The organism is Vibrio sp. C8, assembly GCF_054051265.1.
In genome coordinates this window covers 114,102-167,344 of the sequence record NZ_JBPAOE010000002.1, presented here as the reverse complement: position 1 = coordinate 167,344, position 53,243 = coordinate 114,102, and the positions used below count along the sequence as shown (strand labels likewise).

Here is a 53,243-nt window from a genome sequence, read left to right as displayed (position 1 = left end):
GATTAAACAAATCTCTGTCCCAGAGACATCCTCAATCTTTTATCCATCTGTCAAGCTCATGTAACCGGAGAAGAACCGAAAAAATAGGTCAAATGATGACAAAAGAAATGTGTCCTAAATCTTAGGCTGACACGCTTTGGGGCAAAATGTATGATACGCCCCGTTTTGCAAGTGAAAAATCCAAATAACGGAGTTGGTTTGCGCTAATGATGAAATGGTCTCCCCCTCCCACTAAACGGCGTCATCTGCGCCAAAATAGAAAGTAATTCTATTTGAATGTATAAGGAGAAGACCATGATTAAGCGAACAACAATAGGAATCGATCTAGCAAAAAATAGCTTCTATTTCGTAGTTCTTAATGAGCACGGAAAGAGAATAACTCGAAAAAAACTTACTAGAAATCAGGTACTACCATACTTAGCAAATTTCGAGCAATCAGTCGTTGCTATGGAAGCATGCTCTTCTGCCCATTATTGGGGACGAGAAATTCAAAAAATGGGACATGAAGTTCAGTTGTTACCTCCTCAACATGTCAAAGGGTATTTGAGAGGCCAGAAAAATGATTACAATGATGCTCAAGCTATAGCGGAAGCGGCACAACATGGGGCGATTCGTCCTGTAGCCATCAAGACCGTTGAACAGCAAGACGAGCAAAGTATTCTTCATATGCGCCGACTTTTAATTGTTGAAAGAACAAGGTTGATTAATCATATTCGTGGTCTTCTAAGTGAATACGGAATCGTTATTGCGAAAAGTGCAGCCGCAGTTAGAAAGGAAATCCCTCTAATATTAGAAGATGCTGGCAATGGATTGACCGATATTTTTCGTCAGTTTCTAAATCGTCAATACTCGAGATTATTAGATATAGAAGAAGAATTACAATTCCATCAGATATATATCGAATCCACGGTCAAAGACGATGATACATGCCAACGATTAATTTCGATGCCAGGAATTGGTTCTATTGTAAGTATCTCTTTAAAATCCTGGATTGGCGACGGAAAACAGTTTAAGCGTGGTCGGGATGCTTCGGCAGCTTTAGGATTAGTTCCTAGGCAAAATAGTACAGGTGGGAAAACGGTTTTACTTGGAATCAGTAAACGTGGAAATTCTCATCTTCGCTCCCTTGTTGTCAATGGAGCACGAGCTGTTGTAGCTCACGCTAAAAATAAAATTGACTGTCTCAGTCTTTGGATAAATCGATTAGTCGAACATCGGGGCTTCAATCGTGCAGTGATCGCTTTTGCGAATAAGATGATTAGGATGGCATGGGCAATCGTCACTAAAAAACAGGAATATAGAACAATGGAAAAATTGATAGCTGGCTAACTCTAAAGGCTTTTGTAGAAGCTAACCATATTTGTGTAATTAGCACTGAAGATGAAATACAGGTCAAACCGACGTACCCAAAACCTGATGAATATATCGGACTAAGAATCCGAGCTAATGATAAGTAAGGATGGTACGGGCGATTAATTCATCGAGGTCCGAAGCGTATGCTTCTTAGTACGAGACCGAATATATGACCGCTAACTTGTCCCTTTCATCAAAATGCGACTTGCACAAACGGGGGAGACCATATATGTATTCAGAGTCTATTTGAGACTGCCATTAGTCCCAGCTCTACGATGAGATCCGCGCCAGATTGTCCTCATAAACGTGAAAACACTACTTAAGTTGCTGTTTTGCCCCTCAGGTCTTCAATCTGGTGGTCTGACCGTCTTGTCATCTTTCATTATCATTTGCAAACTTGGTTTAAATTCTTACTTCAAACGGTTTTCGTGTCGCCATAACTGACCAAGATATTCGGGCCAATTTATTAGCCAGTGCCACAACAGCCACATTAAACGGTTTCCTGCGTTTCAATTCAGCTAACCAAGGGCCAAAGTATCGCTCTACTGAGGAATCTCGCCATAGAATTGACCTCGCAGCATGAATGAACAGCTCTCTCAGTTCTTTGTTTCCACGCTTTGAGATACCAAGCATTCGAGGTTTACCCCCTGTTGAATACTGATAAGGTACTAAACCAATCCACGCAGCAAAGTTCCTTCCATTTGAAAAATCTTGTGGATCATTTACCGCCGACAAGCAGCAAGAAGCCGTCATAGGTCCTATGCCAGGAACACTTTGCAATAAGCCCATGAGTTCATTTCCTTCATTAAGCTGTTCAAGTTTCTTCTCTTGCTCTTTTATCCATTGGTTTAAGAGATTGTAATAATCTAATTGCTGTCTTAATTCCTGAATCAAGAGTGGCGGTACAGACTCTTTTTTATCAGCCAACCACTGAAAAAGCCCTTTCATGTAATGATGGCCACGGGGAAAGCTGATACCAAATTCAAGAAGCATAGAACCTATTCGATTCATACAAGCAGTTCGTTCTTTAATATAACCAGACCGGATCCTACGGATTGCTATAGCTACCTGTGCTTGCTCACTCTTTGGCGAAACAAACCTCATCTTAGGTCGCATAGCAGCTTCTGCTATTGCATCAGCATCAATAAAGTCGTTCTTGTTCGTTTTGACGTAAGGCTTTACATATTGTGCAGGGAGCAGCTTAACTTGATGACCATATTCCTGACATTTTCGAGCAAACCAATGGCACCCTCCGCATGACTCCATTGCTACGATAACTGGCTCATGAACCGAGAGTAATTGCAGTGTTTTCTGCCTGGTTAATTTTTTGCGGAAAGTCTCTCGACCAGATAAATCGTGGCCGACAAGATGAAAAACATGTTTTGCTAAGTCGATGCCGATAATATGTGTGTTGAGCATGATGGTCACCTTTTCCCTTTCCTCAATACTATCGAGTTTAGTGGAATGGAGGGGCGTACCATCTAATTAATGTTTCAGCCAGATCAAGCTGACTCGAAGATGGACAAAAGTGAGCCAGAAACTTTGCTTATATACTGATTAGCGTATAATATTTAAATATACTCTATGGCGTATATATTGCGTAATATCTCCATTTCTAACTGAGGGGGACAGAATGCTAGTTAATACACCGAAAGCCATCGGCAGTGCGATACGCGAAGCTCGGAAGGAAAGTGGTTTAAAGCAAACCGATCTTGGCCTGCGACAAGCAACAGTATCTAGTTTTGAAAGTAACCCTGCAAAATCCACAATAGAAACCCTCTTCAAGTTTCTATCAATAAACGGGCTAGAAATGCATATTGTGCCAAAAGGCACAAACATTACTGAAGCTAAAGGGAGCATTGAAGAATGGTGAGTAGCATTATAAGTGAGACTTTCATGCTCATGCTCGATCATTCAAGCAGTAAGCCGCTAGAAATCTTCTAACGGCTTTGTCTCTAACCATTTTCATCTTTCTCGGTTCGTAAAATCCGACCCGCACTTTAAGAACCACATCCAAAACACGTTTGGGCAGAATGTTTATGCCCAAACAGGCTGAAACGGAGATGGACAGAAATGAGTTAAGTACAAAGCGCTAACTCGGCCTTTAGGTCAAAAGACAGGGCTGATTTAACATTTATACTTGTCTAACAAACGTTGTGAGACAAAATACACATTACCTTTAGCTCTTGTACAAGCCACGTATAGCTTATTTAACGTCGAGGGTGCCAAAGTAGCCAATCGCCCTTTTGTATAGGCTGTGTATGTGGTCTGGTTTAGAACTATGCAGATATCAGCGAAGTCATCCAAGCCTTTTGTATTTCCCCAATTGTCAGTCCTTCCAACGTACTTGTAGCTTTCTTTAAAAAACAATTTAACGATGGAATCGTCGGAGAATAACCTCTCAATTTGTTCAGTATCGTCAATTAGGGCAATATTAACCTCATCTTGTCGATGGGAGCTTATTATGATGCCAATTTGCTCGGTAACAAATCTGCAAACTGTTGGGCTACATCTATGACTGTGGGAGAGTGTATCTAAGTCGATTGTGTATCCTGCATCTTTTAACTTGGTAAGATATGCTTCATAGTTGTTATGTAGATTTTTTTGAATATTACCATCTCGGCTAGTATCAAAAGTATGTTGGAAAAAGTCACCAACGAATAATACCTCCACATCCATATTCGAGAACTGACAAAGTAAGTTGAAGTCATTAGCTGCGAAATCTTGAACTTCATCTACGCAGAAGAAATCAAAGTACTTTTTAATACGCCTAGTAATGTCAGACACACCATCACAATCAATCATCATCTTCGCAATACGATTATGGTAAAGTCGGTCTGCTTGACTAGCGTAATGCCCATGAGTGTTGCGTTTCGCAAATCTAGGTGGTTCACTATAGCTAACCCCTTTTATCTTCATGTCGTTACCAACTATTGGTCGCACGCAAAACGATAAGAGGAATGAGAAATAGGTATAAACACGTACACCTTTAGGCATGACCCCAAATTTGCTTAAAATTCGTTTCTTAAGATTAGTAGTATTATTAACTGTGTAAGTAACAATCAGCGCACGACTATTTATGTCCAATTTATCAATTATATGTTGTGTTTTGCCCGATCCTGCGACTGCTAGTACTACTCGCTTATCCATTCAATAGCCTCTCTAATGTAAGGAGGTACCGTGATTTCATTCGCCTTCTCGTCAAGTAACCTAAATGCTGCGGTAGTTTTGTTCTTCAGCATATACTCTTGCGGCTTTAATTGAATCTTTCCTCCTGAAAACAAGTCGTCGCAGATTTCTTTATTATCTTGATACATGCATATTTCAAAAGTTGTCCTTGTGTTATCTGTGTCAGCACATACAACTATGCAATTTGCCTGATAATCATGATAATTATCTACACAGTTTTTCTGATAGTCACTATCATTATCACGGATCACCGCTGTCCTAATGCTCAGCAGCTTAGAAACTTCCATATATCGTTTAAAGCTAGTACCGCCAACTGATATGATATGGACGCCATCCTCGCTTGGTGGATGACCTTTAGTACGCTCGTATAAGCACTCCATTAGAATATATTCCGCGTCACCCTCAACAAGAATGACTTTTTCAGAAAGGACATGCTCTAGGATGTTATGATTAGGAGCTTTAGCAAAAAACTTAGCTGTCTCCTTAGTGAGGTCTGTCAGGGTAGCTGGTTTGGTGGCTGCACTATTCAGTAAGATCGAATTTCTTAAGTCTAACCTTGAGCTGATTAGGCTGCTATGAGTAGCAATTATGACCTGATTATCATGAGCTTTCTCTACCTGACCAATTAGCTTATACATGCTGGTGTGGCTAAGGTGATTCTCAGGTTCTTCTAATAATAAGACATCTATTGTCTTGCCTTCATCACGCTCTCTCAATGCGAATGCAGTCTTAATAAAGCATTGTTTTCCCTTACCACGGTTTTCAATGGGTATCCCTTCTTCTGTAAGGGTGAGATCAGTTTCCAAATTGAACTTTGAGCCGGAGCGGATAGCAAAATCGTACCCTTCTAAATCATCATTGATCACATTTAGTTTAGTATCCCTGAAGGCATTTTTTTGCTGTCTATATTCATTCATTAGACTGTAACGGATAGGTTGATCCACGGTCGCTTCATACATGGCTTTTACATACTGACTATTTGCGTACTCGTTGTTTATTTGAGTGCTGTCAATAGACAAAAAGCGCAAAAACTTCCGATAACTGGAGTATGCGTCCCCACTGAAAGTAATAAATTTGGAGACGTAAAATTCGAATGGAAAGTTATCACCTTCAGCATCCAAAACTTGCCGTATCTCCGCGCTTAAATCTTCGTTCGGCTCACAGATCAATTGAAGCCCATCAGCATAAGTTCCATCACTGTTGTTTCTACCGTTGAGGTCTGGGTTATCTGCGTCGTTTAGAAATAATTCAATATGAAGGCTAGGAAGGAGGTCTATATTTTTCTCACCCGCGAGAAATTCTGAAACAGCACTGGCATTAAGCAAAGCTTCAACCCCCAAGCTTTCTACCTTGCTTCTACTGCCACTCAATACAAGCTCAATAGCCGTTAATATAGTGCTCTTTCCTGCTTCATTATCTCCAACCAGAATGTTTCTTTTTGGATCAAAATAGATCTCATACTCACGGAATTTCTTAAAGTTTTTGATTTTTGCCTTCAAAATATGCGTCATTACAGTGCTCGCCTAATGATGGAAATTATTAACTAAAATATTGTATAGACTTCATAGTGATAGGAATGCAGTTGCAATCACGAGTTACAACTTTGATAGGAACAAAGATGGGCCAACGGGTAAGGATTTCTTACCTGTTGCTAGCACGTTTTGGGGCAAACACTTCTTAAGATTAGTTCACCTTATTTGCCAATGTCTTTGTCTTCTTTTTGTCTCGAACCCAAAGAACAGAACCATTCGTCTTTTTCATTTCAAAAAGGTCTATTGCTTGAAAAAGGTCACTTAGCTTTTTAAATCCGTAGTTTCTTTGATCAAATGAAGCGTGATTGGATATATGCGTACCTATAGGACCGAGCATCGCCCACCCGTCATCGTCTCCCACAGCTTCTATGGCTTGTCTTAAGAGGTTAATTAGGCGCGTATCACCTTTGATACTTCTAGTTTGTTTCTGTACTGGTTGTTCTTCCTTTTCATCGTCTAGATATAAGAAACGTGAACAACTATTTACAAATGGCAAAGCAGCTTTACGCTCGCCAAAACCGATAACAAATTTTCCATCCGCAAGTGCTCTTGTAACTAATGGAGTAAAATCACTATCAGACGAAACTAAGCATATAACATCAATATCTTTAGTATACAGTATGTCCATCACGTCTATGACTAATGCCATATCTGTAGCGTTTTTGCCTTTTGTAAGATCAAACTGCTGAATGGGCTGAATTGCAAACTCGTGGAGAACTTCTTGCCAAGACTTTAGAGTGGGATTCGTCCAGTTTCCGTATGCTTTCCTTATATTAACTACACCGTATCGTGCTAACTCTGATAGGACCTTATCTATTTTTGGGGCGGGTGCATTATCAGCATCTATGAACAATGCGATTTTCTCTTTTTCTTGCATACAGTTCTCGTACTAAATCAGTGGCATATTCTAGGTTTATAGCATTACAAAAATTTAGGCAATAACGAAGCATGAAAAGTGATACGAGAAACAATGCCAAATTGAAAAGGAGCAGAAATGTTTCAGCCAGACCTGACTGAAACGAAGATGGACATAAACACGTTAGAGTATGTATCCTAACCTAACGTGCTAAATTTGGATTAGAAAAAAGTATCTTGAAACATTAAACGTTTGTATGGCATCTTTTAGTACAACTCCCGATTACCCAATTTAACGAAATCATCGTGAGCTTTTATAAATGCAGGGATTAGACTGTTAATCTCTTTTGCATCTTCTTTTATGTGGTTTGGTATTGGTTCAAAGGCAAGGTTATCCGGACGTACTGAACGCATTTTGTACGTTGGCGCTATTGTTACCGTGTTGCCAGCAATAGTTATCCCTAATTTTTCTGCTGCTGCGTAAAGCGTCTTATGCTTCTTTCTAAGTTTACTATTGGAAAACTCATAGTCGGGCTTATACCAAGTGTCTACATATCTAGATAAAGGTCGCCAATAATCTTCGGAGAACTGTGCCAAAAAGTCATGTTGTCTATAAAACTCGGCAACCCCTGTCGTTACAAACATACTTTTATATTGTTCGAATAATTCCAAATCATGGGTATTTACTTTACTGCTCTCATGAGCGATATCTATAACCTTATCCCTAAAGAACCAAAGTGCGGTAATCCCACCAAGTAAAGTTGCAATCGCTAAAATTATTTCCATTTACGCCTCATGGGATACCTAACGCCAAATTGTGTTTATTTGCTCACAATTTGTTTGATTTCTTCAAATGCATTGGAATATTCATCATATTCGACATCATTGTTTTCGAATGTCTCAAACAGACTTAATATACCGACTAACTGTTGCATTAGCTTGATAATCTTTCGCGCTCTGTTTGTCTTATTTGTGTTAGCATCCTCCCATTCAATAACGTTAACATCGTATGCACGATTCAGATTATCGTAACGACGTTCACGAGTAGATGAGGAAATAATTTTGTTGATAATATCTTGTTGCGTTTGAGGAATCCCTAACAAATACAATAAAGCTATAGGATTTAGATCTAAATCATTCTTCAAACAGCATTGATATATAAATGATTGTTTGCTTATATTTATCTGTTTATGGACGCTTACATCTGCCTCATTCCGGAGGCATTCTTCAAGCAATGAATACATTGCTTGACAATGTTCAAGTACCGAAGGTTCACTGACTAGACTAGGTTCTATGATGGCAGATGAATGAATATGACAAAGAACAATCTCAATAAATACTTGCACTTCTGCTAATAAGGCTTCAAGTGATTGTTCTAAGTTTTGTTCATAGCCCCAATCATTCGGTCTAATTTTCGGTGACAAGTAGTTACGTTTCAAGTCTGGAATTCTAGTGTGTATTAAATTCAGCGCTTTTTCAGATTCTTTTAAAACCTCGATATTCAATTTCTCTTTAACAGTTTCTTTTTTAGATACTTTGGCTTTATTCCAAAGATTAAATATCACACTGTGAGTTATTGACAGTTCTGTTTTTTCTTTTCGTTCAAACAAGTATTCAACATGCTTTTTCACCTCAAGAATTGCAGGAGTCATATCTGGAATATGTACTATTCCAACCTCCTTTCTTGGAGCAATTAAAGCTAAAAAGTCTGATAAGTCCCTTTCATCAATAGCTTTAATAAACTTTCCCGTTTCTGGGTTTAACATTTGAGACCTTACTCGTAGCTCTTTAGCCATACAATTACCTCTAAAGTCTGATAAAAACATAACGCTCGGTTAAGGGGCTAACAGCGCATTACACAAAACCCCAAATAGCACCTTAACCACTAAAACCAATTTGAACTAAAACCGCCAAGCGTTGGTAGTCCCTCTTGAACCGTTTATTATGTGTAGTTTTTATGCAGGTTACTCCAACAGAAATATGATATAAACAATTGTTAATCATCTTTCGCCATAGCACGTTGATAACCATACCAACTTTCCATATCGCCAACACTCCCAATATCAAAGCGTTTCTCGATGTAAATTAGAAAGTAGTCATAAGCTTCGTCAGACGCTAACAATAGAGTATCTTCAACGTGACCAGCCGTCACAAAAAATCTGCCATTCTTTTCTTCGCATTTGAACAAGCCTACATCGTCACGATCTGATACCGCTTGATAAAGCGCGTATACCTCTTCAAATCCGTCTGGATCTGCTGCGTCTACCCATGAGTCGAAATCAGTAGTTGTTGACATAATAACCCCTTTTTATTGTAATGGTGTTTTACTCGACATTACTGATATAGGGGACGGTATATCATTTCCCAAGGGGTAAGTTGACTTAAATACACATAACGCTTATTAGCCGACAGATCTCTGTCTTTATTCTTACATAATGCACTCTTAGCCATACCGTATCAATTAATAATCAATAAGTTAAATCACTTTAAGGGATACTAAGCTGCAAAATGTCACCTAAAAATGGGAATGCTAGTTTGTTAATTCAATCGGATAAGTTTGAGTAGGAAAAAATCAGGTTAACAATATATGACCGAGTAAAAGGTCTAACGGATAGAGGGGCACAAATGAGTCAGCTCAGATCAAGCTGACTCGAAGATGGGCAGAAATTAGCAATTCATAGATAGCTAGAGGTATGACAGGTCACTTCCTCTAAAGTCCAATATTTTTGCCTGAGTCCAAGCCTATTTCTTCGTACTCAAGATCGAAGAAATTGTTATTTGAAAGTTTTGCTCTTCTCAATATAATCTTAGGTAAGCTTTTATTGCGGCTTTCATTCAAAGTAGAGATAATGCTTTGTACTAGTTTAATCGTACTTTCTGGAAACCTGTAACCAACAGTAATACTTTTAACATAAGCAGCAGCATGACTTGAGCGCTTTGGATAGGGCAGCTTTTCATAATAAACCTTATCTCTTTTATATCCAAATAATCTTACTTCTTTCTCGTAATTCCAGTCTTTGTTTTTAATTAACATATACTGGTTAAAAAGATACTTATCTTTTTCCATAAATCTTTCTTCTGCGTGAAGATATTGTATTTTTTCTATCCCAACCCCTTCAGGTAGATTGCCTTCAAAGCAATATTCAATCATCAAGCCAGTGTGATTCTCAGCATAATGAGACCACATGAGCATTGAGTTTTCATTGTGTGAAAATGAACTCAACCGAAAGTTAGGTCTAAGTACAACAAACTCTTTATCCTTGGTTAGATCTTCGTATGGAAGCTCAAGTGGATCATTTAGTTGTTCTGCTGATGCTAGATAAAAATACCCATTAACTAAAGCATCCAATGTGAAGTTGTTGAAAGGGTAATACTTGAATAGTGAATTACCATTGTCATGCAAAAACACATGAGGCAAGAAGCCTTCGGTTAAACTTTGATTGAATAGCTCAACATAGCTTTCATATTGTTCTTTATCAATCGAGTTACCAGACTTATGCAAGCAGTAGAGATAGTTATTAATAATAGTATTGTTTTTTTCTCCACTAGATAGCATTGCCTCCAATGCAAGTTTGGAGTGTTCTAATGCAGAGTTCCAATCACCAATGTGTTCAAAGCATACTCCAAGTAGATTATTAACAGACATCGTCGGTTTTAAACCAGAGAGAATATTCAATGCTTCTCTGTATTCGCCTTTGTCCATTAAAAGACCAGCTATTACTTCTGGTGCTAGCTGCTCGTTTCTAACGGACTTTAACTTATACTCAACTTGCTTCCTATGCCAACGTTCCTTTAGTCCCTGTAGATTATCAACCAAAGAATTGTATAAGTAGTGACTGATTAGACACTCATGACTAAGATTCGCTTTAATGTCTTTATATAAAGCGTAATGTGTTAACTCATGTAATTCATCTCGCTTAACAAGTAGAGATTCGAGCTTGTTAATATTCTTCAGAATCAAATATACAAGGTATAAAGAGAGCGACAGCTTCTCATCTTCTGAGCGAATATCACCAAAGTAGTTATTACTATTAATATCCTTCTCAAAATCGTCTCTTAATGGTAAACCGAGATAAAGAGAAGATATCAAATGATATAATTTTAAAACGTTTGGCGAGAAATGATGTTTGTCTTTTTTACATTTACCTTCAACTAAATCAATTACGTCATTATATGCATTTGCTTCGAATGCATACTTAATTATCATTTCTTGAGTTGGGTTAGCTTGACCTTTCTTAGCCTCTTTCTTAATCTCTTCATAAGCCAGTTCAGCAGTGCCTACTAATTTTACTCTTTCATAATAACTTATTTTGCTTAAAAATGTTTCTTCATCTATATGCCCGTGGATTTGATATAACTTAACAACTTCTCGAGATGCATAGTCTTCAGACATAAGAAGGTTAACACCATTATCAAACAATCCGAGGTGAAAATAACAGATTAATAGGATATCATTTTGATGTTCGATTCTTTCATCTAAGCAAATAGATTTTAGAAGTTTCCAATCGTTTTGACTAAATTCAGCTTCTACCAAGTAAGTTGGATAAACTGAATACATTTTATTTGTTATCTTTTGAAATTCTTCCAACTTGTAGTCAATGACAATACTTTGGAAAAAGTGTCGGGGGTCATGCGTTGAACAATACAACCCCCAATACGAATGTGAATTAGTTTCTGAGAACTTCAATGCTAGTTCATAGTAGTATGTTGGAATGTCACGATCTGTTCTTTCTTCGAAAAGTTTAAATGCAACATCTCCCAAGTAATTGTAAGCGGAAGCTAGTTCGCCTTTGATAGCTAAAATCTCTTTAAAGGCAGTGTCCGTAGTTTTTCCTTTGCTCTCTAACAAAAAATAGTACAAACCAAGATTGGACTCATCCTCGTCCCACGAATCACTTTTGCTCAAGTATTCTAATCGAGAAAATCGTTTATATTTGAAGTCTTGTTTTACTTGAGAGTCCATAAGTCACCTAAAAACTGTAATAAAAACGAGGATATACGATTTCAAATAAATGTTTCAATCTTATACTCCTTAATACTCACTTTTTGATTGATTTTCTACACTGAGAATTAATTGTATGAGCAAGTTCGTCAACTAAGTGATAGATGGCAGTCATTATGACTACATTCTTACTTCGCATAAATTATCATAGGGTAAACACGCATTCACAGGATGCGTGTGAGTAAAAACTCTAGCTCGAAAAGGGGCAAATTCGTGTTACCAATGGCGTCAGTCGTGACTCTGCACGCATGACCAAAAGCATGGGAAACTCTATATACGTGGCCAGTTTTAGTTAATCACTACAAGATGTCTGGAACATCTTGACCAGAATAGTGGCCCCTAACTGGCTTAAGGTTTTAGCTTGGGTTTATCTTGGTAGGGTCATAGGGGCGGTGTGTGTCTTGATTCTAAAAGCCGACCAGATTTCAGCGTGATTTGATAGGTATCTACTGAAGAAAGACAAAGAGTAGACGTGATTGTGAAGCTCTAATATCGGTCTTTAGCATGATAAAAGCGAGTAGCCAAATAAAATGGTTCTCGCTTTTTTAATCAATTACCACGTTCGATTCGAGATAAAAATTACCCAGTAAACTCTTCAGAATCGGGACGATTGGTAAACTGCACACCATTTAAGAAGTCGCACAGCAGTTGGTCTTCACACTGTTTGTAGTTCTTGTTGTTTGGCTTGCGGAAATACGCACCAATTTCGTATTTACTTAAACTAGTACCAACCACTTCTAATACGTCCAACACATCTTCTGCTTTCATGTCTAGCGCAATGCGCAGCTTCATGAGAATCATGTTGTTGGTCAACGTGACTTCTGGCTTAGGTTGCTCGCCGTCTTTTTTTCCTCGCTTGAGGTTAATAAAGCCATTTAAGAATACCGCTAACTCTTGATCCTTCATCTTAACGCAAGATTTGTCGCTTTCATCTTTTAACCAGTTTGCCACTTTATCGTGAGCCACAGTGACTTCGGCCTGCCCGAAAGCTTTCATTATCTGCGCGTTTTTAAGGTTTAACGCGTGTTGGATACGACGTAAAATTTCGTTGTTAGTCACTAGGGATTCCTAAAATGAGTTCTAAGGGTGAATAAAAATCCATCAATGACATGCGATCTGTGAGTGTCTTTATTCAATAGCGTAGTTGACGGTGACTCTAACAGAGAACACGTTTCTTCGGTAGGTTAAAAAATAGAAATAAGACGGCCTATTCGAACTAGTTGGCTATTCAATATTTACTATGCGTTGCGTTTAGTGTTTAAGGTGCTCTTCAGCGGCTTTGGTATTGCGTTGATTATACACTTTAATATGACGTTATGTTCTAGGAGGGTATTTGACAATAGTATCTAAAAAATGCGGAATATTATCAGTGGGGCGAGCAGCGTGATGGTTGGCATTTGGTAAAGTTAAGAAGGGTCTTAGTGTAATCCAAGAACTAGTACCTGCGGGTTGTAGTCAAGTCAGGTACGTCACTGTAACAAGTTCACTCGATTACTGCCTCTTCCTAACTGGTTTTACTGATCCGAACCAACAGCTTTAGACACTACGTTAAGTGAGTTCAAAATACTTCTCTTCTGTCCCTAATAGATTTTAGAGTGGTCAGGATTTAGATATAGGTAAATACGGCCTTACATATTCATTGTTGTTCAACAGTTCAATGCCCTCAAATCTATATCCACTTGCTGTTTTTTCAACTATCTCCGATATATCTCGCTCATTTTCTTCATATCCACATTTGATATAAAAATTATTTAATGAACCAATAATTATCGTCATATGATCTTCACAAAAATCTATTGTTACTTTGTTATCTTTCAAAATTTGATTAAACAAAATTCTGTCTTTTTCAATCTCAAAGTCTAGATCTAGGCTTGATATCTTACTGCTAATACGAGATTTACTGTCTCTTATCTCGAACTCAATTTTTTCTTTTGCCTGCCACTGTTTGTCGTACTGTTCCCTCCAGCTTCTATCTTTAGGGTATTCAACTATAAGTTCTTGAATTTTTGTTAATTTCTTTAGCACTTGATTAAGCTTTTCTTCAAGATGAGCAGTATCAATTGCACGTTCTTCATCATACTTAAGTGCTCGTAGAACGTTATAAACTTTATTTTGTGCAAGATAGTAATTAATGTTTTTCGCAGTACATCTATTGGTCTTCCTTTTATTATTACACTTTAAATACTGGCCCGCCGACGGTGAAATCGCTTTTCTACTCGCATAAGCCATCGTATAACCGCATTTTTCAAGACCAGTGTGTCCTTCGCTGTTTTGTCTTCTAAGCAAGCAACCACATTTGCCAATATTTACAAACACGTTTCTAAATACATCACCGCTTCCACCCGTACTAGCATGAATTCTCTTCTGTGCCGCGTAGTAGATTTTTTCATCTACAATAGCCGGATAGTATTGCTCATCGTTTAGCAAACCGATTACATTCGGGTTTCTAATCAGCAAATTCACTGTAGACTCTGAGAGTTCACTATTCTGTGAAGACTTAACAAGCACACCTGAATCGTCATATTTATATCGCTGGATTTGTCTACTTTGAAAATGCTTTACAATTTTCTTAGCTCCAAAGTTATGCCTTAACTTTAAGTCAAAAATTGTTCTTACAATTTCTGCATTCTCTTCAATTACAGTGTACGACTTTAAGTCAGGCGTTCGAGCTAACCAAAAAGGTCCTTTAGCATTTGATTTCTTTCCAGTATTTTCCATTAATCTTCGACTAGCTTTGATCCTAGCACTCTTTAATGAGGACTCTTGATTCGCTAAATACATCCCGATTTCTAAAAGCATTCGTGCTGAGACACCTTCGATACCTGCCATTTTTTCTTCAAAAACTAAGTTCCACTTAGTAATTGCTATTTTTACTCCTGCATCCAAAATAGTTTGAAATTTTTTGCGTACAAAATCTGTATCTGCTCGGCTAAACCTATCTATCAATTCGATGACAATTAAATCTCCTTTGGCAATCACCCCGTTTTTTATATCATCCATCAAAACTCCAAGCTGTCCCTTGTTAAAATTCGCAGCGGTATAAGCACTTTTACCTCGGTCTTCGTACACTTGCCCCCTGACGAATCCAGCTTGCCCCATCGCAATAAGTTGCTTATTGTACTGTTGAATCCAAAGCTCACTACCCTGTTCTTGTCTCTGTATACCATGCCCTTCAACGGCTTGAATCTCTTTGCTCACTCGATGATATAAATGATATCGATTCAATTTGGTGTTCCTTAATCTAGATCTATAAATGTAGCCTATCATACATTTATCTTTCGCCAACTGCGGATTGCCATATCACATCGGTGGAGACATCAAAGAACGCGGCAATCTTCTGCTTCAAACGCCAGAGAGTTTCTTAGCTCGCTTTAACGTTGATGTTCGCGTAATGAATGAAGTGCTCCGCATTAATCGCGCAGAAAAAACCATTACTGTGCGTAATCTTCTCGATCAAACTGAATACACAGAAAGCTATGATTTTCTGCTTCTAAGCCCAGGTGCGGGTCCGATTGTTCCGCCAATTCCGGGGTTAGATAACCCATTGACGCATTCACTGCGCAATATTCCAGATATGGATAAAATTATCCAAACCATTAATACCAACCAAGTTGATCACGCAACAGTTGTGGGTGGTGGTTTTATCGGTTTGGAAATGATGGAAGCGTTCCACCAGCTAGGCATTAAAACCACGCTGTTAGAAATGGCAGACCAAGTGATGACGCCAGTAGACCGTGAAATGGCTGGTTTTGCTCACGCAGAAATTCGTGCAAAAGGTATCGATTTACGACTTAGCACAGCACTTAAAGCCGTTGAGTTCAAACCTACAACTGCACTAGCAAGCATGGATTCGGGTCAGAAAGAACACCAACACATTAATGGTGAACTTGAGTTGACGCTAAGCGATGGCGATACACTCACCACTGATATTCTGATCATGGCGATTGGTGTGCGTCCTGAAACTAAATTAGCTTCAGAAGCGGGTCTGCAAATTGGTGAGCTTGGTGGTATTTACACCAATGAATACATGCAAACCAGCGATCCATCTATTTATGCGGTCGGTGATGCTATCGAAGAGAAAGACTTCGTCACTGGTCAACAAACCATGGTTCCTCTAGCAGGACCTGCAAACCGTCAAGGCCGTATGGCAGCAGATAACATGCTTGGTCGCAGCGAAACTTACCAAGGTACTCAAGGTACTGCGATTTGTAAGATCTTTGACCTAGCGGTGGCTTCAACTGGTAAAAACGAGAAGCAACTAAAACGTGACGGAGTTGAGTACGAAAAAGTGTACGTACACACCGCCAGCCATGCAAGCTACTACCCTGGCGCTGAAGTGGTATCGTTCAAAATGTTGTTCGATCCAAAATCAGGCAAAATCTTCGGTGCGCAAGCAGTGGGTAAAGATGGTATCGACAAACGTATCGACGTGATGGCTGTTGCTCAACGTGCTGGTATGACAGTAGAACAGCTACAACACTTAGAGCTGACTTACGCGCCACCATACGGCAGTGCGAAAGACGTGATTAACCAAGCGGCATTCGTAGCGAACAACCTAATCAAAGGCGATTCAACCGCAATTCACTTTGATGAGATTGATAACCTAACCGAAGACCAACTGTTGTTAGACGTTCGTAACCCAGGTGAACTACAAAATGGTTACCTACCTGGTGCAGTTAACATTCCTGTTGACCAACTTCGTCAACGTATGGATGAGCTACCAAAAGACAAAGAGATTGTGATCTACTGTCAGGTAGGTCTGCGCGGCAACGTGGCATACCGTCAGCTAGTGAATAACGGCTATAAAGCACGTAACCTACTTGGTGGTTACCGCACTTACCTGTTTGCTAAAGCGTAATAGAACATTAGCTTCTATAAACTAGATAAAGGCCAGCACTTCGGTGCTGGCTTTTTTGTATGAAAAGCACGAATCAGCGTCGAACAACGGCTCGTTTATGGACCAAGATGAGCTAGCCAGATCTGCTAGCTCAGTGGTGGCAGTGGATCCAGCAAGGAATATTACCTTGTCTTTCAAGCTAGTAGTGAAATTAATTGCTTCCTTCGACAAGCACAAAGGTGCCGGTGGCTGCCTTTTCTCGTAACTTCTTGGCAGATTGATAACTATCGCTGTGATAAAAACGCTTAGCTTCGGCAAAAGAGGAAAATTCAAAAATCATATGTTCTTGATGATCTTCTCCTTCTAGGTTTTTATATTGTCCAGACCAAGCCACAATTTTGGGGCTGAATGCTTTCACGGCTTCTTCTGCTGCTTTACCGTATTCTGCATATAAATCGGCATCAGTCACGGTGAGATGTACAATAAGGTAACCTTTAGACATTTTCGTTCTCCTACATATTTTGAATATTTATAACCATAAAATGGCAAGTGTTGTTGTTCTTTTAGCTCTATTTGGATGGAGGTAGGCGGTACTCATTTTGCTGGGTAATCATCCAACCGGGGTAATATGGAGGTAGAGCACTCACATTATCAAGACGCTCTAGTTCATCGCGACTTAAGGTAACCTTACAAGCTCCCAGATTGTCCTCTAGTTGCTCCATACGTTTCACTCCAATAATGACGCTCGTTACAGCAGTACGACTCAATAACCAAGCTAAGGCAATACGGCTAACCGAAACGCCTCTAGTCTTTGCGATGGCTCGCATTTCTTCAACACATTCCCAAGCTCGCTCTAATTCCACCGGAGGGAAATCAAAATTGTTACGTCTCGAACCTTCTTCCGTTGGTGCTCCGGGGCGGAATTTTCCGGATAATAAACCGCCAGCTAGTGGCGACCAAACCAACAAACCTAATTCCTCCTCAGTGACTAGTGGCAACAACTCCCTTTCAATATCGCGCCCAGCAATAGAGTAGTAAGCCTGAAGTGTTTGAATTCGGCTGGTATTAAGTGCTTGACTTAGCCCCATAGCTTTACCGATGCGTCCCGCATTCCAGTTGGAAACGCCTGCATAGCGAACCAAACCTTGACGCGTTAGATCGTCTAATGCTCGAAGAGTTTCCTCAATTGGAGTGATAGGGTCACTGGCGTGAATTTGGTATAAATCAATATGATCCAGTTGTAGCCGCTCCAAGCTTCGTTGAACTGAATCCATGATATGTGCCCGTGAAGCACCTTTTTGATTGGGTTTTGGTCCCATCAGTCCACCAGTTTTGGTCGCAAGAATAATTTCATCGCGAGGTACGGAGAGTTGCTTGAGTGCTTGTCCAACAATACGCTCTGACTGGCCGTTAGAATATATGTCAGCAGTGTCAATAAAATTCACTCCAGCTTCTAAAGCGCGCTCTATCAACTGATTGGCTTGATTTTGCTTTATGCTGCCGATATTTGACCATTTACCAGCATCACTATTGCCACCCAGGGTCATGGTACCGAGACAAAGCTCAGAAACATAAAGACCAGTTTGGCCTAGTAGATTGTACTTCATGAATTTGTCCTCACATTAAGGTTTACTGAATTTCGGCGTAATACATTTATTCAGAATCTGATAGCCTCATTCGTTCAGCAACTAAGGCCACGCGTGCAGCATAAAGTCGTGCTGTTTCCAGATCCCCGGCAAACATTTCTTCTGTTGAAGCATCCGCCGGTGTTTGCCCCATAGGGGCGATGTAAGAGCCCATCCAATTTAGGTCATTCCGTTCAGAGCTTTTAAGGTTGGCAGGTTTTATATCCATCGTTACCCAGACACCTCCGTGCTGTGCAGCAAGGAGTACGAAATAATTAAGGGTGTTGAGTTTGTCCCCATTGATACTTGCGCTGTTAGTAAATCCTCCAAAGATTTTGTTCTGCCAATGGCCTTGAAACCAAGCTTTGGAAGAGGAATCTGCAAACTTTTTGAACTGCCAACTGGGGCCACCCATGTAGGTCGGGGAACCAAAGATAATGGCGTCCGCATTAACTAGATCTTCCCAGTCCTTATCATTAATCTCTCCTTCTTGGTTAATGCTAATGAGTTTTGCGCTCGAACCTTCAGCGACTGCCTCAGCCATTCGTTTGGTGTGTCCATAACCAGAGTGATAAATGACGACGATATTGGTGGGAGTGTGGTGCTGTTTCATGATTATTGCCCTCTATGATATTTGTGTTTGGATGACATCTGAAACTAGCGTATTGATTTATGAAGCTTGGATAAAGTAAGCTAAAATTAACGTACTGTTATTCATTTTAAGAACAATGAAAAATCTCAATACCCTAACTATCTTTTGCCGAGTGGCTGAAATGACCAGCTTTACTCGAGCCGCTGAAACTCTTGGTACCCCTAAAGGACGAGTTTCAACTGTTGTACGCGATTTAGAAAAGGAGTTGGGGGTTGCGTTATTCCATAGAACTACTCGTAGTGTTCAATTAACTGAAGATGGTCGTCTCTTTTATAGCCGTGCCTCCGATCTTTTGACAGAGGCACTAGAGTTGAAAACGATGTTTGACAGCAAAGAATCGGCTTTGTCTGGTAAGTTGAGAGTTGACATGTCGACAGAACTCGCTCGCAGTGTTGTAGTCCCAGCACTTCCCCAACTGATCTCAGCCCATCCAGAGCTCGAATTGGAACTTTCCAGTACAGACCGTAGAGTTGATTTAGTACGGGAAGGCTTTGATTGTGTTATCCGTTTTGGTTCCATTGTTGATGAAACATTAGTCGCATTACCATTAGGAAGACTACGTATGATCAATGCAGCTAGTCCCGACTATTTGCGCAAACACGGCACGCCAAAGACACTTAATGACCTTATCAGCCAAGAACATCAAATGGTCCATTACAACTCAAACTTTGGCGGTGAACTGGCCGGCTGGGAGTATCCCGATAAAGAAGATTACAAATCAATACTATTACCGGGAGCTGTACAGGTAAATAATGTACAGACTTACCATGAGTGCGGATTAGCGGGTCTTGGGATTATTCAGGCAGGGCAACCTACTCTAGCGGTTCATATAGAAAGAGGAGATTTGGTGGAAATATTACCGAACCTTCGCCCTGAGCCACTTGTCGCTTATTTGGTTGTTGCGCACCGTCGCAACCTATCAAAAAGAGTCCGTCTTTTTAAAGCATGGCTTGAAGAAGTACTCGGCCCCTATTTTGTTTAGTGGGTGTCCTTCACTTACTCCCTCAGTTAAGCTGGTGTTCCTTTTCTAATTTGGTCAAACGATGAAAGTGTGAGTTTATGGATGATAATAAATTCTAGTGCTAACAAACAATGGGGCAAAAATAAGTCAGCATAGTTCTTGCTGATTCAGGGTGGATTAACGATTTAGTGGTATGCTTCTAAACGTTTAAAAGTATATTGAAACCGTGAACACTTGTTATACGTAAATTATGACCGTTTTCAGATTTCTTTTATTACTTTTGCTGGATTGCCACCAATTACAACGTTATCACCAAAACTCTTGGTTACCACTGCGCCAGAGGCTACTACTACATTGTCACCAAGGGTTACACCTGGATTGATAACCGCATTACCACCTATCCAACAGTTGTCACCGATAGTTATTGGACGTGCTAGTTCTAAACCACTGTTTCTCTCTACTGGATCCAGTGGATGTGTCGCGGTATAAATTCCGACTTGAGGCGCAAGTAGACAGTTCTTACCAAATTTTACTTCTGCAACATCCAAAATCACGCAACCGAAATTGGCATAAAAATTATCTCCTACATGAATGTTCGAGCCGTAATCACAGTTGAAAGTAGATTCAATATAGATATTGTCGCCAGTGGTACCAAACAAGCTCTTAATTATTTCAACACGTTTACATCGAAACTCAACAGAGGTTGTATTCAATTCCTCTGTGAGTAATCTAGCTTTCAATCTAAGCTTTAATAACTCATCATCACTTGGGTCATAAAGCTCACCAGATAACATTTTTTCTTTCTCTGACATAAATTTGGACTCCACTACCAAATGACTCACGACGCTCTCAAGACGGCTTCTAACCGCTTTTGATTTACCCATGATGCGACTGTTTTACTGGCACTTCAACTGGTAATCAAAGAGTTAATGGAAGAAAGAAAGATTAGTTTCCAAAGGCTATTAACTTGAACGAACAGCAATATCCTTCAATATGGTCAGGAGTGACGGATACGGCTGGCCATACACTTGTTTAGCTCATTTGTTCGTAGTCCATATTAGTTGTGCGATTTAAACTCAATCACACCATTGGCATCTGGCTTTAACTCACGTAAATCGATCCCAGAGGTGTCGTTCTTCTGTACCGCATCAACCTCAGACTTTATCCATTGCATAAATATCTTATTTTTCTCACGATTGGCATGATTACGAAGTGAGCACAGATAGTAGCTGTATCTGGATTTCACTGCCTTATTGCCAATTCGAACCAACTGTCCATCCTGAATATATCGTTGAGCAAAACTGTGTTTTACCAATGCCACTCCCTGAGCCGCTAGAGCTGCATCCATCACGAATTGAGATCCCTCATATTGGAGAGAGGCATTAACAACGGGTAAGTTCATGGTTTCTAACCAGCTAGGCCAGTCCTTATCTGGTGAAATCTCTTCAATTAAATCGGCCTTAATGAGATCACTAAGGTCATACAGTTGTTTTTCTTTCTGATAATTTTTATGACATACCGGATAAATAACCTCATCCATCAACCAAACTGACTCACAATCAGCATAATTTCCAGTTCCATGACGAATACTGATATCCACTAAGTCATTCTGAAAATTCACTAACCTATTGGTTGGGTCAATCATTAAAGATAATTGAGGATACTGCGCACGGAACTGCTTAATTTTGGGAATTAACCAGTACTGAGCAAAGGTCGGCTGAACAGAAATGGAAAGCTGATTTGGGGTAGGATCCTGATTAATTTTTCGGATGCCCTCATACATATGAGAAAAGCCTTGTTTGACTGATTCAAACAAAATATGCCCTTCCGAAGTCAACTCCACATTACGGTGCTGACGAACAAAAAGCTCACATTCTAACCATTCTTCAAGCAATCGGATTTGTTGACTTATCGCTGCAGCCGTAACAAATAGCTGCTCTGATGCCACCTTAAAGCTTCCATTCTCGGCTGCCACATAAAAATAATATAACCAGCGTAATGGCGGTAACTTCTCTTTCACTTAAGATTTCCTTATCTCAATTGCAATTTCTATCGTTTGTAAACTATCGGTTACTGCACGAATATCTAGCATAACAAATGACACAGTTATAGGCATTAGAATGGACAACTTAACAAAACATAGCGAATACTGCATTGGTATTCAAGATCAACCACCACTATCCTTAGGTAAGGATATCTTACTTACCATTAAGCGCTGGCACCAAAACTCAGTAACAAGAAGACACCTAAAAGATTTACCCGATTATCTTTTAGATGACCTAGGAATAAACAAGCAGCTTGCAAAAAAAGAAACAGATAAAGCATTCTGGGAATAGTCAATCTCAACCTTCGTCCTAACTTAACTAGATTAATGTTAGGACGATGAACGTTCCAATATGTAATTTGGTACAGCGTGAGAGTCAGCCCGACAGGTGCGCTCTTTCAACAGCTTAGCCCCGCTTCCCCTGCTTATTTCAGTATTGCTACGAGATAGGAAAACTTAAATTTCGCGAACAGAAATAGAAACTTGATTCATATCAAGAAACCAACCACACAAATAGGAGTACGTTAGACCTTGTTCAATTTTTGAGGGATTAAAAATGACGACATTTAAAGTGATTTTAAGAAACCTGCTCGGGCTTTTACTCATTATGTCCGTAGTGTTGTGTGCGCTCTATATCTTGCTTGATGCCCTAGCGATATTCGCTTATTTCAATCATGAAGTTGTGATTGCGAATCAATTCATTGATGAATCTTTTTACCTCTTGATATTCTTTGTGCCTCCGTACTTTATTGGCAAATACATTAATCGCCCCGATATCGTCAAGGCCGTTGAAGACTATCTGTTATCGAAAAGTAAGAGTGAGCATTACTAGTACATCCCTAACTTATAGAAACCATTTCTTTTCGAGCTACTCTACCGACCCGCGAACGCCTCTTTTTTCAACAAGAGTCTTATAGCAAGTCGGTAGAATGCCTAGCGTTTGTCACCAACGTTAATTAACAAATTTGTTAACATCGACCAATAATCCGCTCATAAAGCAAAAAGCTTTGCCTATACTTTAGCTATGTTGGTACATCGAATATGGATATCTTGATGGCAGAACAAAACATAGGGCAAATCCTTCAAGCTTTTAACAGCATTGAATCCAAGATCCGAGAGCAAAGCGGAATGCTCAAAGAACTCACCGCTCAGGTCAAAGCACTCGAAGGGCAAAACAAGCAATTAGTACAGCTTGTACATCAGTTGAAATCCCCTTCAGCACCGCCTGCTGAGCAGTTCGATTCTGGCAAAGCAGAGTTCCAAAACTCTGTAACGAAAAGCTTGAAATCGATTGAAGAGCAATCGAAAAAGACCATGGATATGATTAAAGCGAATGGTGGAGCAAAGAAACGGGCTTGGCCTTAATCTGCAAACCCAGTGACATCATAGTTAAACACTTTGCTTAGGCTGTGAGTTCGTTTTAGACGTTACTTTCATTGTTACTACCATTAGTACCCAATGCTTTTATTTGATTGATATAGAAGCCGTTCCTGCCGTTGTCTTTGGCTTTATACAAGGCTTGGTCGGCATTTTGTAATAAGGTGTCGATGTTTTGCCCTTTCACGTACATAGAACCACCAATACTCACGCTGATTGAGAAACGGTCAGAGAACTCATGGTGAGAGATTTGTAGACATAGACGCTCTGCCAATTGAGCAAGCTCACTCTCATCCACATTGACCAGCAGTACCAGAAACTCGTCGCCACCCCAGCGAGCCGCCATATCATAAGACCGAATGGTTTCCAGAATCACTTCCGCTATCGCTTTCAATGATTCATCACCCGCAGCGTGACCATAGGTATCATTGATATCTTTAAACCAATCGATATCAATCCACAGCAAACCTAGTGGTAGCTCTTCGCGTTCAGCGCGATTCAGGCTAGCTTCAATCTGCTCAGCCATACCGCGTCGATTATACAGTTCGGTTAACGGGTCTATTTGTGTGAGCCTTTCTAGCTCAGCGGTTCTCTCTTGTACTTTAAGTTCAAGATCTCGCTTTGATTGCAAAACGGTATCAGCCATCTGAATAAAATGGTTAATCACTCGCCCCAACTCACCTCTTCTGCGGTTGGTAATTTCAGACTTCGGATTCAGCCCTTTCTCAAACAATGCCAACGCTTTATTCAGTTCGCTGATTGGGTTTAGTACCAAACGATTTAGCACCAAGTTCATAAGCATCAGGGCAATCAGTAGAGTGGCAATAAACACAACCACGATCTTGGTGAAATGAGAGACAGGAAGGAAGATGCTCAGATCTATCAAGGTTATTTTGTACCAGTCGATTTCAGGCAAATAAACTAAGCCCACCAATTGACGAGTACCTTGCATATCAACAAAAGTGGTAACGACTTGCGTGTCGCCAGACTCTAACTGGTGCATCAACTGGTAGATCACGTCTAGGTCATTTTTGTTGTCAAAAATAAGATCAATGGCTTTGTGATCCGTTTCCGATTTCATCACCGAGCCAAAATCAATCATCGCTTTATCGCGATGAAGCTGAATAGCTCCCGCATGATCAATAAAGAAGCTGTGTATTCCCGGCTCCACCTCTTCCACCACGCTGTTTAAGAAGGTAGTTAAGTCCAACCCTGTTCCTACCATGCCTAGGATGTCTTCACCATCTTTAATCAGTACATCAATCCATAACTTAGTAATGCCGAGCTCTACGTCAGGGTTTACGTTGATATGAATATCGCGTTTTTGTTCGATCAAGTTGTAAAACCAACTGTCTTCTTGCTTGCTCGGGTCCAATATGTAGCGAAATTCTTTACCGCGAAACTCGTCTAATGCGTTGTTGTGGTAATAGTGTCCATTACTCAGCAAAGCAACAAAATAGCTTTTGTCCTGAAAATTCTGACGATAATTTTCCAACTCGTCGAGCGCAATAGCTTGCAGAGATTCATTTTGAGGAGATAACGCCCACTGTTTTATAGTATTAGAAGTTGCAAGTTGGCGAGAAAGCGCCAGCTCTCGCAAAATCGGCTGCAGCGTACGGCTCTTATCGTAAAGGGTTTGTTTGGTAATATAACGTGGAGCCCACTGCTCAATGATTCCCTCAGCAAGCGTTCGAACTAACCAAGTTACTGCCCCAGCCGTGACGATAAACACCAAAGCAGTAACTAGCATAAACTGAGGCTTTAACTTCATTCCCTTCTCCAGTGAAGTCTTAATCTTTGCAACGTTACACCTATAACTTTAGATAACTCTAATAAAACAATATCAGATATAAGAGAAGAAAATCACCCGTTAATTACCTAGTACACCTAATATCCGAATCGCACTGAACAAAAGTGGAATCTACGACATAGTTATATGTCTCAACTAACCTATTTTCTCGGTAAAGATGTGTTATTCGACAGAGGTTGAATATTTGCTATGAGATAAAAACACATTTCAAATAAACATCCACTTAATTTCTGTCTATCTTTAAAGGACTAGGGGAAACGGAAATGATGCATGCGCTTACATAAAAGCCTTCCAAAACTCATTTTTATCCTAATATCTTTTGGGGCGATCATTGTCGTAACCGATTTTTTAACAAGAGAACTGCTATTCTCCGGTCAAACAGAGACCATCGCTTTAACCAACGCCAATCAAAAAACCAAAGAAAGAGAGAATTTACTCGCCAACTTCTTTAACAACTCTGAAAACACCATTCACGCGATTAGATCGAGTCAGTCTTTCAATCAGTTTCTACTCACCCCCAAGACGACCAAGAAGGATTTTGAACAATTGGCACTCTCCTTCGCATTAAGTCAGCAGGATATTATGAAAATCCGCTATATCGATAAAAGCGGAATGGAAGTGGTGAGAATCGACAGAGATCAGCTTGGCGACGAGGCCAAAATTGTTGAAGCCAGTAAGCTACAAAATAAGTCTCATCGTTATTTTTTTTACGACTCTATTGAGAAAAAGCCCGACCAAATCTGGTTTTCAAACCTTGATTTGAATGAAGACAATGGTCGGGTTGAAATACCTTACAAACCCACACTGCGCGCAGTAATGCCCCTTTCGGATAAAGACACCTTCTCTGGTATTTTAATTGTTAATTATTTCCTTAAGCCACTATTCGACACCTTCGCGAATGCGCCTTTATATAATTCAATATTGGTGGATAGCGACGGTGAAATACTGCTTCACTACGACAAAACTAGAGAATGGAGCCGATACACAGGCAGCGATAATATTGATAAAGATATTCCAGATTTTAACCAGTTGGTGAACAACGACACTTATAGAAATTCAAATATTTACTCTAGAAAGCTCAATCTGCCAATTCCTCAGAAGTTAATTTTGATTCTCTCTCTTAATAGCACTTACTCACACTTGCAGGCTTCCATGTCTCACAAGAACTTTTTATACAGTTCGGGAATCACCCTATTTATTACCGTTGTTTTTGGCTTCATCTTTGCCAGTGTATTAAGCAAGTTTTTCACCGATTACGCCAATCGCGGCAACTATATTGAGAAGTTGATGGACTTGAACTTACGAATCAATAACCTCAACCAAACAAATAAACTCTATATGGAAATGGCGAGTGATGGCATACACATTCTCGACAAAAGCGGCAACATCGTAGCTTTTAGCCATTCCTTTGCAGAATTGCTTGGCTACAGCGAAGAAGAGATGTCAAAACTGAACATGCGCGACTGGGAAGCCAAACTGAAACCTGAAGAAATTGCCGAAACGATGGCAAGCTTTGGCACTGAAGCCAGAAAGTTCGAAACCCAACATCGTAGAAAAGATGGAACCATTATTGATGTGGAAATTAATGCCAAGTGGATAAGAACTGCTGACGGTCGCTGCTTCTATGCTTCGTCGCGTGATATCACTGATCGTTTACGTCTGGAAAGGGAGCTTCACAAACTCGCTACAACTGATGCCCTAACCCAGCTACCAACACGCAGAGTATTTATGGAACGACTCGAGACAGATATGGAAAGATATCATCGCAAACAATGTGACGCCGTCACGGTTATCTATATTGATTTGGACAACTTCAAGACGGTCAATGACACATACGGTCACGGTGCTGGCGATAAAGTACTGGTCTCCGTTGCCAATATTCTCAGTGATGAAATTCGTAAAGTAGACTCCGTAGGGCGTTTAGGCGGTGAAGAGTTTGGCCTGATACTAACCGGAACCACCGCCGAGATGTCGGTACACTTCACTAATCGGATACGCAAACGGATAGAAGAATGTCCAGTGGTATTAGATCACAGCGTCATTCACTGTACCGCCAGTATGGGCATTACTACCATTAATGCCCTAGATACAGACATTGATAAGATACTAGAGCGCGCCGATAAAGCGCTTTATAACGCGAAACATCACGGGCGCAACCGGGTAGAGGTCTTTAAAGAACTTGCTTAAAGTTCTTCTCCCAAGATCCTAAGTGTTTTTCTGTAATATCCCAAAACTCACTGATTGGTGGACGTTTTATTTTTAGAGTTCAAACTTCAAAATAGAATTGAATGAATGAACCAGTAAGCACAGTAAAATAATAAATATTAATTCACATTTATTATATTTATAGTCAATTAGGCATTACCCGACTAAAACGCCCTAAACTCAGCACTTGCAAGAAAAATCAAACCGTAAAATTTTACTTATATTTCATGAATTTAAAAAAAATATCGCATTATAATTGTTTCCAATTTGTTTTATTTGTTAGTTATTAATTATGCTTTTAATAATTTTATGCGGTAAAATCATTCAACAAACAAAACGGTCGACAATATTATTTATTAATATTTTCCATATATATTGAATACATTTTCATCTTTGAAACATCTTTGTGATTATTTATTCGTTGGCAACCCAAATATTCATTTTTATTTTTGGCAATTGTTGACCTGAATTTCGAATGTAAGCGGTCGAGTCTACGGACAAATGGAGTGCTTACTTTTAGCAGGATGCGCTGACACAAGTATGCCTAAAACGTCTTCACAGCACAGAATTGGAATTTTGATCCCGAGTGAATGCTCTTTGCTTACGTTGGGAGCAATCACTGAGCCTTTTGCGCAGGTGAACAAAATTCTGGGTGAAGAGAAATTTCATCTTCTCTATGTGGGAGAAAAGGCAGGAGCTAGCATCGAAATCAGTGATTTTCCACAATCGATGGCAAGCCAATCTATCACCTTCGTGACGCAAGCAGGCCTTGCAGACATTTCCCAATTCGATGCGCTTATCATTGCCAGCGAACAGCTACCAAAAGCCCCCTTATCTAAAACAGCTCAACTTGCGCTGCAGCACTACTATGAGCAAGAAAACACACTCATTATCAGTGTTCAGGCAGGCTGTTTTTGGTTACTGGAAAATGGCATTGGGCTCGATGAATCATGGGCGATTCACTGGCGCTGGGAAGATAAAATAAAAACAAATTATCCAGACCTCATTGTTCAGTACGAACACTTTCGTCAGTCCGCCAAGTTGGCTAGCTGCGCGAGTTATTCCGACTGCCTAAATTTGTTAATGGCGTATCTCGCCAAACATGAAAGCCAAGTGGCCGCGCGTTCCGTCGCTGATGAGTTGTACCTAGACAGAGACAAACAGTCGTCACAACAACGAAATGCCCCATCAGATGATGAGCTGGCTAATGGTGGACTGGAAAACATCGAGCTGCCTCCAAGGCTCGAAAAAGCCATCTCACTGATGGAGAGCAATTTGGAAGAACCATTGTCAGCAGACGTGATCGCCGATTTAGTGCATGTATCAAGACGCCAACTAGAACGGCTTTTCAAACGTTATCTTGACACCATGCCGGCTCGTTACTACCTGCAATTGAGATTAAAGAAAGCGCGTGATCTGTTACAGACTACCAATTTGTCAGTGGTACAAATCGGCCTGACCTGTGGGTTCTCTAGTGGTCCGCATTTTTCGTCTGCTTATAAATCGTATTTTGAAATAACCCCCAGAGAAGAGAGGTCAAAACGTTTATATGCAACCAAGAACTAATGTAAAAAAGCGACCTCACATTTGTTAATAAAAGGTGAAAATCTATAAAAACTGGTCGTTTTTACGAACGTAATGTCATAACTCGTCGCGTATTCTGAACATGATGGAACTGTTCACAGAGGCAAACACAATGGCGTTTTCCTTTATCAGAGCCGAAGAGTACTGAGTAAGCATCGGATACTGGCCTTGCTCAATTGAGTAAGTAATAGAAGCGTTGTTAGATACAAAATAAGGTTAATCCCATGATTGTATTACGTCCTGTCAAATTGGCTGATTTAAGCAACATAGAGAAGCTTGCGATAGATAGCGGCCCAATGGTGTGCACACTGCCAGCGAAGCGTGAACACCTATTACAAAAAATTGAGCAGTCCATTTACTCATTCGAACAAGACGTTTTTTGTCCGGGTGAAGAATCTTACTTCTTTGTATTGGAAGAGACCGACACCGGGCATTTGTTGGGCACAGGAGCCATCAACGCTTTAGCGGGATATCGTCAAGCGTTCTATTCGTTTCGCAACGACATCATTATTCACTCCTCGCGAGAGTTAAATGTTCACAGCCGCATTCACGCATTGACGCTGAATCATGACTTAAGTGACCACTCTCAACTGTGTTCTTTTTATATTGAACCTTCGCAGTACCACTCGCTTTCTCCGGCGTTAATCACGCTAGGACGTTTGATGTTCATGAATGCGTTTTCTAACCGATTCGCTAATGAATGGATGGCGGTGCTGCCGGGTATTGCAGACACCCAAGGTCGCGCTCCTTTTTGGGAACACGTTGGTCGCAAATTTTTTGGCATGGACTACAACCAAGTCGAATATTACAACGGCACACGCGACAAAGCGTTTGTTGCAGAATTAATGCCTCATTATCCACTTTACGTGCCTCTTATTGACGAAGAAGCACAAGCGGTTATGGGGCAAGTTCATCAAGATGCTGAACTTCAATATCAGCTCTTAAATGGCCAAGGTTTTGAGCCAGACAAGTATGTGGAGATTTTCGATGCTGGCCCTATTTTGACGGCTCCGCACAATGCATTGCCTATTTGTCTGAATATGAAAACCGGGTCTCTGGTCGGTGAACCTCTTCACGCTGACACAAAGCAATACTTGGTTGGTTACCAAGGAGCCAAAGGCTTCTGTGCGTTTATCGCTGATGGGAACCAAACAGAGGATCGACTGATCATTACTAAAGAATTGATGGAAGAAGTGGGCCTGACTCAACACCAGAAGGTGTGGTTCTTAGCCCTGTAGTCTCTTCTCTCTTTTCAGGAAAAATAACAAGGAATTTAAACTATGATGGTAATTCGCCCAGTCACTAGGAATGACAAGCAAGCTTTATTAAAACTGGCGACCAAAACCGGTGTAGGTTTTACGTCGCTACCAAACAATGAAGCGAGATTGGCAGCACGTATTGAGCGTATGATTGAGACATGGGAAGGGAAAGCACCTATTCACGATCAAGGCTATCTATTTGTATTGGAAGATACGGAAAGTAAACAAGTGGTTGGTATCAGTGGCGTGGAAGTCGCAATTGGTCTAACAGAACCTTGGTATGATTTCCGTGTTGGCACTTTGGTACATGCGTCAAAGGAGCTTAATGTGTATACCCAAATGCCAACGCTTTTCCTCAGCAATGACCACACAGGTTACAGTGAACTTTGTACACTGTTCTTAGACCCTGATTACCGCAAAGATAAGAACGGTCATTTGCTATCGAAAAGTCGCATGCTATTTATGTCTACTTTTGAAGACAAATTTGCAGACAAGCTGATCGCAGAGATGCGCGGCGTGTCTGACGAGAACGGTAACTCACCATTCTGGGAAAGTTTGGGGCGTCACTTCTTCTCTATTGACTTCAGCGAAGCAGATTACCTGACGGGTATCGGTCAAAAAGCGTTTATCGCTGAGTTAATGCCTAAGCACCCGATGTATGTTGATTTCTTAACTGACGAAGCAAAAGCCGTAATTGCAGAAGTGCACGAAAGCACACTACCAGCACGTAAGATCCTTGAAAGTGAAGGAATGCGTTATGAAGGCTACATCGACATCTTTGATGCAGGACCTACTCTTGAAGCGTACACCAAAGATCTTCGTATGGTTCGTGAAAGTGAAACTCGTAACGTATTGATTTCAGATTCCTATCACGAAACAGAATCAACACTACTTGTTGGCAACCTTGATTACCGTAATTATCGAGCCATCATTGGTTGTCAGCCTTGTACAGAAACAGAAATTACCCTGTCTCCGGCACAAGCAGAGATTTTAAATGTTGCAAATGGCGACTTGATTCGAGTTGCGCCACTGTTTGCAAAAGAAGAGTGTCGCGAAGAGCTCGCTCAATCCGAGTAATTGAATATTCATGGCAGAAAATGCCCTCGCGCCTTAATCGTTACACTTGTGAGAGAACTATCGGTTAAGTCGCTGGGGTAGATAAACAATAACAACATACCCTGCCCAAACTGTTTACCTCGCCTACTCTTCCCATTGAGTAGGCAGATAGGAGTCTAAAATTATGTCAGCTTATGAAGTTAACTTTGATGGTCTTGTCGGTTTAACACACAACTACGCGGGCCTTTCGTTTGGTAACGTTGCGTCTACATCGAACAAAAACGCAGTAGCAAACCCAAAACTTGCAGCGCTGCAAGGCTTAGATAAGATGAAAAACCTTGCGGATTCAGGTTTCAAGCAAGGTGTACTTCCTCCGCAGGAACGCCCATGTGTTCACACTCTGCGTACTTTAGGTTTCTCAGGTACTGACGCGGAAGTGATTGCTCAAGCCGCGAAAAAAGCACCGCAACTGCTTGCGAATGTAAGTTCAGCATCTTCAATGTGGGTAGCCAACGCGGCAACAGTTTCTCCTTCTGCGGATACTGCGGACGGTAAAGTTCACTTCACTGTGGCGAACCTCAACAACAAGTTCCACCGCTCTATTGAAGATCAAACCACCAGCAATGCACTAAAAGCGATTTTTGCTGATAATCAACACTTTGCTCACCATGCCGCGCTACCACAGCAAATGCTATTTGGTGACGAAGGTGCAGCGAACCACAACCGCTTATGTCGCAGCTATGGTGACAAAGGCGTTGAAGTGTTCGTGTATGGTCGCCAAGCCTTTGGTGGTCAGGTTGAACCTAAAGTATTCCCTGCTCGCCAAACGCGTGAAGCAAGCGAAGCAGTGGCTCGTCTGCATCAGTTAGACGAATCACAAACCGTATTCTTACAGCAAAACCCAGATGTGATTGACCAAGGCGTATTCCACAACGACGTGATTGCAGTAAGTAACGGTCCAGTTCTGTTCCATCACCAAGAAGCGTTCCTCAATCAAACGCCTGTGTTTGATGAAATTCGCCGCAAGCTAGGCCAATTTGACTGTGAATTTACCCCAATCGAAGTACCTACTAACAAAGTATCAGTGCAAGACGCAGTAGGCACATACCTATTCAATAGTCAGCTTCTAACCAAAGCTGACGGCAGTATGGTGATTGTAGTTCCAGAAGAATCACGTAAGAACGAGCGCGTTTGGACATACCTGACAGAGCTAACCCAAAGCGGTGGTCCAATCAACGAAGTGAAAGTATTCGACCTTCGCGAAAGTATGTGTAATGGTGGTGGCCCAGCTTGTCTGCGTTTGCGTGTTGTTCTTAACGAACAAGAGCTTAAAGCCGCGAACCCGCATGCACTAATGAATGATGCGCTTTATGGTTCACTGACTCAGTGGGTGAATAAACACTACCGTGATCGTCTAACTGAAGCAGATTTGGCAGACCCACAGCTACTGGTTGAAAACCGCACTGCACTGGATGAGCTGACTCAAATCATGAATCTTGGTTCAATCTACCCATTCCAACGCTAACCAAGGATTTATTGGAAATGGATTTTTTAAAACAGACACTTTTAGGGGAAGGCTTTTCCCCTGCATCAGGTGAAACCGCCACTTTGCGTTGGAATTGTCCGGCGCAAGGTATTATCGCTTTCGAACCTCTAGCGTTCTCAAATAGCCTACAATCAAAAAGTGTGGTTATCTCCGCAGGCATTCACGGTAACGAAACCGCGCCTATCGAGATCGTTTCTGAGTTGGTTCAGGATTTTCTGGCAGAGAAACGTTCTTTGAATGTTCGCTTGTTAGTCATTCTTGGTAACCTTGAAGCGATGCGCACAGGTGACCGCTACCTAGAAGTGGACATGAACCGCTTATTCAGCGGTAAGCATGCCAACTATGAAGCGTGTGAAGAAACTCGTCGCGCACAAGTCATTGAACAGCAAGTGATCTCGTTCTTTGAACAACAACCTAATACTCAGCGCGTTCACTTTGACCTGCATACCGCAAGAAAGCCGTCTTTCCATGTGAGATTTGGTCTGCTTCCTTATGTAGAGTATGGTAAGTATCAGCCTGAAATGATCGAATGGCTACGTAATGTCGGCTTAGAAGCACTGGTGATCAACCATGCTCCAGCAGCAACGTTCAGCTATTTCAGCAGCCAGACTTGCAGCGCCCAAAGCTGCACTTTAGAGCTGGGTAAAGCACTACCATTTGGCGAAAACGATCTTTCTCAGTTTGTTGGTATCAAAGAAGGCTTAATCGCCCTCACCACAGGCACTTATTGCCCTGACAACAGCGCACCAGAAATGCCTGTTTATAAAGTCAGCCAAGAGCTAACCAAGCTTACTGAAGCGTTTGAACTCAACTTTGCAGAAAGCGTGCAGAACTTCACCGTATTCGAAAAAGGCAGTTTGCTTGCTACCGACGGCGATAAAGAGTACCGCGTTGAACAAGATCAAGAGTGGCTGATTTTCCCGAACAGCGGCGTTCGTCCGGGTCTAAGAGCGGGTTTAATGCTCACTCAAACCGCATTAAATGATTGGATAGCTTAACTCTCAAATCTCACTTCCTCTAAGCGCAACTTTCCACTTTGAATTCAAGATTGAATATGAAATGGCAGGTTGCGCTTCATTGTTTTTGCCTCAACATTTGATTTTTACAGACACACGTTTGATGAATCTGTATGCGACGCAAGAAAATGAGCTACCTTCAGCTCAGCGACCATTACTTGGCATTCAGTTTGCGCCACCCGTTGTATGCGCAATGGCTTGGCTTACCATCGAACCAGCAAGCCATGACCACTGGATATTAATGCTGTGGGGCTATGGACTTTATCAGCTTCTTCTCGGGATTCGTCTAGGCAAATGGCTCGGCGCCGAATCGTCCGCTCCATCTTATTGGGCTTACACATTTGGCATTGCTTCAGCAACAGTGAGTGGGTTAAAGCTAGCGCTGGCAGGAGTCAGCACAGCAGAGTTAATTGCGATACCTGTGTTTATCGGTGCGAATCTGTTTATTGGTTATCTGAGCATCCGAACGTTACGCATTTTTGCCACAAGATAGATTGTTGACTAACGTCCCACTATTTTCGCACGCTTATCTAAAGTTCGACCAATTGGGTTAATGCCCTCTCAAACCACCGCATAGCCTAATTGGAGTCTCATAACTTAACCCAATCACTAATCACCTATGCACTTGTATAAATTTTAAACTGTAAAAATATCATAAAGGAAATAATTAAAAGCCCGGCTTACTTGTTAATTACTGCCTTATGCGTCTTCATTAAACAAACACGGTTAAATATCAACCAAAGTAATCTTCGGCCATCACCTTACATAATACAAATATAACGTATAAGATATTGTTATTACTTAATAGAGTGTTACATTAGATATAGATTATTTATGAGTAACGTTACCCACTAAATTATATGTTAGTCTTTATTTATAAATAACCATCCCAAATGGATGATGTTTTACTAGTTCTTATAATCACGCTTCAGAGAATAACTTCGATGTACAAGTACCAACGTTTGTTGATTTTATCCGCAAATCTTCCTGTCTTACTGGCAATAAACATAGTGATTGCTTTTACTTTAGTAATGACTGATATGTATGGAACCGTTATAGGAAAAGAGAAATTATGTTGGTTAATCTTATTAATTTCAGTTACCGCTTTTAGATATTTTGTTCATGCTTATTTTTCAAATGACAATAAACATAAGCTCGATTTGCACTTTGTTGGTATCGTGATTGCTGGCCTTACCTGGGCTTTTTACCCATATCTATTTCACCAGAGTATGTCGACTAAAGAGACTATGCTGTCATTAATTATTTTTTGTGGCATGTCTGGCGGTAGCGTTACACTATTGTCCTGTGATCTTCGCTCTGCGATCGCTTATGTTTCACTGACCATTTTCCCATACAGTGTTGTGCTGATTATGTCTGGAGACCCAAGCCTAGAAAGCCTTGGACTTATGGGACTACTCTATGGTGTAGCTCTATGTATAACAGCCGTAAAGAGTTCTCGGATTATATTCTCTCTTATAGACAGTCAGGCAAAAGTAGAAGCAATCGCATCAGATTTAGAAATTGATTCTCACAATAAAGATCAAAAAATATCCATGCTCGAGCAGCGTGACATGTTGACGGGGTTGCTTAACCGAAAGAGTTTCATATCTGCAATAACTCTAATAAAAGCCAAAAACAATCAGCACCGTTCGCTCAATGGATTTGTACATATAGATATAGAAAAACTTCATAATATTAATCAGAACTATGGTCACCAATACGGTGACCACATTATCACCAAGGTCGGTGAGGTTCTAATAAACATCGATAAATTTTATGACACTTGCTCAGCTCGATACGGCAATGATGAATTTACCATCCACATAAAAGTAAGCACTGAAGAAGAGATCTTAAAGTTTATTGCCACAATAAAAAAGCAATTATCCGTTTACTTTCAACTAGATAATATACGAGTTAAACCTGACTATTATATTGGATACTACATTGGAGATGACAGCATTTCGGTCAATCAAGCCATGAGAAATGCTTATCTAGCCGTTACTCAGGGAAAGAAAAGCAACACAAGAGTTTGTTGTTACGACACAAAAATTCAAGAAGATCAGCAACGAAATCAATACTTGCGTTATCACTTAAAAGCAGCCATTGGTGCTGAAAATTTTTTCATGAACTTCCAGCCAATAGTACGTTGTAGTAATCAAGAAATTCATTCGTTTGAAGCTCTCGTTCGTTGGGAACTAGAAAACAAAAACATCTCGCCAGCCGAGTTTATATCAGTGGCAGAAGAACATGGACTGATTGTTGAACTAGGACAGTTAGTCTTGAAAATGTCTATTGAGGCATTAGCGGATATGAATAAAACACATCCGTCTATTTCTATCTCGATTAATGTCTCTGTAATTCAGTTGGAAGATGATGATTTCATCCATTATTTGCAGTTCATTATGAACAAATACTCGGTTAATCCAGCGAATGTTCATTTGGAAATAACTGAAACTGCCATGATTTCAAATATAACCAAGCTCACTAACCGTATTATTCAGGCCAAAGAAGCTGGAGTAATGATTTCTGTCGATGACTTTGGTACGGGCTTTTCATCCATTGCTGTACTTAGAAATCTACAGATTGATTATATTAAAATTGATAAGTCTTATATTGATAATATTTGCTCTTGTGACAAAGACAAAAGTATTGTTTCTGCTGTCACTAAAATGGCTCACACAATTGGAACAAGTGTTATTGCAGAGGGTATAGAGACCAACCAGCAATTAGCATTAATTGGACAAAGCGGTATAGATTTTTATCAGGGATATTTATTTAGCAAACCAGTTTCATTTAAAGAAGCTATCCATTTATTGGAAGACCATAAAAAGCCGCAAGAAAGGGCCAAGAATCTTGGATGAAGATCAGGATCCTATTAATGAAAGACGCGTTCTTAAGCTGTGGGAAGAGAATGAGCTATTTGCCAATGCAAACCTCAATGCCTATTGAGATAGTAATTTGCCAGAAAACGCGCATAATCTCGCTATACAACTCTCAAAGAAGAAATTACTTATGACTGATTTTCAATATTACTTTCATCCACTTCCTTGTTTTAACTGTAAAAAAACCACAGTGAGTACTGATCTTGGTTGGTTAACAGCTGCGATGAAAGAGGATGTTTTAGCGCAAGTGACTGCAATCATCGAGCAAGGTGACGTTGAACCAGACCTATCTGTAAACGTGACTTGTACTAAAGAAGAAGCTCGTGATTACTTATTGCTGAACTTTTATGGCTACTCTGAAGAAGAGCTTGAAAATCAAGTTGAAGCGGAAGACGAGCAAGAAGTAGCGGATGAAATAGCAGAACTATCAGAAGAAAATACCGTTGTCTTTGAACACGAAATCGCACTACAAAGTTGTACTGATTGCGACGTTGAATAGTCAAAATTAGTGTAATCTTAAACCAATAATAAAGGCGTTAGCAGGTGTGAATTTGCTAACGCCTTTTTGCTCTCTGCGGATTTTAACTAAACACGACTTCTGGCCAGTAACAGGTTCACTTTTCCTTTTGCTGTTTTACTAACGGTTTGCATAAACTCGAAGCTTGGCTTTACGATTCCAGCTTGCTCTAGGTCTTCAACCATTCTAAGCCAGAGGTTAGCTGTCATCTGTGCATCGGCTAAGGCTCGGTGGAATACACCGTTGTTTTCGATGTTTTTATAACGAACAAGCTCGCCAAGTTTGTGTGACGGCGCATCTGGAATCAGTCGTCTTGCCACCAGTAAAGAGCAAGCAAACTCCCCCGAATAACCGCAATTGATTCTCTCAAGTTCTGCGTCTAGAAAACGTTTATCAAATGAAGCGTTATGCGCTATCAGGTTTTCATTAGCGATAAACTCACTAAATGCTGCCATTACTTCGTCGCAGCTTGGAGCTGTGCGCAACATGTTGTTAGTGATGCCAGTGTAACTTTCAATAAATGAGCTGACTCTGAAGCCGGGATTCATGAGTTGCTGAAAACTATCAACTATCTCACCATCCACTAATTTAACCGCACCTATTTCAATGGCGCGGTCACCAAGATTAGGCGAAAGGCCAGTGGTTTCAAAGTCGAGTACGACCACAGAATTGGCTTGGGGCATGAGGTTTTCCGGCTAAAAAATTTGTACAAGAGTATCTTCGAAAGCTATAGAAAAAGAAAGGCGACGAGTTGAATGCAACAAAAAAGGTTACCGATTCAATAACCGATAACCTTTCGAGTTGACTTTATTCGATGTGAATAAGCGTTGTTATTTGGCTAAAAGCTCGTTTCTCACAATCTCAGCACCGGCGCTGAGTGCACTGAGTTTTTCACGTGCTACGTCACGCGGTAGCGGAGCCATACCGCAGTTTGTACATGGGTAAAGCTTATCGGCATCAACATATTTCAGTGCTTCACGAATTGTCGCTGCTACTGATTCAGGTGTTTCAATGCTGTTGGTTGCTACATCGATAGCGCCGACCATCACTTTTTTACCTCGCACCAGTTCAAGCAGCTCCATTGGTACATGTGAGTTATGGCACTCTAGAGAAATGATGTCGATATTCGATTTCTGCAGTTTAGGGAACACCTCTTCGTATTGACGCCATTCACTGCCCAGAGTCTTTTTCCAATCGGTATTGGCTTTGATCCCATAGCCATAACAAATGTGCACGGCGGTTTCACATTTCAGACCTTCGATTGCGCGTTCCAGCGCCTCGATACCCCAGTCGTTAACTTCATCAAAGAAGACGTTGAATGCTGGCTCATCAAACTGAATGATGTCTACACCTGCCGCTTCAAGCTCTTTTGCTTCTTCATTAAGAATTTTAGCGAACTCAAGCGCTAACTCTTTACGAGATTTATAATGCGCGTCGTACAGCGTATCAACCATGGTCATAGGTCCTGGAAGTGCCCATTTAATTGGTTTGTCTGTCTGTGAACGCAGGAATTTTGCATCTTCAACAAACACAGCTTTTTGTCGTGAAACAGGACCGACAACGCTTGGTACGCTAGCTTCGTAACGGTCGCGAATTTTCACTGTCTGGCGGTTTTCGAAATCAACGCCATTTAAGTGTTCAATAAAAGTAGTCACAAAGTGCTGACGAGTCTGCTCACCGTCGCTCACGATGTCAGTACCAGCGAGCAATTGCTCTTGCAGTGCGACACGCAGTGCGTCGTGTTTACCGTCAATCAGCTCTTGTCCTTCTAGTTTCCAAGGAGACCAAAGTACCTCTGGTTGAGCTAGCCAAATGGGTTTCGGCAGGCTGCCTGCCGTCGATGTCGGGAATAATTTTGTCATAATGTTGGCTGTTCTTCTGTCTCGTTAAGGATTAAGCGTACTGAGCAGACCATTGCTCAAGAACCGATTGATAAGGTCTGATAAAGACTTCTTCTGCAAACTTACCCTGTTCAATGGCGAGTCGAGTGCGTTCTTCTCGGTCATACACAATGTCTGTTAATGCGTGCTCATTGCTCTTCAAATTCGGTTGATAACGCTCCCCTGCTACTGTGTTGGCAAAGTAGATTTCAGGGCGGTAAATCTTCTGGAATGTTTCCATTGTGCTGATGGTGCTGATCAGTTCCAAATTGGTGTAGTCGTTCAGCAGATCGCCAAAGAAGAAGAATGCAAATGGCGCCACGCTGTTCTTCGGCATGAAATAACGCACTTGTAAGCCCATCTTCTGAAAGTACTGTTCCGTTAATGACGACTCATTCGGCTCGTATTCAACACCAAGAACTGGGTGTTGGTTGTTGGTGCGGTTATACACCTTGCTGTCTGAAACGCTCAAACAAATCACTGGAGGTTTGGCGAAGTTTTGTTGGTAAGCCTCTGATTTGATGAAAGACTTAAATATGTTGCCATGCAACTCACCAAAATTTTCTGGTACTGAGAATTGCGATTTGCCTTTGTTGTGATCCAGTAAACGTACGCTAAAGTCATAATCACGCACATAAGACGAGAAGTTGTTACCGACAATGCCTTCAATACGTTGGTTCGTCTTGCGATCAACAACATAAGTTTTTAACACTTCAATAGATGGAATAGCTTCATCTGCATTTTCCATTTTGATATCCGCAGAGATGATTTCCAGCTCTACCGAGTAACGATCGCCCGTTGGGTTATCCCAACACGCCAGTTCGTTAAAACGGCGGTCAATCATGTTTAATGCGTTGCGTAAATTCTGCTGACGGTTTTCACCACGCGCTAAGTTCGCAAAGTTAGTAGTGATACGAGTTTTGTCTGATGGACGATAATTCTCATCAAGACAGGTCTTTTTAATTGTGAACGTAAATTTCTGAGTCATGAGCGTTATCTTCAATGTGCTTTAGATGAAATCAAAACCATCTCTCGTTAAATCCATGACTTAGTTATAACTGGCGTGCTACAAGTTTAATAACGCTATTACTTAATGTTGATTGTGAGAAAAATTCATGTTCGGAATGGATGAGGGATAGAGTGGAAGATGAGGATGGTTAGTCACTCGCGAAGCGTTTAGAAGAAATAACGCCTGCGAAATAGCATTTACTTGGCTATTGTTTTGAGTTTCCGTTATTCAGAATAAAAAATACACTTACCATCATCAGCCAAGCCTTGGGTAATATGAATATGCCCGTTTTTAGAGATCACCACAGCTTCAATATTGACTTGTTGATTTAAGTACAAGATGGCGCCATTAGCGCGCTCTAGAAATCCAGCGGTACTCCAGATTTCACCGTCTACAGAACGGTTAGAAATAATCGTAACACTGGCAATATCTGTTGATATCGGCATTCCCGTCTGAGCATCAAGCAGGTGATGATAGCGTTGACCATTATCTTCGAAGAAACGTTCGTTAATACCAGAAGTGACCATAGAACGGCCTTTTAGAGGCACAACCCGAACAACTTCCCCACGCTGTGCAAACGGATTTTGAATACCCACATTCCATGATTTGTTAGTGTTATTAGGAGAATAGCCTATGGTTAAGACGTTCCCCCCTAAGTTAATAAAGCCATGTTCTACACCTGCATTTACCAGCTTCTTTTTCACTTCATCAGCAAAGTAACCTTTGGCTATTGCTCCTAAATCAATCTCCATATTGGGTTGCGTCAGGTAAACGGAGTGATCTTCTTCATTCAGAATAATGTTGTTCGGGTCAGTTAAACAAAGCTTGGCTAATAATTCGTCTTTTTGGGGCACTTTGGCATTTTTAAAGCCGATACTCCATGTTTTAACTAGAGGGCCAATGGCGATATTAAATGGATTTTTTGGGTCCACACTGATCGTTTTCGCTATTTTTATAAGATGAAACAGATCCGGTTGTACGACGACTGGAGCAATACCAGCGTTGTGGTTGACACGCATTAACTCGGAATCGTTCTGATTGACTGTGAATCGCTGATTATACTGATACAGCTGTAGGTAGGCTTCTTTGATGAGTTGCTCACCGTCAGGGTGATGAATCACTAGATCAATAAAGGTTCCCATCATCTGAAATCTGGTTTGGTATTTTTTCATATATTGTTTATTGATTTAGCGTTAAAAAACAGAGGGAAACATTGTTTCCCTCTGATGTGCGATATCTAACTGAACTTAAACTTGTTCAGCGACGTTCTGACCCGCAATGCGTCCATAAGTGAAGATATCAATTAAAGCATTACCACCCAATCGGTTACCAGCGTGGATACCACCAGCGACTTCACCCGCTGCGTATAAACCTGGGATGATCTCACCTTCTTTACTAATCACACGCGCTTTAGTATCGATTTTCAGTCCTCCCATCGTATGGTGAACCGATGGTTGTCGTGGTGTCGCATAAAATGGGGCTTGGTCCACTTTTAAACCTAAAGCACTTTTGTGAAACTCAGGATCAAAACCTTGATCTACGCAGGTGTTGTATTGCTTGATGGTTTCGGTCAATTCAGATGACGGCACACCGATTTTCTCAGCCAGTTCTTCAAGCGTATCCGCTTTAATAATTATGCCCTCTTTGATTTCTCTCTCGATAGTTTCATCAGAGGTATTGGCTGCTGTTTTACGGATCTTCTCATCGGCAATCATGTATATCACACCACCGTTATCAAAGAACGCCTCTGCGAGTACGTCTCGACTTTCACACTCATCAACAAAACGTTTACCTTGTTGGTTCACGAAGACGAAGTTTTCAGGTGGTACAATCAAACCCGTCAACAAGGCACCTGATTTCGGATCACCGATAGGCATTAGCTGAACAAAGCCCATTCCCACTAACTCTGCACCCGCTTTCTCACCAATAGCGATACCATCACCAATCAATGCTGGAGAGTTAGTTGTCTTGATGTCGTCTGCAATGTCTTTCCAGTAGGTATTGTACTTTTGGATCATCTTTGTGTTTGCACCGAAACCACCAGATGCCAGCACCACGCCGTTATTAACACGTAGCAGCAGCTTAGTACCATTGCTCTGAGTCGCTTTGATACCCACCACTTTACCATCTTCAACAATCAGATCCGTTGCTCGGGTATCTGTGATGATTCGACCACCTTGTTCTTGAATGCGTTTTTGCAGTTTATCAACAAACTCAACTCCTTTAGGACGCTTCGGTTTGTGTGCACGACGCCACAATGCACCCACAGGAATTTCAACCACGCTGCGGTCAAAGTCGATACCTTTCTCACTCAACCAGTTAATGGACTCCATCGCCTTCGACGTCAGAGTTTCCACTAAGTCATATTGACCATAGATGGATTGGCCGTTCAGGTCGGTACGTTTACCACCCAAGTATGTTTGAATACGATGTAGCTCTACAGAATCAAACAGATATTGTTTGCCATTCGCCGCATCCGCAAAGTAACGATTCAGTTGCTCTTTGAGTACTTTAAAATCAGAAAGATAACTGTCTACAAACTCTGATTCCGGCGTGTCAGCAAGACTCATCAAGTATTCTTTTTCACCTGGTAGAGAGCTGAAGTTATTCTGCCATTCAGGTTCTGCCGCATTAACCCAACCACCGGTACGAACTGTGTTACCACCAATTGCAGGGAATTTCTCCAGTAGAATGACAGAGCGGCCTTTATCCAGTGCAGTAAGAGCCGCACTCAAACCAGCGCCACCGCCGCCAACAACCACAACATCAACGGTTTCTTCAATGGTTTCAGATGACCATTCAACAGCTTTTCTCGCTTTACAACGAAGTGCCTCAGAGTTACCACCAGCCAGATCAACAGCATTTGATACGCCATCAATAACCGCTTGGCTACTTACCGTCGCACCAGAAATAACATCAATGTTCAGAGTTTGGTCATTGATAATTTGCTGAGGTATACGCTCAAATGCTGGGTTCGCAATACCATCAGATTCCTTAGAGGAATCAACAGTGATATTGAGGATCTTATCTTCAGAAAACGTCACTGTTACTGGTAAGTCGCTATTATGACCTCGTCCATAAGCCGTATATTCACCAGGCTTAAACTCAATTTTGACGTTTTGAAGCTCTTTAATACGTTGGTGTTTTAATGCTTCAGCTGCACTGTCTACAATCATGTAGTCCATGATTTCCCAAAGCGGAGTAGGAATTTGCAATTGCTCCTGTTGAGCGATATCAGCAAATTCCGCACACTGCTCTTCATTCAGTGCCTTGGTTGCCCATGTAGGTTCTACCAAATAACCTTTACCTACACTCACCATATCGTAACCTTGCGAGAGCGCTTTATCTGCATCGGCACGTTGAGCAACACCACCGACACCAATTACTGGTATTTTTGCTACATTTTCTGACTGAAGGTGACGATACTTGGTTATAAGTTGTTCTTTATCTTCTGGATCTACGATTGAATTTCGAGCCCAGTTCCCCATTGAGAAGTGGAAGTAATCTAAACCGTGAGTTGCGAGTTTATCCAAAAGGTACATGGTATCCGTAAAGCGGATTCCCGGCTCTTCTAGCTCCTCTGGCGAGAAACGATAGCCAATAATGAAATCTGGTTTTTGATGTGATAGAGCAACTTGTTTAACTTTTTCTAAAATCGCAAGTGGGAAGGTCGTGCGTTTTTCGACGGAACCACCCCATTTATCATTTCTGCGATTTGAGTGAGGGGAGAAAAACTGCTGGATGAGGTAAGTGTTAGCTCCGTGTATCTCTACACCATCAAAACCTGCAAGAATTGAACGGCGAACAGCATTGCCAAAGTTTTCGATCATTTCTTCGATCTGAGCTTTTGTCATCTCTAATGGCGTTTCTGCGTTATCACGAAGTGCAGCAACAGGGCTTGCAGAAATAGGTTGATGACCACCATTGTATTCTGGATTTGCCATACGGCCAGCGTGATATATCTGCAATATTGCTTTTGAACCCTTTGCCTTTATCGCATCCGCTAATTGTTTTAAGCCAGCCACTTTGCTATCGGTATCAATCCCTAATGCTCCAGGAAAAGCGCGACCATAATTTTCAACAAATGCACTTTCTACGATAATTGCACTGGCATCTCCAGAACGAGCGCCGTAATAGGTGATCATCTCTTGCGTCACGCCGCCATCAAAAAATGCAGATTGAATCGTCATCGGTGCCATCACGATACGATTCTTTAGCATAGCCCCGGACCGAAGCAACATTTCATCGCTTAACTGAACCATTATTTTTTCCTTTTAGAGATTAGTTTCCACCCACAAACTCAATGTTTTGTTACAGCAGTCTTCTAAGATCTGAATACTCGCAATACACATTGCTGTTGGTGATATATCCACACAAATAATAATGATTTGATGATATGAGTAAAATGAAAGGTTTACATTTTATCTATGACTATTACGCATAGTGGTATTCAGACAGGTAAATCGTGGCCTCTGTACTTATTTTTCAGTACAACTAACATAGCGATAAAAGTTATAGTGGGTACCACAGCGATTCTTATTACCATTCCACTTAACTGAATACTTTGCTCTTATGTCTAGAAGCCAACGACTGTTCGATTTACTGCAATTGCTGCGGTGTCATAAATACCCTGTTTCCGCTGAACACTTATCCCAGAAGTTAAATGTCAGTGTGCGTACCATCTACCGTGATATTGCGACACTGCAAACACAAGGTGCAGAAATAGAAGGAGAAGCAGGTCTTGGTTATATCTTGAAGCCAACATTCACCTTGCCTCCGCTGATGTTTTCAATGGAGGAGTTAGAGGCGCTTATGCTAGGGGCTGATTGGATTTCCAAACAAGCAAATGGAGAATTCAGTGAATCCGCTCAAAATGCCATTGCTAAAATTTCAGCCGTATTGCCAGCGAATCACAAAGTAAAGCACAGCGAAGAAGTCATACGAGTAGCATCGATTATTGAAGTGCCAGAATTGACCATTGATATGTCTGATATTCGAAAGGCAATCAAACACCAATACAAAGCTAATATTAACTACCTAGATTTAAAAGGAAACTCAAGCTCACGGGTAATTTGGCCAATACTGATTGGTATGTTTCAGCAGTACTATGTGTTGGTCGCTTGGTGTGAAACAAGAAATAAGTTTCGCAATTTTCGGTTAGATAGAATTGAAGATTGGCAGACACTTGAACAAAAGTACTTACCGCATCGATCTGAGTTGCTAAAGAAATGGCAACAAGAAGAGGGAATTAACCAGTCAAAATTACGCTACTGACAAAAACTGTCACTGGGGTTCATTACATTAACAATCAAATCTTACTGTATTACCTTTGGAGCATGTATGTTTACATTTGATTCGTTTGTTTTGTATGTGGAAGATATTGAAACCAGTAAAGCCTTCTATAGCGATGTATTTGATTGTGAAGGGCAAGTTTTATCGCCAACCTTTGTTTCTTTCCCATTGAAAATAGGTATCAATATTGAGCTGAAGCAGTTAGCTCAAGCAGACCCGATTTCTCAGGTTACCGGTGGCGGAACGGAGCTCTCTCTGATAGTTAAAGATTCAGAGACAATGCACCATCTGTTTAACCAATGGCAATCGAAGGGCGTAAAATTCCTCCAAACACCAACAAAGGTTGTCTTTGGCCTTAGCGCAGTTGCCGTTGATCCCGATGGTCACAGAATACGTCTGTTTGTAGCTAATCAATAACGACCTGCTCTTTACTGGTGATTAGGTTTATTAGCCGCTACCGCGAAGAGATCTTTCATCAAAAAGCTCAACGATTGAGTCAGCCAATCTGCGCTGACTCTTCATTGCCGCAAGTCGAATCGAAACATACGTTGTTTTTAATTGACCGAGCATGTTTGAATATTTCGCCACTCAGGACTTAGAGTGAGCTTACATCTGAGGCAGCTGTTCTTCTTCTCTTAACGTCAGAACTTCATAACCCGAACTTGTGACTAATACCGTATGTTCAGATTGAGCAGAAAGCTTCTTATCTCGGGTAACCACAGTCCAGCCGTCTTTCTTGGTCTTTATCTTCGCAGTACCCTGATTAACCATAGGTTCGATAGTAAATATCATCCCCTCTTTTAACGTGAGTCCACTATTTGGCAGGCCATAATGAAGCACTTGTGGTTCTTCATGCATTTCGCGCCCTATTCCATGCCCACAGTATTCTCTTACAATACTGTACCCATGAGACTCGGCATATCGCTGTATTGCATAGCCAATGTCACCAAGTTTAGCTCCAGGCTTAACCTGTTTAATCCCTTCCCACATGGCTTTGTAGGTTGTGTTGACCAACTGAACAGCGAGTGGTGAGGCTGAAGGCATCACATACATTTTGCTTGAATCTGCAATGAATCCATTCTTTTCGAGAGTAATATCTAGGTTGATAATATCGCTACTTTTTAGGATCTCAGTCTCTTTTGGTACTCCGTGACACACAACTTCGTTGAAGGATGAATTTAAGACGTACTGATAGTCATACTGACCTTTGCTTGCAGGACGAGCATTCAGTTCATTGACGATATATTGCTCAACTTTGTTATTGATATCCATCGTTGAAATGCCAGGTTGAACGTAGTCATCAAGCATTTTAAAAACCTGAGCAAGTAATCTTCCAGATTCTCGCATCAATGCGATGTCTTGTTCTGATTTAATCAATACTTCCTTACGCATCAGTGTACTCTTCCGCCGTCGAAACATTTGAAGCAGAAACATTCGCTGATTGCATCAGATTCGCAATGATTTGATTGAATGAAAGTTGAGGGTGTAATTCGGCTAACATGCCCATTTTGATCCAAAACTCTGCTTGTGAATTAATTGAACGTGACATAACCGAACTTGCTTTGCGAAGTTCTTCATGAAGCTCATCCGAGATTTTAACAATTCCCATAAACATACGCTTAATATACAAATCGTATACGTAGTGTACTTATTTTGGATACCGTGTCAAATCTGAAGGATCTAAGTTAGATGTTCTTTTTAGAGCATGTTAGACGTTGACCTGCTTTTTCTTATAGCCGACTATGTTCTTAGTTTTATATAGATAGTCTCCTCTAAAGGCTTGTGTGGAAAAATGACAAACTCAATTAAAAATTTGTTCTTAGGCTATCTGGAACAACTAAAAGTTGTTGTTGAAAAAGTGCCTGAAGAGTTATTTGCGGATTCCCTAACGGAAGGTATGTACTCCCTTGAGATGAATGCACAAATAGCCGCGAACTTTCTTTTAAGGGGATATTGCCCTTTAATCGGAAAAGATGTGATTTCTTTTACGAGCTCTCAACTTGGGAAAGAGAAAGTTCTTCGTCTCATTTCAGACGTTCATATGTTATTAAATGAATTCCCAGAGGTGACGGAGCTCGACGATAGCTTGCTGCTTTCAGATTCTGCGGGCTTCAACAAAATCAACCTTCCTCAAAGCCGTTTTATATTCAGTTATATAATTCCGAACTACATGTTCCATGTCAGCATGGTATATGCAATAGCAAGGAAAGAAGGCGTTCCACTGAGCAAAGGGGATTTTGATGGTTTACATTCCTATCCAATTGGCTTTAGCTTCATTCGATAGGTTCGCACCTTAAATTGGCACTAAAGGAGAAAGGATCATGTTCATCGCTGTATATGAGTTTGAAGTTAAAGAGGGAAGCGAAGCCGTATTTCGGGAATCATGGCTAGAGGTGACCAAAGCTATTTATCAGCATTGTGGTAGCTTTGGCTCTCGGCTTCATCAGTCGGATGTACCGAATATTTTCGTCGGGTATGCACAATGGCCCAGTAGAGAACAATGGGAAAAAGATCATGTTATCAGCGATGAACTCTATAAGATCTCTCGCCAAAAAATGTACGATTGTCTGCTGAGCTCGAAGACGGCCTATAAGCTTGAAGTCTGTGATGATTACCTACAACCATTCCAAGCTCAGGCATAACTAATCTCGATAACGAAGAAGAACTATGGTTTAAATCACCATTCAATTTCTATCGGCGTCCCAATTCTCACTAGGCTTAAAAACTCGTCCATCTCTTGGTTGGTTAACGCGATACAACCATTTGTCCAGTCAAAGCTTTGGATAAATTGTGGGTCTCCATCATAGCCACCTTTTAAGCCGTGCACTTTTATTTCACCGCCGGGATCAACGCCTTCTGCCTGTGCGCGCAATTTATCTCTTAGATTCGGATAGCTGATACTCATCGAACGATAAAACTGACTACTTGGCATAATGTCATCCAAATAGTAGCGCCCTTCCGGCGTTCGTTGGTCACCTTCCTGCTGCTTATGTCCTCGCGGAGATTTCCCTAAAGCGATGCGATACTCTTTAATCACTTCGCCTTGGGATACGAGATACATACGGCGTTTGGACTTATCAACTTTGACCAGATCGACTTTCGCCACTTCAGTTTTGGACAAGTGAGCTTTGATTGACGGGCCACGTAACACATTGCCCTGAGCAAAGGCCGTGCAGCTTATCAGTAATGAAAGGAATGAAATCAGTAGTCGCTGCATGTTTGTCGTTAAGTTGAGTCAGTGTCTAATGTTGAGCGTGGGTCATTATTAACCAATTTAGTCCCACGCATCTAGTTGTCATTCTCTATCAATGATAGCCAGACTTTGCTCAATCTATCGCAGTTTCTGTCAGTCGAAAAGCAAACAAACTCGGCGATGTTAACTCCAACTGACTAGCTTACTCTTTCTAAAAGCGCTAACACCTCAGCATGGTTGGTATGCGGAAACATATCAAACCACTGAACTTTCACCACTTTGTAGCTTGGTAAGTTCTTCACGTCTTCATTCATAGTGTGAGGATTACAGCTTGAGTAGACAATATGCTTTGGCGCAAGTGCTTCCAGTTGGTCCGTCAAACTGCGACCAAGACCTCTACGTGGTGGATTGACCAACACAAGATCTGGTGCTGAATTTTGTGATTGAGAAAACTGGGCGGAATCTAACGCGGCAAAACTCAGGTTATCGATACCCATCTCCTGCGCAGATCGCTTTGCGCTGGCAATCGCTTCAGGTTCTATCTCAATACCAATCACTTCCGTTGTTGGTGTTGAACAGTGCAGCGCAAATCCGCCGACACCACAGAACAGATCCCACATTTTGCTTGGCGCAATTTCTGTTACCCAATCTCTAGCCGTCGCATATAGCGCCTGTGCAACTTTCGGGTTGGTTTGAAAGAAGCTCTTAGGACGAATAACCAGTGGTACATCGTTGAAACGCTCAATCAGATACTCTTGCTCGGTCAAGAAGACCTCTTCATCCCCTTCCAAACGCGCCATGTGTACTGGCTGAATATTCACTGATACCACTTCGATAGCAGGAAAATCTTCAAGTAATCTAGGCAGATTGTTGGTGATGCGAGGCAACACCTCTTTACTACGCGCAACAAAGCGCAACATGAACTTACCGTCATGCTCACAGCGAGTTAGCAAGATGAACTTCAGTTCACCTTTCTTTTTTATTTTGTTGTACGGCGGGATACCGGAAGTGCGAATCCAGTTTTGCAGATACGCCAATAAATCCTGCATATCTTGCGGATACAAAGGACAATACGTTAAAGAAAGAGGTTCACCATTGAGCGTGTTTTCGATACCCAAAATTGGCGCATGAGCTGCGCCAAGCACAACCATTTTTGCTTTATTTCTGAATCGGGTTTCACTGCTAGTGACAGGCGACAACCACTGCTCTGGATTAAACTCAGCCAACAGCGTTTTCAGTTCGGCGTCTTTTAGAGAAACCTGCTGTTGATAAGGCTGAGCGCAATTCGTGCAGGAAGTACATAGTTGCTGAGTAAAGAACTCGCATTGCATAGCAGTGGTCACCAAATTTCGAAAAGCGCTAGTCTATTCGCCTAGCGACAAATCGCCAAATAAATATTTCACCTAAATATCGAGGCACACTAGGCAAGCAAATAAGCCCGTCATAACGCTGAAAATTCAAACTACATAGCAGTTTATTTACCGCGCACTTTATGGATAACTTCTATTACCCCTACGACAACTAAACCAGCAACCACACCGATAGCCCCATTCAGTAACGCAGGTACCAGAGCATTGACTAAAGTGAGATCCGGCAGTTTCATAATAATAGGCTCAACCCAACGGTGAATAAATGGCACGTTGTGTACCACAATACCTCCACCCACTAAAAACATTGCAGCAGTACCGACCACAGTCAAACCTTTCATTAGCTTGGGCGCAAAAGCGACTAATACGCTTCCCAGTTTAGACAACAACCCTTTACCTTGTGATTTACGCTCCAGATAAAAGCCAAGATCATCCAGCTTTACAATACCAGCGACCAAACCATACACGCCTGCGGTCATAATCGTTGCAATTAAGCTGACGACAATCACTTGTGTCACGGTTTGCTGATCTTGAACAGTTCCAAGAGCAATAACAATGATTTCCGCAGACAAGATGAAGTCCGTACGAATCGCCCCTTTTATCTTTGTCTTCTCATATTCTTCAATGGTGAGCTTATTGATCTCTTCTAAAGCTTGATCAGGTTCTTTCTTCGGCTCAGAATGAAACAGCTTCTCCAGTATTTTTTCAGAACCTTCAAAACATAAAAACAGACCGCCCGACAATAACGCAGGCATGATAAGCCAAGGAGCAAAAGCACTGATGACTAATGCGGCGGGCACTAATATCAGTTTATTTCTAAATGAGCCTTTTGCGACAGCCCAAACAACTGGAATTTCCCGTTCTGCGGCTACGCCAGAGACTTGTTGAGCGTTCAGTGCTAAGTCATCCCCCAGCACACCTGCTGTTTTCTTTGCTGCTACTTTCGACATCACTGCGACATCGTCTAGCACAGTTGCGATGTCGTCTAATAAAGTGAGTAAGCTAGCTCCAGCCATATGACATTCTCTTTTTGGGTTTGTATAAAACAAGAGGTAACATAGCAGCCTGTCAAAAATGATGATACATCTTTAATAATGCTCATCCCATGGCATGAGAATAATTATTCCAAGGAAAGTAATGAACAATTCACAAGCTTACCCAATCGGAACCCCAGGTCAAAAATGGGGAGAGGCTGAACGCCTGCAATGGCGTGCGACGGCAACAATCAAACGCGAATATCAGCAAGAAGTTGTGCCAAAAATTAAAGCGTTAGAAAACGAATTTGTTGTGGAGCAATACGGTGCTTTGTCTTATGACAAAGAGCGCTACCCGCTTTTCTCAATCAAAAGCAAGAACTGGCAAGCGAACAAACCAACCGTATTGATTACTGGTGGCGTTCACGGCTACGAAACCAGCGGTGTGCATGGAGCACTTAAGTTTATGGCAAACGAAGCCAAGCGTTACGAACAGCACTTCAATCTTATTGCTACGCCTTGCGTTAGCCCTTGGGGATACGAAACCATCAACCGTTGGAACCCAAACGCGATTGATCCAAACCGTTCGTTCTATGCTGACAGCCCAGCAGAAGAGTCGGCAAACCTAATGGCATTGGTAGAAAGCCTGCCTCAAGAAATATTGGTTCATATTGATTTACATGAAACAACAGATACTGACGAAACCGAGTTTCGCCCTGCTTTAGCAGCGCGCGATGGTATCGACTACGAAGCCGACAGTATTCCAGATGGTTTCTACACCGTTGGCGACACTGAATTGCCTCAACTGGAATTCCAAGCAGCGGTTATTGAATCTGTTGCGAAAGTAACGCACATTGCGCCAGCAGACGCGAACGGACAGATCATCGGTTCAGATGTGGTTCAACACGGTGTGATTCTTTACCCAATGAAGAAGCTTGGCCTATGTGGTGGTGCAACCAATTGCCAATACGGCACAACAACAGAGGTCTACCCTGATAGCCCGAAAGTCACTGATGAAGAATGTAACGACGCTCAGGTTGCTGCTGTAGTTGGTGCTCTGGATTATGTACTTAAAAGCCATCGAGCATAATCAATAGAAAACAATAAACCCCGCACGAGAGTAGCTCTTTCTGCGGGGTTTATTTTATGAGTGCCTCCACCCAATCATTTTTAGAGCGCGTTAATTAACAGACAACTCTTTGCTATAACAGCGTTCAAGTTCCGACAGACTATAAAAATACTGCGTACCTTCAAATACTTGGCAATCGGCTTTAAACGCTATTTCCTTCTCGTTGTAAAGCATCTTCACCAAGGTTTCACCGCCTTTGTTTGCGCTCTTATACACATCCCACTGAATGTTTGCCGAATATGGTGTAACCCATTCGCCGCGCCATTCATTATTTCCTTGAGAATAGAGCACCGAAGGATCTGCTGCTTGAGTACTGCCTTTCACATGCAATAACGCTGCTAAAGGCATAATTTGTTCAGCGTGAGCAAAGCGTACCTTTGCCACATGATTTACCGCCTGATTGTTGTTGGCTACTGCATCCATTTCATTGAACATATCTTTTAAAAGCGGTTTAGCAATGTTGTAGGCCACGCCATTGGAATCGGCAAAGCTTGGACCTTTCTCATAGAAATCTTCAGCATCTGACTGATAAGAGAACCAAGCCGACTCTTCAGGAGTAATAAACTGCTCTAAGCCCCACTCTCCACCTTGAGCTTGTGCCTCACGAAGCATTCCCGGACCAATGATGAACATGTTGTAGAGCATTGAGGCAGCGTCGACCTCGTTTTGCACATACTTCCAATCATCTTCCGTTTCACTAGGTTTCTTGGTGTTGGTCTTGAAACAGTTCTCAGCGCTTACGTCGCACTTCTTGTCGTTAGAGACATCATTTTCGAGGAAATCGACAAACTCTTTGGTGTAAATGCGCTCCAACATTTGACGAGCCAACAACTTGGTTTTTGGTAACTCTGAAATGGCATCAAAGGCACTTTCTAACTTCTCTGAATCTTTAAAAGCATCATAGGCTTCAAAGTTTGCTGTGTAAGGTTGGTATTTCGCACTCTTTGCAGGATTTGTTTTGTGGAAATAGAGTTCAAACTTGTTCACCAGTTGTTTATCAATTTCATCTGGCTGTGATTGTGTTTGGTAACACTGCTTTGCATCGTTTGCTACATAAGCCACATCATTTGCCAATGACTGCATGAAGTAATGTGCAG

47 protein-coding genes and 1 pseudogene (1 of these 48 only partly in view) are annotated in these 53,243 nt (G+C 41.3%); 21 read left to right on the top strand and 27 right to left on the bottom strand.

Annotated features, from left to right (window positions below):
• Positions 1–294: 294 nt before the first annotated feature.
• Positions 295–1,329, top strand: a complete 1,035-nt coding sequence (locus tag ACRQQK_RS01645; RefSeq protein WP_457509743.1) for an IS110 family RNA-guided transposase — start codon at positions 295–297, stop codon at positions 1,327–1,329.
• A gap of 426 nt (positions 1,330–1,755) precedes the next feature.
• Here ACRQQK_RS01645 and ACRQQK_RS01640 read toward each other — a convergent pair whose 3' ends face one another.
• Positions 1,756–2,772 (bottom strand): IS110 family RNA-guided transposase, encoded by a 1,017-nt coding sequence (locus tag ACRQQK_RS01640; protein ID WP_222789528.1) that lies wholly within the window; start codon positions 2,770–2,772, stop codon positions 1,756–1,758.
• A gap of 214 nt (positions 2,773–2,986) precedes the next feature.
• Between ACRQQK_RS01640 and ACRQQK_RS01635 the strand changes: the two genes are divergently transcribed.
• Complete coding sequence (locus ACRQQK_RS01635; protein ID WP_457509741.1) at positions 2,987–3,226, top strand: helix-turn-helix domain-containing protein; 240 nt, start codon at positions 2,987–2,989, stop codon at positions 3,224–3,226.
• 254 nt (positions 3,227–3,480) lie between these two features.
• Here the strand turns inward: ACRQQK_RS01635 and ACRQQK_RS01630 are convergent, their stop codons facing one another.
• The 9 genes from ACRQQK_RS01630 to ACRQQK_RS01590 form a co-directional block, all read right to left on the bottom strand.
• Positions 3,481–4,503 carry a hypothetical protein gene (locus ACRQQK_RS01630; RefSeq protein ID WP_457509739.1) on the bottom strand — a complete coding sequence of 341 codons (1,023 nt, stop codon included), beginning with the start codon at positions 4,501–4,503 and terminating at the stop codon, positions 3,481–3,483.
• On the bottom strand, positions 4,488–6,053 hold the full coding sequence (locus tag ACRQQK_RS01625; protein ID WP_457509737.1) for an ATP-dependent nuclease: 1,566 nt from the start codon (positions 6,051–6,053) through the stop codon (positions 4,488–4,490). The genes ACRQQK_RS01630 and ACRQQK_RS01625 overlap by 16 nt, the downstream gene beginning before the upstream one ends.
• 172 nt (positions 6,054–6,225) lie before the next feature.
• Positions 6,226–6,951, bottom strand: a complete 726-nt coding sequence (locus ACRQQK_RS01620) for an NYN domain-containing protein (protein ID WP_438053896.1) — start codon at positions 6,949–6,951, stop codon at positions 6,226–6,228.
• Positions 6,952–7,196: 245 nt separating this feature from the next.
• Positions 7,197–7,715 (bottom strand): hypothetical protein, encoded by a 519-nt coding sequence (locus tag ACRQQK_RS01615; protein ID WP_457509735.1) that lies wholly within the window; start codon positions 7,713–7,715, stop codon positions 7,197–7,199.
• Between the two features lie 35 nt (positions 7,716–7,750).
• The gene (locus ACRQQK_RS01610) at positions 7,751–8,725 is read right to left on the bottom strand and encodes a hypothetical protein (protein ID WP_457509733.1); all 975 of its coding nucleotides are present in this window, start codon (positions 8,723–8,725) and stop codon (positions 7,751–7,753) included.
• A 200-nt stretch (positions 8,726–8,925) separates the two neighbouring features.
• Positions 8,926–9,225 carry a hypothetical protein gene (locus ACRQQK_RS01605; protein WP_457509731.1) on the bottom strand — a complete coding sequence of 100 codons (300 nt, stop codon included), beginning with the start codon at positions 9,223–9,225 and terminating at the stop codon, positions 8,926–8,928.
• Between the two features lie 414 nt (positions 9,226–9,639).
• Positions 9,640–11,892, bottom strand: a complete 2,253-nt coding sequence (locus ACRQQK_RS01600) for a DUF2971 domain-containing protein (RefSeq protein WP_457509729.1) — start codon at positions 11,890–11,892, stop codon at positions 9,640–9,642.
• A gap of 618 nt (positions 11,893–12,510) precedes the next feature.
• Positions 12,511–12,990, bottom strand: coding sequence for a YehS family protein (locus ACRQQK_RS01595; protein WP_020329986.1), 480 nt, complete (start codon positions 12,988–12,990; stop codon positions 12,511–12,513).
• A gap of 540 nt (positions 12,991–13,530) precedes the next feature.
• Positions 13,531–15,156 carry a recombinase family protein gene (locus ACRQQK_RS01590; RefSeq protein ID WP_042490435.1) on the bottom strand — a complete coding sequence of 542 codons (1,626 nt, stop codon included), beginning with the start codon at positions 15,154–15,156 and terminating at the stop codon, positions 13,531–13,533.
• A gap of 43 nt (positions 15,157–15,199) precedes the next feature.
• On the opposite strand from ACRQQK_RS01590, the pseudogene ACRQQK_RS01585 reads away from it, so the two are divergent.
• A pseudogene (locus tag ACRQQK_RS01585) lies at positions 15,200–16,789 on the top strand (FAD-dependent oxidoreductase); the annotation flags it as partial.
• Between the two features lie 190 nt (positions 16,790–16,979).
• Here the strand turns inward: ACRQQK_RS01585 and ACRQQK_RS01580 are convergent.
• From ACRQQK_RS01580 to ACRQQK_RS01570, 3 genes are all read right to left on the bottom strand, one after another.
• Positions 16,980–17,270, bottom strand: coding sequence for a DUF1330 domain-containing protein (locus ACRQQK_RS01580; RefSeq protein WP_457509726.1), 291 nt, complete (start codon positions 17,268–17,270; stop codon positions 16,980–16,982).
• 67 nt (positions 17,271–17,337) lie between these two features.
• On the bottom strand, positions 17,338–18,375 hold the full coding sequence (locus tag ACRQQK_RS01575; protein ID WP_457509724.1) for an aldo/keto reductase: 1,038 nt from the start codon (positions 18,373–18,375) through the stop codon (positions 17,338–17,340).
• 46 nt (positions 18,376–18,421) lie between these two features.
• Positions 18,422–19,006 carry a flavodoxin family protein gene (locus tag ACRQQK_RS01570; RefSeq protein WP_457509722.1) on the bottom strand — a complete coding sequence of 195 codons (585 nt, stop codon included), beginning with the start codon at positions 19,004–19,006 and terminating at the stop codon, positions 18,422–18,424.
• A gap of 115 nt (positions 19,007–19,121) precedes the next feature.
• Here ACRQQK_RS01570 and ACRQQK_RS01565 point away from each other — a divergent pair, with 115 nt between their 5' ends.
• Entirely contained in the window at positions 19,122–20,027 is a 906-nt protein-coding gene (locus tag ACRQQK_RS01565; protein ID WP_457509720.1) for a LysR substrate-binding domain-containing protein, read from the top strand.
• 239 nt (positions 20,028–20,266) lie between these two features.
• Here the strand turns inward: ACRQQK_RS01565 and ACRQQK_RS01560 are convergent, their stop codons facing one another.
• Both ACRQQK_RS01560 and ACRQQK_RS01555 read right to left on the bottom strand, forming a co-directional pair.
• The gene (locus tag ACRQQK_RS01560; RefSeq protein WP_457509718.1) at positions 20,267–20,818 is read right to left on the bottom strand and encodes a sugar O-acetyltransferase; all 552 of its coding nucleotides are present in this window, start codon (positions 20,816–20,818) and stop codon (positions 20,267–20,269) included.
• A gap of 245 nt (positions 20,819–21,063) precedes the next feature.
• Positions 21,064–22,026, bottom strand: a complete 963-nt coding sequence (locus ACRQQK_RS01555; RefSeq protein ID WP_457509716.1) for a LysR substrate-binding domain-containing protein — start codon at positions 22,024–22,026, stop codon at positions 21,064–21,066.
• 100 nt (positions 22,027–22,126) lie between these two features.
• On the opposite strand from ACRQQK_RS01555, the gene ACRQQK_RS01550 reads away from it, so the two are divergent.
• The 3 genes from ACRQQK_RS01550 to ACRQQK_RS01540 all read left to right on the top strand — a co-directional run bounded on the left by ACRQQK_RS01550 (position 22,127) and on the right by ACRQQK_RS01540 (position 23,415).
• Positions 22,127–22,342: a DUF1127 domain-containing protein gene (locus tag ACRQQK_RS01550; RefSeq protein WP_457509714.1), complete on the top strand. Its 216-nt coding sequence runs from the start codon at positions 22,127–22,129 to the stop codon at positions 22,340–22,342.
• 264 nt (positions 22,343–22,606) lie between these two features.
• Positions 22,607–22,882, top strand: a complete 276-nt coding sequence (locus ACRQQK_RS01545) for a D-fructose-6-phosphate amidotransferase (protein ID WP_457509713.1) — start codon at positions 22,607–22,609, stop codon at positions 22,880–22,882.
• A gap of 221 nt (positions 22,883–23,103) precedes the next feature.
• A complete protein-coding gene (locus ACRQQK_RS01540; protein ID WP_102953612.1) occupies positions 23,104–23,415 on the top strand; it encodes a hypothetical protein in 312 nt (103 codons plus the stop codon).
• A 55-nt stretch (positions 23,416–23,470) separates the two neighbouring features.
• On the opposite strand, the gene ACRQQK_RS01535 is transcribed toward ACRQQK_RS01540, so the two are convergent.
• Positions 23,471–25,198 (bottom strand): GGDEF domain-containing protein, encoded by a 1,728-nt coding sequence (locus ACRQQK_RS01535; RefSeq protein ID WP_457509711.1) that lies wholly within the window; start codon positions 25,196–25,198, stop codon positions 23,471–23,473.
• A 309-nt stretch (positions 25,199–25,507) separates the two neighbouring features.
• On the opposite strand from ACRQQK_RS01535, the gene ACRQQK_RS01530 reads away from it, so the two are divergent.
• From ACRQQK_RS01530 to ACRQQK_RS01490, 9 genes are all read left to right on the top strand, one after another.
• Positions 25,508–27,424 (top strand): sensor domain-containing diguanylate cyclase, encoded by a 1,917-nt coding sequence (locus tag ACRQQK_RS01530; RefSeq protein WP_457509709.1) that lies wholly within the window; start codon positions 25,508–25,510, stop codon positions 27,422–27,424.
• Between the two features lie 558 nt (positions 27,425–27,982).
• Positions 27,983–29,008, top strand: a complete 1,026-nt coding sequence (locus ACRQQK_RS01525) for a GlxA family transcriptional regulator (RefSeq protein ID WP_457509707.1) — start codon at positions 27,983–27,985, stop codon at positions 29,006–29,008.
• A gap of 242 nt (positions 29,009–29,250) precedes the next feature.
• The gene (locus tag ACRQQK_RS01520) at positions 29,251–30,264 is read left to right on the top strand and encodes an arginine N-succinyltransferase (RefSeq protein ID WP_457509705.1); all 1,014 of its coding nucleotides are present in this window, start codon (positions 29,251–29,253) and stop codon (positions 30,262–30,264) included.
• A gap of 42 nt (positions 30,265–30,306) precedes the next feature.
• Positions 30,307–31,362 carry an arginine N-succinyltransferase gene (gene astA, locus ACRQQK_RS01515; protein WP_457509703.1) on the top strand — a complete coding sequence of 352 codons (1,056 nt, stop codon included), beginning with the start codon at positions 30,307–30,309 and terminating at the stop codon, positions 31,360–31,362.
• 163 nt (positions 31,363–31,525) lie between these two features.
• On the top strand, positions 31,526–32,866 hold the full coding sequence (astB, locus tag ACRQQK_RS01510) for an N-succinylarginine dihydrolase (RefSeq protein WP_457509701.1): 1,341 nt from the start codon (positions 31,526–31,528) through the stop codon (positions 32,864–32,866).
• A gap of 17 nt (positions 32,867–32,883) precedes the next feature.
• Positions 32,884–33,885: a succinylglutamate desuccinylase gene (gene astE / locus ACRQQK_RS01505; RefSeq protein WP_457509699.1), complete on the top strand. Its 1,002-nt coding sequence runs from the start codon at positions 32,884–32,886 to the stop codon at positions 33,883–33,885.
• 61 nt (positions 33,886–33,946) lie between these two features.
• Entirely contained in the window at positions 33,947–34,396 is a 450-nt protein-coding gene (locus ACRQQK_RS01500; RefSeq protein ID WP_457509697.1) for an SLAC1 family transporter, read from the top strand.
• Positions 34,397–34,847: 451 nt separating this feature from the next.
• Positions 34,848–36,764 (top strand): putative bifunctional diguanylate cyclase/phosphodiesterase, encoded by a 1,917-nt coding sequence (locus tag ACRQQK_RS01495; protein ID WP_457509695.1) that lies wholly within the window; start codon positions 34,848–34,850, stop codon positions 36,762–36,764.
• Positions 36,765–36,915: 151 nt separating this feature from the next.
• On the top strand, positions 36,916–37,284 hold the full coding sequence (locus ACRQQK_RS01490) for a hypothetical protein (RefSeq protein WP_457509694.1): 369 nt from the start codon (positions 36,916–36,918) through the stop codon (positions 37,282–37,284).
• Positions 37,285–37,370: 86 nt separating this feature from the next.
• Here ACRQQK_RS01490 and ACRQQK_RS01485 read toward each other — a convergent pair whose 3' ends face one another.
• From ACRQQK_RS01485 to ACRQQK_RS01465, 5 genes are all read right to left on the bottom strand, one after another.
• Positions 37,371–37,985, bottom strand: coding sequence for a 3'-5' exonuclease (locus ACRQQK_RS01485; RefSeq protein WP_457509692.1), 615 nt, complete (start codon positions 37,983–37,985; stop codon positions 37,371–37,373).
• A gap of 147 nt (positions 37,986–38,132) precedes the next feature.
• Positions 38,133–39,164, bottom strand: coding sequence for a methionine synthase (locus ACRQQK_RS01480; RefSeq protein ID WP_457509690.1), 1,032 nt, complete (start codon positions 39,162–39,164; stop codon positions 38,133–38,135).
• A gap of 31 nt (positions 39,165–39,195) precedes the next feature.
• A complete protein-coding gene (locus ACRQQK_RS01475) occupies positions 39,196–40,170 on the bottom strand; it encodes a DUF1852 domain-containing protein (RefSeq protein WP_457509689.1) in 975 nt (324 codons plus the stop codon).
• A 245-nt stretch (positions 40,171–40,415) separates the two neighbouring features.
• Complete coding sequence (locus ACRQQK_RS01470; RefSeq protein ID WP_457509687.1) at positions 40,416–41,363, bottom strand: FAD:protein FMN transferase; 948 nt, start codon at positions 41,361–41,363, stop codon at positions 40,416–40,418.
• A 75-nt stretch (positions 41,364–41,438) separates the two neighbouring features.
• Positions 41,439–44,453: a flavocytochrome c gene (locus ACRQQK_RS01465; RefSeq protein WP_457509685.1), complete on the bottom strand. Its 3,015-nt coding sequence runs from the start codon at positions 44,451–44,453 to the stop codon at positions 41,439–41,441.
• 310 nt (positions 44,454–44,763) lie between these two features.
• On the opposite strand from ACRQQK_RS01465, the gene ACRQQK_RS01460 reads away from it, so the two are divergent.
• Entirely contained in the window at positions 44,764–45,465 is a 702-nt protein-coding gene (locus ACRQQK_RS01460; RefSeq protein ID WP_457509683.1) for a helix-turn-helix transcriptional regulator, read from the top strand.
• Between the two features lie 66 nt (positions 45,466–45,531).
• Positions 45,532–45,900, top strand: coding sequence for a VOC family protein (locus ACRQQK_RS01455; protein WP_457509681.1), 369 nt, complete (start codon positions 45,532–45,534; stop codon positions 45,898–45,900).
• Positions 45,901–46,089: 189 nt separating this feature from the next.
• On the opposite strand, the gene map is transcribed toward ACRQQK_RS01455, so the two are convergent.
• Positions 46,090–46,875: a type I methionyl aminopeptidase gene (gene map / locus ACRQQK_RS01450; protein ID WP_457509679.1), complete on the bottom strand. Its 786-nt coding sequence runs from the start codon at positions 46,873–46,875 to the stop codon at positions 46,090–46,092.
• Entirely contained in the window at positions 46,868–47,092 is a 225-nt protein-coding gene (locus ACRQQK_RS01445) for a ParD-like family protein (protein ID WP_042481345.1), read from the bottom strand. The genes map and ACRQQK_RS01445 overlap by 8 nt, the downstream gene beginning before the upstream one ends.
• Positions 47,093–47,275: 183 nt before the next feature.
• Between ACRQQK_RS01445 and ACRQQK_RS01440 the strand changes: the two genes are divergently transcribed.
• Entirely contained in the window at positions 47,276–47,767 is a 492-nt protein-coding gene (locus ACRQQK_RS01440) for a DUF1993 family protein (protein WP_457509677.1), read from the top strand.
• Between the two features lie 37 nt (positions 47,768–47,804).
• The gene (locus ACRQQK_RS01435) at positions 47,805–48,125 is read left to right on the top strand and encodes an antibiotic biosynthesis monooxygenase family protein (protein ID WP_457509675.1); all 321 of its coding nucleotides are present in this window, start codon (positions 47,805–47,807) and stop codon (positions 48,123–48,125) included.
• 35 nt (positions 48,126–48,160) lie between these two features.
• Here ACRQQK_RS01435 and ACRQQK_RS01430 read toward each other — a convergent pair whose 3' ends face one another.
• The 3 genes from ACRQQK_RS01430 to ACRQQK_RS01420 form a co-directional block, all read right to left on the bottom strand.
• Complete coding sequence (locus ACRQQK_RS01430; protein WP_457509673.1) at positions 48,161–48,700, bottom strand: L,D-transpeptidase family protein; 540 nt, start codon at positions 48,698–48,700, stop codon at positions 48,161–48,163.
• Positions 48,701–48,873: 173 nt separating this feature from the next.
• Positions 48,874–50,007 carry a 23S rRNA (uracil(747)-C(5))-methyltransferase RlmC gene (gene rlmC / locus ACRQQK_RS01425; RefSeq protein ID WP_457509671.1) on the bottom strand — a complete coding sequence of 378 codons (1,134 nt, stop codon included), beginning with the start codon at positions 50,005–50,007 and terminating at the stop codon, positions 48,874–48,876.
• 143 nt (positions 50,008–50,150) lie between these two features.
• Positions 50,151–51,059 carry a DUF808 domain-containing protein gene (locus ACRQQK_RS01420; RefSeq protein WP_457509669.1) on the bottom strand — a complete coding sequence of 303 codons (909 nt, stop codon included), beginning with the start codon at positions 51,057–51,059 and terminating at the stop codon, positions 50,151–50,153.
• A gap of 121 nt (positions 51,060–51,180) precedes the next feature.
• Here ACRQQK_RS01420 and ACRQQK_RS01415 point away from each other — a divergent pair, with 121 nt between their 5' ends.
• Positions 51,181–52,107, top strand: coding sequence for a M14 family metallopeptidase (locus tag ACRQQK_RS01415; RefSeq protein WP_457509667.1), 927 nt, complete (start codon positions 51,181–51,183; stop codon positions 52,105–52,107).
• 90 nt (positions 52,108–52,197) lie between these two features.
• On the opposite strand, the gene ACRQQK_RS01410 is transcribed toward ACRQQK_RS01415, so the two are convergent.
• Positions 52,198–53,243, bottom strand: the 3' portion of a protein-coding gene (locus ACRQQK_RS01410; RefSeq protein ID WP_457509665.1) for a histidine-type phosphatase. It continues 493 nt past the right edge of the window; 1,046 of the gene's 1,539 nt are visible here — the last part of the coding sequence; its start codon lies beyond the right edge, outside the window; its stop codon occupies positions 52,198–52,200.

Coding starts and splice junctions, on each gene's coding strand:
- astA (WP_457509703.1), top strand. CDS start 30,307: ATGATGGTAATTCGCCCAGTCACTAGGAATGACAAGCAAGCTTTATTA.
- ACRQQK_RS01455 (WP_457509681.1), top strand. CDS start 45,532: ATGTTTACATTTGATTCGTTTGTTTTGTATGTGGAAGATATTGAAACC.
- ACRQQK_RS01530 (WP_457509709.1), top strand. CDS start 25,508: ATGCGCTTACATAAAAGCCTTCCAAAACTCATTTTTATCCTAATATCT.
- ACRQQK_RS01430 (WP_457509673.1), bottom strand. CDS start 48,700: ATGCAGCGACTACTGATTTCATTCCTTTCATTACTGATAAGCTGCACG.
- ACRQQK_RS01495 (WP_457509695.1), top strand. CDS start 34,848: ATGTACAAGTACCAACGTTTGTTGATTTTATCCGCAAATCTTCCTGTC.
- ACRQQK_RS01645 (WP_457509743.1), top strand. CDS start 295: ATGATTAAGCGAACAACAATAGGAATCGATCTAGCAAAAAATAGCTTC.
- astE (WP_457509699.1), top strand. CDS start 32,884: ATGGATTTTTTAAAACAGACACTTTTAGGGGAAGGCTTTTCCCCTGCA.
- ACRQQK_RS01620 (WP_438053896.1), bottom strand. CDS start 6,951: ATGCAAGAAAAAGAGAAAATCGCATTGTTCATAGATGCTGATAATGCA.
- ACRQQK_RS01460 (WP_457509683.1), top strand. CDS start 44,764: ATGTCTAGAAGCCAACGACTGTTCGATTTACTGCAATTGCTGCGGTGT.
- ACRQQK_RS01445 (WP_042481345.1), bottom strand. CDS start 47,092: ATGGGAATTGTTAAAATCTCGGATGAGCTTCATGAAGAACTTCGCAAA.
- ACRQQK_RS01435 (WP_457509675.1), top strand. CDS start 47,805: ATGTTCATCGCTGTATATGAGTTTGAAGTTAAAGAGGGAAGCGAAGCC.
- ACRQQK_RS01615 (WP_457509735.1), bottom strand. CDS start 7,715: ATGGAAATAATTTTAGCGATTGCAACTTTACTTGGTGGGATTACCGCA.
- ACRQQK_RS01570 (WP_457509722.1), bottom strand. CDS start 19,006: ATGAAACAGCACCACACTCCCACCAATATCGTCGTCATTTATCACTCT.
- ACRQQK_RS01475 (WP_457509689.1), bottom strand. CDS start 40,170: ATGACTCAGAAATTTACGTTCACAATTAAAAAGACCTGTCTTGATGAG.
- ACRQQK_RS01485 (WP_457509692.1), bottom strand. CDS start 37,985: ATGCCCCAAGCCAATTCTGTGGTCGTACTCGACTTTGAAACCACTGGC.
- ACRQQK_RS01545 (WP_457509713.1), top strand. CDS start 22,607: ATGACGACATTTAAAGTGATTTTAAGAAACCTGCTCGGGCTTTTACTC.
- astB (WP_457509701.1), top strand. CDS start 31,526: ATGTCAGCTTATGAAGTTAACTTTGATGGTCTTGTCGGTTTAACACAC.
- ACRQQK_RS01610 (WP_457509733.1), bottom strand. CDS start 8,725: ATGGCTAAAGAGCTACGAGTAAGGTCTCAAATGTTAAACCCAGAAACG.
- rlmC (WP_457509671.1), bottom strand. CDS start 50,007: ATGCAATGCGAGTTCTTTACTCAGCAACTATGTACTTCCTGCACGAAT.
- ACRQQK_RS01540 (WP_102953612.1), top strand. CDS start 23,104: ATGGCAGAACAAAACATAGGGCAAATCCTTCAAGCTTTTAACAGCATT.
- ACRQQK_RS01415 (WP_457509667.1), top strand. CDS start 51,181: ATGAACAATTCACAAGCTTACCCAATCGGAACCCCAGGTCAAAAATGG.
- ACRQQK_RS01470 (WP_457509687.1), bottom strand. CDS start 41,363: ATGAAAAAATACCAAACCAGATTTCAGATGATGGGAACCTTTATTGAT.
- ACRQQK_RS01600 (WP_457509729.1), bottom strand. CDS start 11,892: ATGGACTCTCAAGTAAAACAAGACTTCAAATATAAACGATTTTCTCGA.
- ACRQQK_RS01640 (WP_222789528.1), bottom strand. CDS start 2,772: ATGCTCAACACACATATTATCGGCATCGACTTAGCAAAACATGTTTTT.
- ACRQQK_RS01535 (WP_457509711.1), bottom strand. CDS start 25,198: ATGAAGTTAAAGCCTCAGTTTATGCTAGTTACTGCTTTGGTGTTTATC.
- ACRQQK_RS01625 (WP_457509737.1), bottom strand. CDS start 6,053: ATGACGCATATTTTGAAGGCAAAAATCAAAAACTTTAAGAAATTCCGT.
- ACRQQK_RS01560 (WP_457509718.1), bottom strand. CDS start 20,818: ATGTCAGAGAAAGAAAAAATGTTATCTGGTGAGCTTTATGACCCAAGT.
- ACRQQK_RS01550 (WP_457509714.1), top strand. CDS start 22,127: ATGGACAACTTAACAAAACATAGCGAATACTGCATTGGTATTCAAGAT.
- ACRQQK_RS01525 (WP_457509707.1), top strand. CDS start 27,983: ATGCCTAAAACGTCTTCACAGCACAGAATTGGAATTTTGATCCCGAGT.
- ACRQQK_RS01465 (WP_457509685.1), bottom strand. CDS start 44,453: ATGGTTCAGTTAAGCGATGAAATGTTGCTTCGGTCCGGGGCTATGCTA.
- ACRQQK_RS01605 (WP_457509731.1), bottom strand. CDS start 9,225: ATGTCAACAACTACTGATTTCGACTCATGGGTAGACGCAGCAGATCCA.
- ACRQQK_RS01580 (WP_457509726.1), bottom strand. CDS start 17,270: ATGTCTAAAGGTTACCTTATTGTACATCTCACCGTGACTGATGCCGAT.
- map (WP_457509679.1), bottom strand. CDS start 46,875: ATGCGTAAGGAAGTATTGATTAAATCAGAACAAGACATCGCATTGATG.
- ACRQQK_RS01630 (WP_457509739.1), bottom strand. CDS start 4,503: ATGGATAAGCGAGTAGTACTAGCAGTCGCAGGATCGGGCAAAACACAA.
- ACRQQK_RS01565 (WP_457509720.1), top strand. CDS start 19,122: ATGAAAAATCTCAATACCCTAACTATCTTTTGCCGAGTGGCTGAAATG.
- ACRQQK_RS01480 (WP_457509690.1), bottom strand. CDS start 39,164: ATGACAAAATTATTCCCGACATCGACGGCAGGCAGCCTGCCGAAACCC.
- ACRQQK_RS01575 (WP_457509724.1), bottom strand. CDS start 18,375: ATGAAGTACAATCTACTAGGCCAAACTGGTCTTTATGTTTCTGAGCTT.
- ACRQQK_RS01520 (WP_457509705.1), top strand. CDS start 29,251: ATGATTGTATTACGTCCTGTCAAATTGGCTGATTTAAGCAACATAGAG.
- ACRQQK_RS01420 (WP_457509669.1), bottom strand. CDS start 51,059: ATGGCTGGAGCTAGCTTACTCACTTTATTAGACGACATCGCAACTGTG.
- ACRQQK_RS01635 (WP_457509741.1), top strand. CDS start 2,987: ATGCTAGTTAATACACCGAAAGCCATCGGCAGTGCGATACGCGAAGCT.
- ACRQQK_RS01500 (WP_457509697.1), top strand. CDS start 33,947: ATGGCAGGTTGCGCTTCATTGTTTTTGCCTCAACATTTGATTTTTACA.
- ACRQQK_RS01440 (WP_457509677.1), top strand. CDS start 47,276: ATGACAAACTCAATTAAAAATTTGTTCTTAGGCTATCTGGAACAACTA.
- ACRQQK_RS01490 (WP_457509694.1), top strand. CDS start 36,916: ATGACTGATTTTCAATATTACTTTCATCCACTTCCTTGTTTTAACTGT.